Source organism: Nocardia neocaledoniensis (genome assembly GCF_029868625.1).
Taxonomy (GTDB): domain Bacteria; phylum Actinomycetota; class Actinomycetes; order Mycobacteriales; family Mycobacteriaceae; genus Nocardia; species Nocardia neocaledoniensis_A.
In genome coordinates this window covers 1-57,671 of sequence record NZ_JARWOJ010000225.1, presented here as the reverse complement: position 1 = coordinate 57,671, position 57,671 = coordinate 1, and the positions used below count along the sequence as shown (strand labels likewise).

Sequence of the window (57,671 nt, the reverse complement as noted above, 5' to 3'; positions counted from 1 at the left end):
GGCATATGCTCCCTCATCAGCTGCTTTCATCCTGGGCATTTGCGGCATCCAGCGGCATCGTAGGGGCACGGTGATCGATCCCGGACAGCCCTCCCCAACATAGCGATGCAGTGGCTGCCACTGCATCGGCTTTGGGAACCGGGCGTCCGGCCTCGATCCAATACCGGGCGGCATGGTGGCTTGCACCGACAAGCCCGACCGCCATGGCGCGGGTGTGTTTCGGTGACAGGCTGGATCCGCGAAGAAGCTCAGCGCACACTGCGTCGATGCAGGCCTCGGTTGCCTGTCGTGTTCTCCACTGGACCGATGGCTCGCTGATGAGGTCGGAATCGAAAACCAGTCTGTAACCGGCAGTGTCTTTGTCGACGAAGTCGAAATAAGCGGAGACGGCATTGCTGACCCGCATGGCATTTTCTTCCGCAGCGCCAAGAGCACTCCGGACGCCGGCTACCAGATTGTCGAGGTGCGTCTGCAGTACGGCCAAATAGAGCTCCAACTTGCCAGTAAAGTAGTTGTACAGTACCGGTTTGCTGACTCCCACACGCCGACCGATCTCATCCATGAATGTCGCGTGATAGCCGTTCGTGGTGAACGCTTCATCTGCGGCGAGAATGATTCGGCGCCGGTACCACTCCCTGTCGGCGTGTCTCTGCGCTGCGAGAGCGGACACGCTGGCCGGGTGGTATGGATGGTCGGTAGTCCGATTGGTGGTCATACGTTCCTCTTGGTAACTGGACAGATGCGTACGCGCTGGCCCGCTCGGGTCGGTCGGCTGTTGCGGGCACGAAGGACGGGCGCGCATCGTGCCGCCTTCGTCTCCGGGAGGCGTGAAATTGAATATAGAGTCTAAGCGGGGCGGCGGGTGCGAGCCGCCCTCGTCGTCAGCCCGTCTGATCGACGGGTCGAGGACATCGCCTACTCGGGTTGCTCGGCTGGCCAGAGATGGTTCTTACCAGCACCCTTGCCGCATAAGTCGACTTATGCTAGACTTCATGCAGGATATGTCGCAGGTCACATCTCCGGTCCTCATTGCCGGATGGAGATGACGCCTTCGGTAGAAATTCTACATGGTATTTGAATCGTAATTGGGTTGCCGCGGTCCCCGGCCTGGCGACCCCATCGGCATCGGAGATCTCGATGAGTGTTCGTATGCGGGCCCAGGGTCGACCGCTCCGCCCGGCGACGGGCATGCCGCCGAGCAATGCCAGAGGCTTCAAAGAGGCGCGAGGCGGGGTCGCTCAGGGGAACCCGCACAGCCCAGATCGTCGTCGCTCGGACGTCGCCGGAAGCTCAGAGCGATAGAGGAATCTCGCCCGCGAGATGTTTCCTGGCAAGGCGGGGGTGCCTGCCGCGCCCAAACATCCTGAAGGGCGAGATGGGGCTGTCCTTCACGTTACGGCTCTGATTCAACAACAGGAGAACCAATCGATGAGCACACTGCCTGCAGATCGCGAGTACGACCCGGTCGAGGTGTCCAGTCTGAGTTTCTGGGCCATGAGCCCGCGGGAGCGGGACGTGCGTCTGGCCGAGTTGCGCAAAAATCGGCCGGTGAGTTGGCAGCCGCCCGCTGAAGGCGGTATCTCAGAGCCTGAGAACGAGGGCTACTGGGCGGTGACATCGCATGAGCTGATCAAGTACGTCAGCAGGCGCCCGGACCTCTTCTGCTCTGGCGAGGGGGTTCAAATGGAGGAAATACCCAAGGAAATCCTTGAGGCCGCAGAAGGTTTTCTTGGCATGGACGGCGAAAAGCACATGACCATGCGCAAGCTGGTCAGCGGCGCGTTCACGCCGAAGCAGGTGCAAAGGCTAGAGGAGGGCATCCGAGCCCGCGCCGCAGGCATCGTCGATCGACTGCTCGATATCGGTGAAGGCGATTTCGTGCAGAATGTATCCAAGCACATGCCCATGAACACCTTCTACGACGCGGTGGGGCTGCCCGAGCAGTACAGAGACCAGGCGGCGCACAACGCAGACGAGATGGCAGCCTGGAATGACCCAGACGTCGCGGCCGGAAGGCCGCCCGCTGAGGTGCTGATGGACGGGACGATCGGCAATCTTGCCATCGGATTCGAATTCGCCGAGCTCACGCGAGCCTGTCCACGTGATGATGTGTGGTCGAACCTTGTCAAGGCTGAAGTCGATGGCAAACGGCTCTCCGACGAGGAGCTGGCAACCATGTTCGTGCTGCTGTCATTCGCTGGGAATGATACGACACGAACGTCGATCAGCTTGGGAACCAAGGCATTTCTAGAACACCCCGACCAGCTCGCCTACCTGCTCGAAGACTTCGACGGCCGAATCAACAACGCCGTCGAAGAAGTGCTGCGCTGGGTGTCTCCGATCATGACCTTCCGGCGAACGGCAACTGAGGACACCGAGCTCGGTGGGCGTCAGATACGCAAGGGGGACTGGGTCGTGATGTTCTACGCATCAGGCAACCGGGATGAAACCGTATTCGCCGACCCCTGGAAGTTCGACATCAGCCGGAAACCGATGGGGCATGTGGCATTCGGCGGCGGCGGGCCGCACTTCTGCATCGGCAGCTTCCTTGCGCAGTCGATGCTGCGCAATATGTTCGACCAACTGTTCCATCGCGTGCCCGACCTCGTCTTGACCGAGCCTGAATTGCTTGTCGGAAACTTCGCCGGTGCTGTCAAGAAGATGCACGCGACGACGGGATGTCCTGTGGCGCACTGAAATCCTGCCCCAATCTCCGACCGACCCGTACGATCGGATCCATCAACGAAGAATGATCGAAGGGCAACCCATCGCTGGGTTGCCCTTCGACGCTCGTGTGGTCTTCAACTCAGCATGCTAGTTCTCGGAGTGTAGAGATGGTTACAACGCACCACCAGCGTACTGCGGCCGTAGAGTCTGTAATCGGTATCGCGGTTCGTCTCGGAATTTTTCGAAACACCGCACAGGACGACAGTCTTGACGGTCGGACGGTGACGGTCGAGGGAAAATCGCTACTGAACTTTGAATCATGCAGCTATCTCGGCCTCGAGATGCACCCGGAGGTCAAACAAGGCGTTAAAGATGCTGCAGACCGCTACGGAGCCCTCTTCTCGGCCTCGCGGTCATATCTTTCGTCGCCACTCTACGCTGAAGCTGAAGACCTGTTGTCGCATCTCTTCGGACGCCCGACGCTCATTGCGCCGACGACAACGTTGGGACACATCTCCGCACTTCCGTCCCTGGTCGCTGAACAAGACGCACTCATCCTTGACCGCCAGGCGCACAACAGTATCTACGTGGCGTCCTCGTTGGTTCGGGACTACAACCCCAACGTGTCCTCGATCCCGCACAGTGACCTGACTGAATTGGGAGCTCGCGTCGAGGAACTCTCATCGAGCCACGAGCGAGTCTGGTACGCTCTGGATGGCCTATACAGTATGGAGGCGGATTTCGCTCCGGCTGAAGCCCTCAATCATTTGATGAAACGCTTCCCAAAATTGTGGCTGTACGTCGACGACGCGCACTCCGTTTCGTGGTCGGGAAAGCGAGGAAGAGGTTACGCGCTCGAAGCGCTGGACTCGGCGACGTTGTCGCGCAGCGTCGTCGCCATGTCGCTGGGCAAGGCGTTCGGAGCTGTCGGTGGAGCGCTCACCTTCCCCAACAATGAACTGTTGGAGCGCGTTTTCACCCTCGGCGGGCCGATGCTGTTCTCTGGGCAGGTCCAGCCACCCATGCTCGGCGCGGTGGTTGCGTCGGCTCGACTACATTTGGCTGAAGCCGTGCAACCGCTGCAGGACCGGCTGTGCAGCTTGATCGAACTGTTCAATAGACGAGCAGCAGAACGTGATCTGCCGCTCACCAGCGATTCAGTCGCTCCGATTCGCTGCATCACCGTGGGATCGGTCGATCGTACCTACCGAGCCATCCGTGACCTTCGTGACGGTGGTTATCTCGTCGGTCTCGCGGCGTTCCCCGCTGTGCCCATGGACCGCGCAGGTCTGCGGGTGACTTTGACCTGCCATCACAGCGAAGCCGACATCGAGAACCTCGTCTCTGCGATGGCAAACGCCCTTTCGGTGGCGCGTCCAGCAGCGGGCTGACGGTACCTGTCACGCATGAGAGGATGCTGGGTCCATCTCAGTGGAGCCAGCGCGGACGCAACCGAAACACGTCATCGATAGGAAACGATGTCTAGTCCAATAGATGAACGGTCATCCGCTGAGTCGCAGGCGCTGGTCGACCGGGCGCGACTACTTGTCCCACTGTTGAGGGACAACGCGGCAGCTGCGGAACGTGATCGACGGCTGACCCCCGAAGTTGTGGATGCGCTACGCACAGCGGGCCTGTTCCGAATGAGCGTGCCCAGGTCACTGGGTGGTGAGGATCTCTCAATACGCGAACAGGCTAGGGTCATCCTCGAAGTCGGTCGTGGATGTGCGTCCGCAGGCTGGCTGGTCGGTATCACCGGCGTGGTCGATGCACTTCTCCCTCTCTTGCCACTGGACGGTGTCGAAGACATGTTGTCCACGACACCGGACATCTTCGTATGCAACAACGGCGGAAATCACAATGCGACGGCGACCGTCGTCGATGCCGGCTACCGAGTGACGGGACGGTTCCCCACAGTCTCCGGTTGCGAGATCGGTGACTGGATGCTCCTGGTTACTGTTCCCGTCGTTGTCGACGGAGTAGACAGTGGCGAGGTGGTATCGATGATCGCGCCACTTGCTGCGGCCGACATCGAGCACACCTGGGACGTAGCAGGCATGCTCGGGACTGGCAGTCACACGGTCAGATTCGACGACGAATTCGTCCCCGAGCACCGCGTAATCCGGCACCCGGTCGATGCTGTCGAGGGTATGCTCAACCTTCCCAAGCCTGAGAAGTTCATCGGTCTGGCTCATCGTACGATTGCAGCGCTGGTGGGAGCCGCGTATGGCGCTCTCGATACCGTGCAAACGATGCTCGCCAAAGGCAAGCCGCTCACCGACACGATCTATAGCTCAGCTGTGGAATCCCCCCTCACACGCCACTGGTTGGCAGAGGCCGATCACTTGCTCGATGCAGCCACCGGGCATCTGCTGTGTTCGGCTGACCTGATCGACGCCGCCTTCACCGCGGACGCCATGACACGGGCAGAGCGCACCCGTGCTCGTCGGCATATGACGGCCGCGATAGATCGGTCCCGCGAAGCGATCTTGTTGCTGCTAGATCTGGGTGGGACCAGCGGGTTCGCCGCTAGCAACCCGTTGCAGCGATATTGGCGCGATTTCGAAACCGGTAGTCACCATGCCCATTTCAACAAGCTCGTCAGTATCGAGGACTACACACGCGCCCTCCTGCGAATCGACCCTGCGGTGTCGATAGTGCAATAGTTGTGTCGCTGCCGGATGGCTACCGGCCACTGGTGGGTGGGAGGCTCAGTCAGATGTCGGCAAACACGGGTAGGAGTGTGACGGGGGCGATCCCGCGCACTGCAGATGCACAGGGCTGCGAATTGCCTCGGCGCCAGGCGAGGAACATCTTGTGTATGGGCAACTGTACCCTCAGCAGGTAAGGAGGCCGGATCGTGAACGCGACTACCGGAAAAACGAACTCGGCGAATCCCGGACTGCTTTCCGGCGTTTTGGTAGCAGACTTCTCCAGAGCACTCGCTGGCCCCTATGCGTCCATGATGCTGGCCGATCTGGGTGCTGACGTCATCAAGGTCGAAAGCCCCGAAGGAGACGAGACGCGCGCGTGGAAGCCTCCTGTCCGCGGTGATACTGCGACGTACTACCTCGGGGTAAATCGCGGCAAACGGTCGATCGCCTTGGACTTGCGGGACGAGGATGACCGCGCTGCTGCGAAAGAGCTGGTCAGCCGTGCCGACGTCCTGATCGAGAACTTCAAGCCGGGCGGCATGGCCCGATTCGGGCTCGATTTCGAGACGGTGAGCGCCGACAATCCTGGCATCGTGTACGCCTCGATCAGCGGATTCGGCACCGACGCTGGGGCGCACGTGCCGGGCTATGATCTAGTGGTGCAGGCGATTTCGGGCTTGATGAGTCTGACCGGTGAGCCGGGTGACAAGGCTTATCGCAGCGGAATGTCGGTGTTTGACGTGATGGCGGGCAACCATGCCACAATCGGTGTCCTTGCCGCGCTCAGGCATCGAGACACCTACGGCACAGGGCAACATGTTGAAGTCAACCTCCTGTCTTCCGCTCTGTCCGGATTGGTGAACCACAGCTCCGCTTATGTTGCAGGGGGTGTCGTCCCGTCACGGATGGGAAACGCCCACCCGAGTGTCTTCCCATATGAACCTCTACCGACAGCCGACTCCGATCTCATTATCGCTGCGGCCAACGACCGCCAGTTTCGCAAGCTGTGTAATGTGCTGGGCATTCCGGCCATCGCAGACAGCCCTAGGTTCGCACGAAATGTCGACCGCACCGCAAACCGTGACGAGCTTCGGGTGATTCTTGTCGAGCGGCTAGCCGAACGTAGCGCTCACGAGTGGTTCGAGTTGCTCGTCGAGGCAGGCGTGCCCAGCGGCCCCATAAACACGATCGCAGCTGGGTTCGCGATGGCCGAGAAGTTTGGTCTAGACCCGATTGTGTCGGTCGGCGAGGGTGAGCGGGCTGTGCCGTCCACACGGCATCCGATTCGGTTCTCGGCGTCGCCAGCCCGCTATGAATTGGCGCCGCCTGAGTTGAACGAACACGGAACCGAGATCCGGGGTTGGCTGGCAGGGACACGGCAGGAGTGCTCTGGGTGATTGCGGTCCGCACCAGACCGACCGAACGCCTTGTGCGAAGGGTCGACCGAGGCCCGTGCGACTTCTCGGACTGAGGCTTCGGTTTTCCGGAGGCGGCACGCGCGTCCGACACTCCTTGTCGACTGCTCCCTCGTGCCCGTGAGCCAGTTGTCCCCTGCCCTGACTGGAACGCTCCCGTGTCGGCGACTTCGGTAGAGCTCGCTGTCCGCCCATGCTCCGTACGTTTGACGTATTCGATTCCTTCCACAGTTCGAAGTCGTATCCCGATCGGACGTCGATTCCCTGCGGAGCGCATACTCGATACGCATGCCGGAACGCGTTTGGAAACGCTGCGCAAATTTCGTTCTGCCGAGCTATGTTCTCGCGCATTGTGTTTCATGTACAGAGGTTTTACGAGAGGTGTACTGTTATCCAGTTGTTGTGATTCTCGCCCTTAGTGCTGGATATGGTGTCGGAATGCACGTGCCGTTTGTCTGCAACTCCAACCTCTGCCGCTCGGTGATCGCCGAACGGCTCACCGAGCGTTCGCTGCGGACAAACCCCGGCCCGGGTTGACAGCCGAGAGCGCGGGAACGCGTGCGCTGGTCGGCATTCCGCCGGAAACTCTTGCCTCGGACGTCATCGTCGGCCTCGGTGCTGACACCGCCGGATTCGAGGCCCGCAAACTCAAGCCCGAGATGGTCGATCTCGCCGATCTGGTGCTCGTGATGTCCGAATCGCTGTGGGGGCAAGTTGGCAAACTGGCCTTCGGGGCGGCCTCGCGCACCTACATCCTCGGCGAGGCTCATCGCATCGCCAAGATCATCGGCGCGAAATTCATTGCCGCGCTGCATCGGCCCGTAACGATCTGGCCTACGTCGGCTGGGCGGACATCGCCGACTCCATCGGCCAGTCTCCCTTGCGTTCCTCGAAGTTGGCGACCGCATCGCAGAATTGCTGTTCCCGGTGCTGTTTGCGCCGTCCCCGTACGAAGCGCCCAAGTTCTCCGCGGACGACAGGTGCCGGCGTAGTGATTGAACCCGCACGGCCCGGCCCCTTTTTGGCGTTCCTGGCCGCCCCGCGCAGATGCTGACCCTGGCCAGTGCGCAGACGCCCCTCGCTCGTAACGGTAGGCTGTCAATCGGGGCCTGCTCGAGGTGCTGATCAGTCGGGAAGGCGACGACGCACGGCTCGCCTGCCAGCGTTCGCGGATGGACTCCGCGATTGTGGAGCTCTTCGCGTGAGCGCAGGCGGCGGGCGAGCTCAGGGTTGACGCTGCACCCGGCGACTTCGCCGCCCTCAATCACATGGTCGGCTCGATGGCGGAGTTCAGCTACCGGGTTGCCCCAGGCGCGTGGTGCGGTACCTCGCCGTCATTTTGGACGGACTCCGTGACGCGCGATTTGTCCGCTCACCTCTGCCCGGGTCTGCGCTGTCGGAGCGGCAGCTCGAGTGTGCCAGGGAGTTTGTCTAGGGCGCCGCGGCTGACAAGTGATGTAGCACGCAACTGGCGGGCTCGGCGTCGCTGGGGGTTGAGGCGGTGATCGCAAGCGGACGTCCGCGGGTGATTCGGCATGGCTTTCTCTCTGGCGCCCACCGAAGCTGTTGTCGGAGTGTGCGGTTTGGGGCGAGTCGGCTCTCCATGGTGGACCAGCCTGCTACGGGATCTGATCGCGGCTTGGATGATCGCGAGCTACCAATCCGCGTAAGTATCGCACAGCCGCGGAGCGTGAACGGCGCTGGTGTCCGGAAGTTTGCTTCAAGCTGCCCGATCAGCATCGGAGCCGTTGGGCGATCTTCGAGAAGATTGCTGCGGGACTCCATCGCCGCCGCGGGTACGGCTCGAATCCGTGCGGTGTCTAGGCACCCTCCGTGGTGTGTGCCCACCGCCTCAATCGTGAGTGTCTCGGGTCACAAACTGACCGATTGACCGTTGTGGTCAGTAGGATTTTAGGCATGATTCAAATCCAAGAGGGCAGGGTATTGGTTGTCGGAATGGGCGTGAGCGGTCTCGCGACCGCGGGCAGGTTGCGGAAGGCGGGATGGAGCGTCGTGCTGGTGGAGCGATCCCCGGAACGCCGTTCAGGTGGGTATTTCGTGGCGTTGTTCGGTGCGGGTCAGGCGGCTGCGCGTCGGCTTGGGATGATCGAGCACCTCCACGACCGTGCCTCGTCGGCCGACGCCGTAAGTCTCGACCGGGCCGGTCGGATCCGCCCGGGAAGGTCGTATTCGGATCTGCCGACCAAACCTTGGCTCATGCTCCGCGGCGACGTGGAAACAGCGGCATTCGAGGTGTTGCAAACCGATGTGGAGATCCGGTATGCGACGGTTCCGACCGAGATCTATCAGGACGCCGACGGGGTCACAGTAACCTTGTACAACGCGACATCGGGGACGTCGACCACCGAGCGGTTCGACCTCGTCGTCGGGGCCGATGGAGTGCGTTCCACCGTGCGATCGCTGGTGTTCGGTCCACACGAGCGATTTCTCAAGCGGCTGGGGTACATGGTCGCCGCATTCGAATGCCGCGACGGGGTTCCAGGGGTAGCTGAGGATCAAGGCGCGAGTCTTCTGGAACCACACCGGTCGATGTTGCTGTTCGCTTTCGCCGATCACCATCCGACGATGCTGCTGAGCTACCGAACCGATGACGTGGACGCGGAGTTCGATCGCCCGCCCGTCGAGAGCGTGCGGGCCGCATTCGGCCCACAGGCGCCCGGCAGCGTTCTGACTGCTGCCTTCGAGGAGATGGACAGAACCAACACCGTGCTGTTCGACTCCGCCGAGCAGGTTTGCATGGCGACGTGGCACAAGGGCCGGGTCGTTCTGTTGGGTGATGCTGCGTGGTGTGTGAGTCTCTACGCTGGCATGGGCGTGTCTGCAGGGCTGGCCGGTGCCGACCTGCTCGGCGGCATGCTCGAACGTCACAGGGGTGACATCGCCACGGCGCTAAACGAATGGGAGCAGGGCTTGCGCCCGTATATCACCCACTACCAAGAGAATATCGCCGCAGACCGGAGGATCTTCATCGTGGACAATCGGCTGCAGATCCTGCTTCGCCGACTGCTGCCGACGATCAGCAAAACCCGACTCGGGCGCCACGTAGCCGACAAAATCATGCGGGTGGAGGAACTCTTCGAGTACAAAGGAGCCGATATCGTCGGGAAGATTCTGGGCGAGCCGCCTACCCCGATCCCCGAGAAAGCGACGTCCGATGCCTGATTTACCAGAAGAGAGCTCTAGCAGGGCCGCCCGCATCCTAGCTGCCGCGGGCGAGCTGCTCCTCGCTCGCGGCAGTAAGGGTGTCACCGTCGCTGACGTCGCCGCTCGCGCGCACGTGGGCAAGGGCACCGTCTATCTGTACTGGAGAACCAAGGAAGATCTGCTCCTTGGCCTGATCGGCCGCGACTTCTTGGCGCTCGCCGATGAAGTGACGGCCCTGGTCTCCGTCGATCCTGAGATCGCACGACCGTCGCGCCTCTGCCCGAGCATGCTCTGCATCGCCGCCGAGCACCCCTTCATCGCTGCGCTGCAACACTCGGACAACGATCTGCTCGGTATTCTGGCGGCGGATCCTCGCTCGGCGAGGCTGTTGGAAATTTTGGGTCCCGACGCAGTCATCCGCGCGATACTTCCAATATGGCGTGACAGTGGACTGGCGCGCACCGATTGGCCGCTCGATGATCAGGTTATCGCATTACAAGCGCTGACTACCGGGTTCGTCGTGGCCTACAAAGCAACACCTCGGCCACCGGTGCAGGACCTGACTCGTGTGTTCGCGGCCGCTGTCACGTCGCTGCTCGGTTCGGAGATCTCCACGCCCCAGCAATTGCGCACAACCGCGAACGGCGTCCGAGCATTGATCGCTGAGCACCGAGCTGGGGTCTTGAACCTCATCGATGAGCAAGTGTCCGTGTGAGCGGCTACGAAAAGTCAGTCGCGCGATAGAGCGCTGTCGGCGGAATAGCGTCACCACTGGACGTTGTGGCACTCGCGTCGAGCCTGAGACGGTCGTCTGTAGTGGTGACGACGCGGCACGGCCGGTCTACGTGACGTGATCGTCGCGCCTCGCGGGCGCGTCGCCTGGTCGTAGTGCGAAGGACCGTAGAGCCGTACCGTCGAAGTGAGTACCATCAAGCGCACTAGGTCTGCTTCAGGCTCATGACAGGTGTCCGTCGATTGCCGGAATCCCGCGGACAGCAAGGAAATAGGCTCACCGCTACCACGCGGAGGCTTAGCAGGGTTGGTTGACCGCAGCTCACGGCCCGCCGCACAACCGACCAGAACACCGTCCGATGTAGTGCGATGAATTATCTCACTGCTGGTGCAGCGACCGGGCCGGTCCGGATCGCTGGCCATCTCGCGATGCTGGCCTTGACCGTGCACGCGGTACCTGGTGCCAGATCAACCGTTTGGGCAGTATCGACTGTGTCGGCGACGAATCACTGCGCTGCTGCTACGAGCCGTGGACCGGGACCCGCGGTGCCACCCAACCCGGACCAGGCGCCCCGCAGCCGGTCGACAAGACCGCCCTGGGCGCCATCTACAACCCCGAGGTGACCGGCGAAGACTGCTTCACCCTTGAGATCTGGACCCCGGACCCCGGCGCGGCCGCGCTGCCGGTGCTGGTGCACATCCATGGTGGCGGCTACATGTACGGCACCGGAGCATCACCGCTCTACAGCAGGCGAAGCTTCGCCCGCGACGGAGTGGTACACGTCGGCATCAACTGCCGCCTTGGGATCGAGGGCTTCCTCGACCTCGGTGAAGGTACCGACAACCTGGGCCCGCGCGACCAGACCGCAGCGGGGCCTCGTCATTTGCGCGACACCAGCGCCCTACTCGAAGCGGCCTGGAGCGACTGGCTCTTCCGCGTTCCGACGATCCGGTTCGCCGAAACCCGCGACGCCCCGACATGGCTGGCTGTATGAGTTTCGGTGGCAAGCCGAAACCCGTGCACCACGCCGCGGTGCCGTCCACGGGCTCGACGCTGCCTTCGTCTGGGATACCGTCGACGTGGTCAGCGGGGTCGGTACGAGGGGTTCCAACAGATGGGAGCCGAGCCGCCGCAGGAGCTCGCCGATACTTTGCACGCTGCCTGGGTGCGCTTCGCTTGCACCGGCACCCTGGTTGGGCGCGTTACCGCCAACCCGAACGCCCAACGATGCTGTTCGACACCGTCAGTCGCGTTGAGTCCGATCCCGCCGGTGCCGAGCGCCGCCTGTGGGAGGGCCGCGTACTGCGTACCCAATAGCGGTGGCGCCGCGTCTGCGGTGAGCACCCGTCGAATCCATTCAACCAGTGGTTTGTGCAGGCCAGAGGAGGTGAATCAGCAAGAACCGTGGCGGGCTTAGCAGCGCTGCTAAGTCGTGAATCCGCGCCACACCTCGCCGAAGGCTCGAGGCACCCAGGGTGCCGACAGCCGACGTCGTGAACACTGGCCGGAGATCGGCACGCGGCGTTGACCGTGGTGGTGCCAGTTTGATCCTCACATGGGCGAATGGGTCGAACACGACATCTTAACGTGACTACGGCCCTCGGTGCGAGCGCGGGCCGTTCTCACAAGCATCAAAGTCGTCGAGGACCGCTGAAGGGGCAGCGCGATCCGGTGGGTGACGGGCGGATTGACCAGCCATCTCGCCGTCACCGAGGGCCCCGAAGATCCGCCTCGACGAGCTCACCTCACTGGTTCGGGGCGACCGGAAGGCGGCTGGTACAGATCACCGATAGTCTGTGGCCGAGCCGCTGTGTAGTGAGGGGAGAGTCGTGGAACCCACCGACGCGTTCGGCCAGGACGAGATGGGCCCTCCCGCGCCGCGGCCGTGTGTGAGTTGTCCGTACCGGCGTGATGTCCCCAGTGGCGTGTGGGACTTCACCGAGTACGAGAAGCTACGTGCCTACGACGGCGACTTGGGTGTGCAGGCGCCTCACTTGTTCCAGTGTCACCAGAGCGACGCGGACTCCAGCATGCGGCGGATGTGTGCCGGTTGGGTTGGTTGCCATGGAGGACGTGGGTTGTTGGCTTTGCGCCTTGCGCTGATTCAGAAGCGTATCAGCCCGCACACGTTCGAACAGACGCAGGGATACGAGTCGCCGGTGCCGTTGTTCGCTTCGGGTGCGGAGGCTGCCGAGCATGGCCAGCGCGACGTCGACGAGCCCGGGCTGGACGCTGTGTTGACGATCCGTAAGGTTGCTCGAAGGCGTAGTGACCTGAGCATGTCCGAGTCTGATAGCTCGAAGGCAAGAGTTGGCGACCGGTAGCTGCTTTGGTTCCGTTGAGGCCAGGTTCGTCGCGTGTTCGAGGCCGGCTGCGGTCGTGAGGTTGTTGGTTGACGATTGTGGTGTTGTTCGAAAGTGAACGTAATTCGGTCGATTGCTGTGTGAACATGCAGGTCAATTAGTGTGCTCCCCGCGCGAGCGGGGATGAGCCACCGGACCGTGCCGCCGTCTTTCGACGAGGTGACGTGCTCCCCGCGCGAGCGGGGATGAGCCCCGATCGTGCCAGGGTTCGCGCGCGGTGGTGGCGTGCTCCCCGCGCGAGCGGGGATGTGCCCGCCAGGCGCCCGGCCACGGCCCCGAGTGCTCCCCGCGCGAGCGGGGATGAGCCGCGATCTCGCCCCGGTTCGCCACGAGGACCTTGGTGCTCCCCGCGCGAGCGGTGATTCGTCCCAGAACTTAGGGGCGCAACAACGTGTGCCTCGAATCAAAGCAATTCCGTGGATGCACGGATGTCAACTATCCCAGCGGGACACGCTGAAGTTCACCAGCGCACTGGCAGGCGCGCTCGGCCTGGGATCCATCGCCGCGGGCACCGTGGCGCAGTGCGATCCTTTCATCCAGCAGTTGTAACGTGCTTCGTCCGCGAACGGGGGACAAGCCCGAACCGTCAGGCTGAGAGTTGACCTCGCCGCGGCGCCCTTGTGCCACCGGGGTACGCCCGTCGATACGGGCGACGGCACCGCTCGCAGACTGCTTGTGTCGGAGGCCGGCTAACCGTCGCGCACCGTGTGCGTCTTTGCTAAGCGCAGTCGGTCTGATTTCTAACGGCCCCACAGAAACTCCACAGTTTTGGCCGGAATTAACGCGAAGTTGTGAGAACTGTCGGGGATGTTCGCTTCGCGAAAGATGCTGCTAGCAGGCAGTGCTGGGAACTGACGAGCATTATCGAGGCAACCGGAACGCTCGCGAGGTGGTCGCAGGTTCAAATCCTGTCAGCCTGACAGTGAAAACCCTCTCTGACCTGGGTCGGAGGGGGTTTCTCTGTTTCGGAGATTTGACGTTTCGGCCAAGTCCCACAGAAACCCCACGTTCTTGAACTCCGCGGCCTGCCGAGAGGATGCGGGTAGTCGGCCTCGCAACATCTGTCGGCGTAGCCAGCGGAACCCGTTTCGCGCCTCACTCCGAGGGCTCGTCGGTCTGGAACCGACGCTGCCTGCGCCGTCGTGTTGGCGCGGCTCGCATGATTGAGCCGCTGACCCGACTAAGTTTGCGAGTGCCCCGCGACGTGTGCGGCGTGTGGGTGCACGGGGAAGGTTCGCCTCGATCGCTTGCTCCGGTCGAGGCGAACCGCATCGAGCCGGCGGTGAAACGACCACCCTTGCGACGAGCACGGCCAAGATGATGCCGCCGCGATGGACCCGATCTCAGAATCTCGTCGCCGCGCGAGGACTACGCCCCACCTCTTACGCTCAGCGCCCTGCCGGCTGCCGCGATCGGCACAAGCCATCGCGGCTACCCTCGGGGTAGCGCGAACAAGCCCAGCCGCCCGCCGAGCAGTCGCAGCGCGAGGGCACGGCGATCAGACTGTGCTCAAGTTGCTTGCCGCCTGTCCTGGCCTTCATGATGTTTGCGGTGCTGGCGCTGTTCGTCGGGCATCCGGACGTGGGACTCGGCGACCTGAGCGGTCCCGGACCGATCGTGCTGGTTCTCGTCCTCGTCGGCACCGTGGTGCTGGGAAATCTGTTCCCCCGCAAGGTTCCTTCCTGCCCGGGATGCGGTATTACGCCGGTAACTGGGACACCTCGCTGTGGTGCATGAAACCGTCGGCGTCAGAGAAGCTCGAGCGGAGCATCGTCTCGATCCCGAGCATGCCCGCCGCGCAACGCGAGAAGTTCTTCGGCAGCGCGGAGAACGCGCAGATGCACCTCTACATGGGCTACGCCTTCCACGGATTCAACACCCACGGCCGGGCGATGTTCACCCTGGCCCACCGCGCCATGGCGGGCGGCACGAAGACGACTATGTGCTCATCGACGGTGAAACCCTGTGCAGCACCGCGATCGGATGGAACTTCGGGGACGGGCACATGCACAACAAACAGCTCGTGGCGGCCCTGCAGAAACGGTGCCGCTTCGAACGCGGCGAGGTTCGCATCGCGTTGATCGACGGGCAGCCGATCCACCGGCAACACCAGCGGTACCGTCTCGTCGACGCGGCCACCGGGGAATTCGAGACCGGCTATTTGAACGTGGCGGACATGGTGATCCGGCAACCCTGGGACGACGACGTACCGGTGCACATCGACGTGCCGACCGGCTCACCGGCGCGCTGACCCCGGGCGCATCGGCGGCGACAGTACTCTTGCGCCAAGGGGTTTCGCCGTAGCCGGGGGGCGCTGGTGCGCACACACGGATGGTCGGGCGATGCGGCGCTGACCGATGCCGAGGCCGTCGAGGGATCCTGGCGGTCGCCCGCCGGGTCATCGGCGAGCGTGGCGACAAGATGCGCATCGCCGACATCGCCCGTGAACTCGGTGTGCCCCGGCAAACTGTGTATCGGTACTTTCCCAGCACGGAATCGATGTTGCAGCGCACCGCCATCGAGGAGATGGGGCCTTATCTCGACGATCTGGCCGCCCATGTGCAGGGCATTCACGATCCGGCCGAGGCGGTGGCGGAGGGCATCGCCCATGTGCTCGAACAGCTCCCGAAGCAGAAGTATCTGGGACTGCTGATCCCGCCCGGTCGCCCGGGGGCCAGCTCCGCCGGGATCACTTCCGATGCGGCTTTCGCGTTCGGTCGTCAGCTCCTCTAGCGATACGAGGTGGTTTGGGCGGCAGGAGGTTTCGACGAGGCCGCGCTGGACGGGCTGGTTGAATTCATCCTGCGCGCAGCGCAATCCTTCGTGATCGATCCCGGCCGCCCGCCCCGGCACGGCGAAAATCTGCGGGCGTTCCTGAGGGAATGGGTGGGACCGGCCGTGGCCGCCCGCGCGCTGCGGTGATCATGGTGCCAGCGCGGTCCGCAGCGCGTGGCACTGGCTTGCGAAGAAGCGCTGGGACACAGGGGCATTGGGTGCGATCATGTCGAACGCGTGGAACGCTCCGGTCGCGATTTCGGTGTGGGTCGGCACGTTTGCTGCCCGGAGCCGCTCGCCGTAGGCCACGGACTCCGGATAGAAAAGATCGAGCGTGCCGACTCCGATCCATGCCGTCGGCAATCCTTCGAGGTCTGTCCTGCGAGCCGGTGAGGCGTGCGCCGGATCCGATCCATTCAGGTAGCAGCGCCAAGCGATCTGGTTGTCTTGTCCCGACCACATGATCCGGGCGCGGGAGTCGGGGGTGGTTCCGGTCCTGTCGTCGAGCATGGGATACGTCATCAGCTGCAGCACCGGTGTGATGTCGGCGCGCTCGCGTGCCAGCAGGGCGAGGGCCGCGGTGAGGCCGCCACCGGCGCTGGCTCCGCCGATGGCGATACGAGCTGGGTCGATCCATGATTGGCGAGCCAGCCAGCGCAGGGCCTCGTAGCAGTCCAGCAACGGGGTCGGGTAGGGATGTTCGGGCGCGAGCCGATGGTCGACGGCCACTACGGTGATATCGCAGTGGTCGGCCAGTCGTCGGCAGTGCTTGTCTTCCTGGGCGGCGCTGCCCATGACGGTTCCGCCGCCATGGATCCACAGCAGCGCCGGTCCGGAGCCTGCTCGACCGGCGGGGCGGTGTATCCGCACGGTCACATCCGGATTGACCCTTGCGATGGAGATCCGGGGTAGTTCCCCGATTCGGCCGGCGAGTCCCATGATCACCCGAGGCACCGTCAGTCCGCGGTGCAGTGCGGATCCAGTTGGCAGGAAACGTGCGACGTGGCGCAGGGCCGGGTCCACCCCGGACATCTTCGACGGGGATCCGATCATGACAACGTTGTCTTCCTGAGCGCGATCGGTCATCGGGCGAGGTACTCGATGATCGATCGATTGATGTGCCGCGGCTGGTCGAGATGCAGGAAATGCCCTGCGGCGGGCACGATCTCGTGCCGGCTGCCGGTGGGGAGGCGTTCGGCGCTGAACGCGGCGAGACGGGCGTCGAGGGCGCCGTCGGTCGCACCGTGCAGAACCAGGATCGGCATACGGGCCGGTTGCGTACGCCAGCTGCGGTGCAAGGTCCGGTAGGGCGTGGGCTGGCGGCGGGGTTGGAACTGGAAGCGATAGTAGGACAGCGCCGCCGTACGATGGGCGTGGTCGGGCAGTGCGGCCCATACCCTTTCGACATCTTCGGTGACGTCGTAGCCCTCGGGGCACCAGTCGCGCCAGAGTTTCGGAATGAGGCGTCCGAGGGCGCGTTCGGAGACTCCGGGGATTTGCTGAAACAGCACATACCAGCTTTGCCGGGTCTGCGCGGGGAGCCGTCGCAGCAGCCGCGGCGGCATGCGGTTCCGGAAGCCGTGCAGCACCGGTATTCCTAGGGCGGCAACCTTCGTGAACGGCGAATCCGGGTGGGCGGCCAGGGCGACGGCGGTGAACCCGCCCCAATCGTGGCCGATGAGAACGGCATCGGAGCCGCCGCCGAGACAACGGTGGAGTTCGATGGCGTCGAACATCAGCGCGCCGATGTGATAGTCGCCGTCCTCTGGGATGGCGGTCGGGGCGTAGCCCCGGGTGAACGGCGCGACCACCCGGTAGCCTTGCTCGGCCAGCTCGGGACCCAGATGCCGCCACGTCCACGCGGTGTCGGGGTATCCGTGCAGGCACACGGCGAGCCGCCCGTCCGGCGGTCCCCACGCCAGCGCGGAGACCTTCAGGTGCGGCAGGTCGATGGTGAGGACTTCCGGTTCAGTAGGCACTGCGCAGGAAGCTCCCGGTGCGGACCGAGCCGAGCGCCTCGGTGGGTTTGCCGTCGGCGACGACCTGCCGACCGTTGACGAACACGGCAGCGACCGCCTCGTCGTTGCGGTTGACCATGCGCACCATCCCGTCGTACGGCTCGGCGGCCTCCTCGGCGTACGCCTCGACCGACTCGTCCAGGTGCGCTGGGTCGAGAATGGACAGGTCCGCGCGATCGCCCACCCGCAGGTGCCCGGCATCGAGGCCGTACCAATCGGCCAGCTCTCCCGAAAGCCGGTGCACCGCACGGTCGACGGTCATGAACGGGGCGCCTGCTGCCTCGGCTTCGATCACGCGCTTGAGCAGGCGCAGGCCCATGTTGTAGAAGGCCATGTTGCGCATGTGCGCCCCGGCATCGGAGAACCCCATCTGGACGTATCGGTCCTTGGAGAGCTTGTCGAGCACCTGCGGCCGGTGGTTGGAGATGGTGGTGCGCCAGCGCACCGCCCGGCCGTGCTCGACGACCAGATCCAGGAACGCGTCGACCGGATGCAATCCGCCGCGTTCGATTCCGACCTGCCCGAACGACTTCCCGATCACCGAAGGGTCGGGGCAGTCGACGATTTCGGCGTCGAAGAAGTCGCGATGCCAGACCTTGATCCCGAACTTCGCGTCGTAGTCCTTGCGGAACCGCCGCCGATAGGTCTCGTCCTTGAGCAGCTCGTCGCGTTCGACGCAGTCCGACAGGTGCAGAGCCTCCTCGCCGGAACCGAACTCCTCGAAGATCACGAAGTCGATGCCGTCGGCGTATACGGTGAACGGCACCGGCAGATGCTGGAATCGGAAATTGCCGCCGAACAGGTTCGCCACGGTCGAAAGCGCTTTGAGCACATACACACCCGAGGGGTTGGACTTGGAGTCCGCGGCGGCGAGCATGCTGGTCTTGAGCGGCTTGCGGAACCATCCGGTGGCGTGCAGGGCGTGGGCGAGCAGGTCGGCGGGGCGCTTGATATCGGGTGCGGTCTGCACCACCGCGCCCCGGCGGCGCACCTGATCTCTGAGCTTGCGGAATTCGCGGGGTTTGGCGTAGGTCGACGGGACGGTGCGTGAGCGGCAGCGGTCGCCGTCGAGCTTGTCGAAGCGCAGGTTCATCATTGACAAACCGACGAATCCGGCATCCAGGGCCTCGTCGAGCATGCGCTGCATCCGGGCCAGTTCGTCGGGGCTCGGTGTGACCTTCTTGTCGGTCGCCCGATCCAAACCCATTGTCGCCGTGCGCATATCGGAGTGGCCCAGGAACGCGCACACATTGGGACCCAGTGGCAGGGACTCGAGCGCGGCGATGTATTCCTCGCAGTTCGTCCACGTCTTGTGCTGCTCCATCGCTTTCACGACGTGCTCGCGCGGGATCGCCTCGACCCGGCCGAACAGATCGCCGGCATCGATGGGATCAACGTGAACCGTCGACAGCGAGCAGGACCCCATCGCCACCGTGGTCACCCCGTGCCGGGTCGACTCCTCTAGGCCCGCGCCCTTCCACAGCTCCACGTCGTAGTGGGTGTGCACATCGATGAACCCTGGAACCACCCAGCGTCCGGTCGCGTCGATGACCTGCGGGCATCCGGTCGCGTCGAGTTCCTCGGCGGTCACGGCGGTGACGCGGCCGTCCTTGATGCCGAGGTTGCGGATCGCGGAGGGCGCGCCGGTGCCGTCGAACCAACGGCCTTGGCGGATGATCGTGTCGAAGGCCATGAGAGCTTTCCTCCTCGGTTTCTCGAAAGCCGCGCGAGCCAGGCGGCGGTGCCAGCCTTCCAGCCGAGCGGTGAGACGTATTGTGAAAGCATCTCACGCGGAGCCTCTCGTATCAACGGGATCACGGGAATCGTTCGGCGCGAACATTGCTCGGCAGCCCGCCGGTGCAGGTCCGGCTGGCGGCTAAGTCCCTGGTAGCATGACCGATTGCGCTGCGACGCCGGGTCGCCGAGCGAGGGTGGGAGGCAGGTTTCGTGGTAGGCGATGTCCGTAGCAGGCTGATAGCCGCCACGGCCGAGATCATCGACCAGCGTGGCCCGCTGGCCGTGCGTATCGATGAGGTCGCCGAGCTCGCCGGATGTTCGCGAGCGACGGTCTACCGCCATGTCTCGGACAAAGATGAGCTGGTCCGCGAGGTTCTCATGACCCGCACCGCGGTGATGGCCGGGATCGTGGCACATCAGATCGAGCACATCGCCGACCCTCTCGACCGCATTGCGCAAGGGATGCTGCTGTTCAGTGACGCGCTGCGTTCCGAACACTGGTTCAAGGCATTGCAGGCGCACGGCGGCGGGGGACCGTCCGCGATGGCGCGGGTCGGCGGTGGCCTCGAAGCGATGACCGCCGCGCTCACCCCCATGCTCGAAGCGCTGCTGCGCGACAATGCCGAGGCCGGCTACCTGTACGACGACATCGTCGCCCACGACGCGATCGAATGGCTGATCGGCATCCAATTGAGCCTGCTTGAGCCGCATTTCCAGCATCCGCGCGAGCATCGGCTCGCCATGCTCAAGCGCTACGCGATCTTCCCCCTGATCAAGCCTCGCGCCGAATAGCGTTGCCACCGCGCTCGGCTGCCCTGGCATCTTCGCGCGTTTGCCTGTGTTGACACCTCCGCTCTTGACAGCGCACCCTCCTGCCGACACTCTGTTGAGACAGAAATGAGAAACGTCGCAGATGGTTCGGTCCGGGCCACGCGGCGGTGAGCGGGAGGACTGTTGTGAGCACCCTGAAGGTACGGAAACCACCGTTCACGTTCGAACCGGACAGCACGCCGTTCCTGTGGCAGCCTGCCAACCCCGACTTCTCCGAACTGTGCAACGCGATGAGCTTCGCCGCTCCGGCCTTCGAGCGGTACATCGTCATGGCGATCCAGCAGGCCGCGCCGCGGTTGAAAGGCACCCCGATGGAGCGGGAGGCCAAGGACTTCCTGCAACAGGAGGCGCAACACGCACGCATGCATCGTCGTCACGTCGCCTGCCTGGTGAAGCAGCACCCGATGCTCGCCCAGACTCAAGCCAAGATCGACCAGGCGTACTCCGATCTGTTCGAGAGCGAGTCCCTCGAATTCCACCTGGCCTACATGGCCGATATCGAAGCGACCTTCACGCCCCTGTTCGGGACGATGCTCAACAACGAACCGGCGCTGTTTCGAGGCGGCGCGGATCATGTTGCGTCGCTGTTCATCTGGCACTTCATGGAAGAGATCGAACACCGGTCCTCGGCGTTCGCCATCTATGAGGCCGCCGTCGGACGGCCGTGGGAGCGCACGCGCCAGATGCCCAAGGCAATGCGCCACATCATGATGGTGATGCAGATGATCGCCGACGACTTCAGCAAGTACATCCCCGCAGCCGATCGCGGCGGCGCGAGTGACACCTCACGGGGATTCGTCGGGACCCAGGCGTTCCGGGACATCCCCAGGCGGCAGCAGCTGCGCATACTGTACCGGATCATGCTGTCCCAGCTACCTTTCCACCGCCCTGACCGGCAGCCGATTCCGCAATTCACCGCCGAGTGGTACGGCGCGGAGTCCGAGGGCCGCGACATTACCCGCTGGTATGCCACCGCGCAGCAGCCTCGATAGCGGAAAAATTGGACGACCCGGGCATTGAAGTTCCCGGTCGAGATTGGATGATCCATGCGTAACCGCTGGGCCGGCGTACCGTTCACCGACGCCGATGACGACATCGCCGCCGCATTGCTCGACCTCAGCATCCCGACCTTGATGCTGTCGCTGGTGCACATCACCGGCGACATCGAACTGCTGCGAGATCGGTTGCGGCCCAACGGGGTGTTCCTCAACGAGGTGCAGGGCTTCATGTCGCCCGAGGACCAGGCCGCAGTGCGCGAGCTCGCACTGCCGATCCTGCGCGACTACCGAGATCGCGGCTGCCCGGAACCGGCCCCGTTGTCCGGGGAAGTCATCACAGAGATGATGCGGTGGCTGGTCTGCGAGGAGGTGCCCGAGGAATACCTGCCGATGGTGCTGGCGGACCTCGAACTCGACGGAACCGACCCCGACGAAGCGGTTCGCGAATCTGACCACTCTGATCGAGACGACTTCAATGTCGTGGTGATCGGATGCGGCCAGTCCGGCCTTCTCGCGGGAATCCGACTCCAGCAGATGGGAATCCCGTACATCATCATCGAGAAGAATTCTGGCGTGGGCGGAACCTGGTGGGAGAACTCCTATCCCGGCGCTCGCGTCGACGTCGGCAATCACTTCTATTGCTACAGTGCCGAACCCAGCTATGACTGGAGCGAATACTTCGCCCAGCAGCCGGAGTTGCAGGGCTACTTCCAGCGGGTCATGGACGAGCACGACATCGCCCCGCACGTACGGTTCGGCACCGAGGTCCTGGGCGCCCGCTGGGACGAGCAGCACCAGCGCTGGCTTGTCACGATCCTGCCCGCCGACGGTCCCGCCGAGATCGTGGAATGTTCGGCGATCATCTCTGCGGTCGGCCAGCTCAACCGCCCGAAGATCCCCGAGCTGGAGGGACGGGACCGCTTCGCCGGTCCGGCATTCCATTCCGCGCGCTGGGATCACGATCTCGACCTCACCGGCAAACAGGTGGCGATGATCGGCGCGGGTGCCAGCGGTTTCCAGATCGCACCGGCCATCGCCGAACAGGTCAAGAGCCTGAGCATCTTCCAGCGCACCGCCCAGTGGATGTTCCCCAACCCGAACTACCACGCAGCGGTCGGGCAGGGAGTCCGGTGGGCGCTGACTCATCTGCCTTTCTACGGCCGCTGGTACCGATTCCTGCTCTTCTGGCCCGGATGCGAGAAGGGCCGCGAGGCAGCACTCGTGGACCCCGACTACACCGGCGATCCCGCCGAAGCGGTCAGCGAGATCAACAATGCCGCCCGGCTGATGTTCACCCACTGGATCTCGAGCCAGATCAACGATGATCCCGACCTGCTGGCCAAGGTCATGCCCGACTACCCGGCGACCGGCAAACGCACCCTGCAGGACAACGGCAGCTGGCTACGCACCTTGCAACGCGACAATGTGGAGTTGATCCGCGAAGGCATCCATCACATCGAAGCCGACGGAGTGGTCGCCGAGGACGGCAAGCGCTATCCCGCCGATGTCATCATCTACGCCACCGGCTTTCACGCCAACCGCGCGCTGTGGCCGATGGAGATCACCGGCCGCGACGGGCTCGAACTGCAACAGCTCTGGGGCGAACGGCCCAGCGCCTACCTGGGCATCACCGTGCCCGGCTTCCCGAATCTGTTCTGCATGTACGGGCCCGGCACCAACCTCGCGCACGGCGGCAGCCTCATCCTGCATTCTGAATGCCAAATGCGCTACATCAGCAGCGCATTGGAGCAGCTCATCGACTCCGGGCATCGATCGATGGACCCGCTGCAAAGCCGATGCGAGGACTGGCACGCACGCTCACAAGCCGAACTCGCACGGCTCGTATGGACCCAGCCGAGCGTCAAGCACTCCTTCTACAAGAACTCTCACGGCGAGATCCACAGCCTCAGCCCCTGGCGCCTGGTCGACTACTGGACCTGGACCAAACACGCCGACCTCACCGACTACGTACTGCGCTGATCGAGAACATCTTCATTTGTTGTCCGAGAAGGGAATTGAAGTGTCACCAACCGAAATCGTGCAAGGCATGTGGCAGGCGGTCTCCGACCGGGACTGGGAAAAGGCCCGCACCTACTACGCCGACGACTGCGTCTTCTACGACATCCCGACAGGGCCCACGATCGCCGCGATCGGACCCGACGACATCATAAAAAAGCTCAGCATCTCGGTGGACCCTCTCGCCGCCTACGCCAACCACCCCGGCCTGCTCCTGACCAACGGAACTGACGTGCTTTTCGAACATTCCGAGACCTGGACTTGGGCCAGCGGCGAAATCGCAGTGCTGCACTTCGTCTCGGTCCACAAGGTCCACGACGGCAAGATCACTCTGTGGAAGGACTACTGGGACATGAGCGAACTGACCAACAATGCCCCCGCAGGCTGGTACGAGAGCTTTGCCACCAGCGACCTGTCGTGGATCTCCGACGCCACGGGCAAGGTCTGAGCCATGAACGATCCGGACGATAACGCGACCACCTATCCGCCCGCACCGTGGCGGATGACTGGGCACATGTGGCTCGCCAGCTTCGCAGTACGCGCTGACGTCGACGAAACCCGTCCCGCCGGTACGTATCAAGTCGCCTTCGTCGACTACACCGCGGACAGCGCAATGGTCTACTCCGAACTCATGGTCGGCCGCGTTATCGGTTCGGGCGAGTATCGCAATCACTTCACGATTTCCGACATCTGGGTAGACCTGCCCGCCTCGGTCGCTGGTGGACGGCAGATCTGGGGCGTGCCGAAAGAACTCGCACAGTTCAGCAAGACCGAGACCGTGCGCGGTCCGTTGGCTCGTACGGCACTGGGCTGCGATGCCGGCGAACACCCAATCGTACGGGCCCACTTCACCGATGCATCGCGGCTGACAGTGCCGATACCGTTACGCGGCCGCACATTCCAGCCGCCGCTACCCGAGGGCGACGGTACAAAGCTGTCGAGCATGCAGGCGAGAGCTCGTGCGCTGCCGTGCGCTAGTTCCTGGGAATTCGATCCGGATGGCCCGCTGGCATGGCTGCACGGCACCACGCCTCGAATGTCGATGCGTGCGTATCGATTCCACATGACGATGGGTGTGGCCGAAACCCTGACGGTCTGATCGACGTCGTGCCGCGCGCCACCGGATTCCTGGGGCCTATGTCAGCCGGACAGCGCCGAATCCCGGATACCTGGCGGGTTGCCGCAACCCCGGGCGTTCGACATGACGGGGGCAATACCGAAGGAGGTTGCCAGCTACTCACGCGAGCGGTTAGATCAGTGCTCACCGGTGATGAAATGTCCGTTTTCAGGGGGAGCGATTGGCATCAAATTTGGCATCACGACAGCGTGGGACGCATCGGCCGGGGTGGGATCAGTCCGACGCCGAGGACGACTGCTACCCAGCTGACCTGCGCGGATAGGACGCACCGATACGGGATGACGTACCCGGGACGGTGTCTGCTGGGCTCATAACCCAGAGGTCGCAGATTAATCGTGTCCCCGCTACTAGCGAAAGCGGCCCGGAACCAGTGAGCCGGAGGCTTCCCATAACCGATTTGCCCCGAAGTTCTCAGGAAGTCCAACGCAATTTTCGAGGTACGAGGTGCCAGTACTGTGCAGCAACTCCGTAAATCGGAAGGACCCCCTATGTTCAGCACGCAACATTCAACTCTACCGAGCCCCTGCTCGGCGAATACCGAGCGGCGATCGGCCCTTCACAACGGCCGGTTATGGCGTCGTTTCCGCTGCCGCCCCACCGGTAGCAGGTCTGCGGTGACAGTCCCAACTATGAAACGCGGGCGACGTCCGCGCTGCTGATCAGCCCAGGTGCCGTGCAAATCTCGGGCCGCGCCTGCATTCCCTACCACACGGCGACCCGGCACCGGACAGGGCCGAGCGGAGACGGGTGCTTGACGGTGGACTTGACCACTACGTGTGTGTTGAAGGTCGACGGTGCCGTGTCGGGATTCGTTTCGGCCGATCTGGCAGTACACGATCGTGACGCGCAGGTCTACCGCTGGCGGGTCTAGGGACGACTCAGTCGGTGAGGAGACTCGCCCGGCGCGGTCGCCCGGCTTCCCAGAAGCGGGGCCGCCTCCGGAGGCGGTGTTCGAGATCGAGGTTGTTGACGGAGCCGAAGGACAAGCACTTGCCGAGGTTCAGGCCAGCACCCGGTACCGGCGAAAAGGGCTAAGGGCCAGAAGAAGACGCTGCTCGAACCGGACCCGGCGCAAGCTCCGGTGGTACGGCGCATCTACGAGTGGCGGTGCATCGAGCGTCTGACCTACCAGCAGATCGCCGATCGGCTCAACCTCGACCTGGTGACCAATCCGCCGCCGGTGCCGGTGAATCGGGCAATAGCGCGGGGGCGCTGGACATGGTCCAATGTGCGTGATGTGCTGACCAACCCGAAGTACACCGGCCACCAGGTGTGGAACCGGCACGGGCGCAAATCCAACAAGAACCGGCTCAACCACATCTCGGAATGGGTGTGGTCGCACCAGCCGGTCCATGAGGCGCTGGTCAGCATGGAAGACTTCCTGCAGGTACAGCAGAACCGCAGTATCCGGCGCGGCTCGCGTGCTACCGCAGACTCTAACGTGCGCCCAGATATCAAGCGCACCTGTTGGTTTCGCTCATATCGTTTGTGCGATCACTGCGACCGCCGCATGTTCGGCAAGACCCGCCGCGTCGCGGCCTACTATGCTTGCCAGCCGAAGAAGGGCTATGCCCCCGAAGGCCACCCGAACGGCGGATCGTTCTTCATCCGCGAACAAGACCTTCTCGACCACCTGGCGACTTTCTTAAACCAGCATGTCTTCGGCTCCTACCGACGCACCCTCCTGGTCGCAGACCAACCCCAGGCATACGCGCCGAAGAGCAACGACAGCACAAGCTTTCGGCGCTGCGCCCAGATAGCCGACGTCGAGACCCGGATGAAACAACTGGTCCGCAACCTCGAAGTCCTCGACGACACCGACCGCGAATTCATCTCTGAAATCAACGACCGCCGTATCGAACTCAAGGACGAACGATCTCAACTGTGCGACAAGCTCGAAGCTATCGAAACCCAAGTAGCGCAGGCGCTGAATCTCCACGTGCGTCGAGGGACTGACCGCGGCACTCCACGAACGGCCCGCAGGTCAGGGAATCCTCGACACCGTCGAGGAGTGGTTGCGTCGCAAGCAGGACGCGCGCACCAGCTTCGACGACCTGTACGACCGCATGCTGCAAGCCAATCCGCAGCTCGAAGGCCTTTTGTCGGGCCCGGCTCACCAAAGTGATCCGCGAAGGCGCGCAGCTACTCGCCGAAGAACAGGGCTGGAGCGCTGACGATCTCGCCCCGCGCATGTTGGCCGCGACAGTAGCCAGCGTCGTCAGCGAACTCACCTACCGTTCCCAACCGGGTGACCTCGACCGGGCGATGGTGTTCATCCCGGCGGCGGCGGCAACTTTGCGCTGAAACCTGGGCGAGGACTCGAGGATTGGTTGGAGGGGAAGCCGATCCGCGGGTCGAGCCGCTGTCATGTCCTACGTAACCGTAGGTTCGACAGGATGTGTGTGCCGATCGTGCCGCATGCGTGTCGCGCCAGCGCGGTCGGTGGCCTTGAGGCGAGGTCCGCCGTTGCTCCAGCCGAGCAGCGGTGCGATCTCGAGCACGTAGAGCGAGGGCTGCGGCACCGGCGCCAGTGTCCGTGGGGAACGGCCGAAGCTGTCGTCGCGACCGTCTGTGCGGGCATTGTTGCTTATCGCGTGACGGCGACTCCGGTCCTGCCATACAACGGCGCTGGCTGTCGCTGATCGAACGATGCGCGTTGGAGAAAACTACAGAGTTGGCCCCTGCGGCAGGGTCACAGCTCTGCCTTCGTGACCGGGTCAGGCGATGGTTCGCGTTCTCCGTCCTGGTCCCAATCGCGGCAATACGGGCACCATGGTCGCAGCTTGTGACGTAACCATACTGCGTAAAATGAAGGTCGCCCAGAGTGCGTCGACCGGCAGTGACACCACGCGTGGCAGACCGACGCGTAGACGAGGTAGACCGGCGTGGTGAGCAGTAGCAACACCGCCAGCATGCGTGGGGTGGTGGTCACCGCATGCCGCAGCCACAGCAGCCATTGTCGGCGTTCGGCCTGTCGGCCGGCGTCGGCGGGTACTTCGCGGGGGCGACCGGTTCCGGGTTGGCGAGGCGTTCGGTTGGTTGGTTAGGCCACGGCCTTGTTGTAGGCGTCGATGATTTCGGCGGCGATGCGGCCGCGGGTGGAGACTTTGTGGCCGTTTTCGGCCGCCCAGGCTCGGATCGCGGTGAGGTCGTAGCGGTTTCGGGTGGGTGTGGCCGGTGCGGCGGTGTTGCGGCTGGTCGATTTGGTTGTGCGGCCGGTTTTGCGTGCGTGTGCGACCCATTGCGTCAGGTTGTCGCGGAGCTTGGCGGCGTTGCTGTCGGAGAGGTCGATTTCGTAGAGGGCGCCATCGATACCGAACGTGACCGTCTCGCTAGCGGGGGTGGTGCCGTCGATGTCGTCGACAATGTTGACTACCACTTTGCGTGCCATGGGTGTTCCTGTCTGGTCGATGAATGGGCCGACACTGCCGCCCGGGTTTAGGAGGCAGCATGGATGACTATCTCACGCCCGGACTTTGCGCGTGGACGGCAGTTTCGGCGATCGTCGGCCGCGACCAAGCGTGGGAATGTAAGGGGATGCCGGCTGGATCATTCGAAATCTGTAGGCCTGGTGGTGGCTTACGCACAACATCGCTGTTGTACGGCGGCCCACCTTACTTGTTCGGTGGGACGGTCAGCTGTCGGTGTCTCGGCTATGACTGATGGTGGTCGGACTGTGGCGCTGTGGTCGGCGTCCTCGATCGTCCAGGGCGTGATCTTGGGCAGTTGGGATGTGGTCACGGATAGTCTGTGGCCAGGCTGCTGTGTAGTAAGCGAGGAGTTGTGGAACCTCGCGACGCGGACGCCGTGGACAAGATAGGACCGCCGGCGCCGCGGCCGTGTGTGAGTTGTCCGTACCGGCGTGATGTTCCCAGTGGGGTGTGGGATTTCGGCGAGTACGAGAAGCTGCGTGGTTATGTTCCTCCGCGTTGGCACCTCAAGCCTCGGATCGGGTGTCGGCCCTGACGCGGTGGTCTACCCTGTCTCACTGTCGTGCTCGGGAGGCAGGTCTCCCGCGTTCGCGAGCGCGGACTCGCACACGAATAGTGGATCAGAGATCAACAAATCTGTGATCGAGTGCGATCGAATACAAATCGCAGGATCACCGACGGCAGACTAGCATGCCGGAACGTCGTTGACGGCGCCGATTGTACAGGTGGACTTCCGATGATGTCGCTGTGGGCGCAGCTAGCCGGATTGTCGTCTCAGTTCAGTATCCGGCAGTCCCGCTGGTCACTGCAATCTGCAGGGGTTCGCTGCTGACTACCTGGAACGGGATGGGTTGATTCGGCTTCCTGGCACGGCGACATGGATGATGTGGCGAGGCTCGGGGTCGCCCTTGATATCGAATGCGGTGTGCCCGATCAGCGACTTGATGTGCGGGGGTGGACCGGTGGGATCGAACGCCTTATGTCGCAGTGCGACGAGGAACCCGATGCGGATGTCGTTTCCTTCGTAGGTCGCCGCTTGCTTCAGGTATGCAGTTCGATCGTTCATCGGGAGCTTCGAGTCGTCCACCTTCATCTCGATGTGGAGTGCGAAGTCGTCGAACTTCAACCGGATGTCCACTCGTCCGCCGCCGACGTCGAAGACCTCGTACTCGACGCGACTTCCGAGGTTGCCGACCAGGTAGTTGTAGAGATCGTCGTGGATCGCGTTTTCCTTCGCGGCAGGGTCGAAGAGGTAGGGGAAGTGTCGGGCTGTCGAGTTTGTTCTGCTGGCTACGAAATTGATGATGAGCAGCAGGAGGTTGTCGACGACCGCGACGACCTCGCCTTTGTAGTCCGGGCTCGCCGACAGCGCCTCGCGGAGCAGGTCGAGCAGTTCCCGCTGCACGAGGTTGAGATGGGACCGTCCCAGGGCGACATGGTCGAGCTGCTGTTCGAGAGCGGCGAGTGTTTCTGGCGAGATCTGTGCCAGCAGTCCTTCGTCATTGGAACCGAGTGGCACCAGTTGTCCAAGTAAGCGTGGGAGCGGCGTGTGTGGGCCGCCGCCGGCTTTTCCCCGCGACTCTTCTCCTCCCCTTGCCAAGCGTCGCGCGATCTCGATGATGCTACGGGCGGCCTCTAGCTGAGCGTGCTCATCGTCGTCAAGACTGTGGGGGTCTCGCGACGCGAGGCCAGAAGCGTATTCTTCGAGGTTGCTCAGGTGGCTGGCCTTTTTGGCGAAGCCCTCGTCGATAACCGGCTGGATCAAGTCCTGTACGCCGACGATGTCTGCACAGCGAGTGCCGACGCGGAACGTCCTAGCGCTGATATAGATGGAGAGTAGGTCTCGTATGATTACTTCTGCTTGATAGAAGCCGTCCTTGCGGAGTTGGTGACCCATCCGTTCGAGGTCATCGGCAAGTGTGGCCCACGCGTTCAGTGCGGCGCGCTTGGTGTCGCTGTACCAGTGGTCCAGGCCGCTGGAATCGATACTGAATCGCAGGATCTGCTCGCGAATTGTGCTGAGCTTGTCAGCTGAAAGCGGAGCCGTGGTCACCGTGTTCATCGCGTTGCCGGAAACGATGCCGTTGACGAGTTCGCGAAGGGCTTCGACGACGCTGAGCATCGGGACAGCGTCGGTCCTCAGATACGTGTTGGCTGTTATTTCAAGGTACTTGGCAGAGTCTGCGAGATGAGGGCTCATCTCCTGGACAGACGCGGCGCGCAAGGAGCGGAGCAAGGAGGCGGTCGCCAGAGCCCATGCGGCGTCTGATTCGACCTCTGCTGCCAGAGTGACGTCACCTCCGTCCACTGGGTCGAGGCCGCTGAGAACGCGGATGATGCCGACCAACAGGTCTGCTTCCGGCCAGATATCGACGGAGGTGCTCACCGAACGGATCACTGCTCGCGCCATCGGGAGGACTGTCGGTCGGGTGAATTTCTGCAGCAGCGCTAGCAGTGAGAAGTGCGATCCGTGCCCTGCGGCGACGAGGCGAGTCATCGCCTCGAGCGCGTCAGCGGATACGAGGTCCGCGAGTTGCTCTGGTTGCTCGCGGACAAGGAAGCCCGCGACCACGGTTTCGAGATCTGTGACGAGCTTGGTGCCGACAACTTGGGTGATGACAGCGCTGTCCAGGAGCGCGTCGAGCGAGTCCCGAAACAGCGTCGGCTGGGCGGTCGCGACGACGGCGGCGGCTACAGCCGATACGGCCGCAGCAGCATCAGTGTCGCCAGGGCGTGCGTCCCTGGCGATCAGGGTGGCCACGAGCGGAAGCGCTGGTTTCCCAGCAAGGGTCGCGGCGTCGGAGGCAATACGTCGCCATCCCCCGAGGATTTCGATCGCAGTGTGCGGGAATGGCTTGCCTCTGCTGGTTTGAGCCAATCCAAGAACAGCGTCGGAGAGCGATAGGGCATCGGTGTCGCTCATGTGCTCTCCTCCCGCGACTGGGTGAGGTCGAGTTGATGTTTCCTAGGGCTGGTGTCGGAGCGACCGTGTCCTCACCATACGAAATCCGCTCCTTCGGCGATCAGGCGGTTCTTCTCGGGCAGCAGGTCTACCAGCGGGCCGGTGCTGCGTGTTGCGACGATGATCTGCATCGGTGCTTCTTTGGCTACCTCCAGCAGTGCCGCGACCATCGTTGCCAGGTCCCCGTCGGGCATCTCCTCCGCCGCTGGAGAGTCCAGAAGCAGGAATCCTGGATGACGCCCAATGTTCTCGGCGTACCCGTGCTTGATGAGCGCGATCACTGTCGCGATCTTCAACCGCAGCTGCTCACCGGGAGATACTTCCCCGTAGGTGGAGGGATCTCCGTTCTGTCGCAACTTCATGTTTGCGGCCCCGTCGAGCTTGATGTTGCTCAAGCTGTCAGCGCCGAAGTTCGCGACTAGACGCCCAATCTCGTCTGAGATCGTCGTGAGCAGCGGATCCTGGTGTTGCTTCACCCACGCTCCGAGGACCTTCTTCGCAGCATCGGCTACGGCAAGTTGCACTGGGTCGACTGTGGATGCGTCCGTCGGCGTGACAGGTTCTGCGAGGGCAGCTGCGGCACCCTCGGCGCGGGCCAGTTCGATATCCAGCAATCGACGGTTCTCCACCGATTCGAGCAGTGAAGCCTCGAGGTCGGTTTCTTTGACGAGTTCGTCGTGTGCCGCCTGCAGCCTGTCTATCTGCTCGCCCAGGCTAGTAATCGCGCTCTCCACCTCGACCTGTGCCTGCTCGAGCGCGTCGATCTCGCTTGTGGGCGACTCTTCCTCGCCTTCATCGATCGCGGGTCCTGTGGAGTCGAGGAGTGCGGAGGTTACGTTGGCCTCGACAGTGTCTGCGACCACGACGTTTGCCTTGAGTGCCTCCAAGTTCAGGTCGCTCGTGCACACGGAGCATTTGTGTTCGTCCGGTTCCGCGGCGCGGCGCTCGGAGCTTACGGTCGCAGTGCAGCGTGGGCAGACAGTTGGCTGCATCTGGTGGAAGAACTTCGTCAGCAACGCGTGCTCATACTGGGTGTGGTGGCGAGCCTTCGCAGCCTTCAACTGCTGTCGCACAGTGTCGGCGGCGACCGACCGGTTCAACAACTGGGTGCGCAGAGCGTGTATTTGTCGACTCAGCTCACTGATCCTGGCGTTCGCTGCGGCCAGCTTCGCAGGTGCGGGTATGCTGGCGGGGAGCTCGGCAATCTTGGCTTGGACTGCCTCGACCAATTCGAGTGCCCGGCGTCTCGAGTTCTGCACCGCCGCGGTCGCGGTATTCGTCCGCTCCTTCGCAGCCTTGTGCTCGGCCTCCAACGTCCCGGCAACCGTCGACGCGGTCGCTAATACTGGCACCCAGTCTGTTCCGATGAACATCTGCATCAACCGGATGCTGAGGGTCGGCTCCTTGCCGATGATCGAAGTCAGGTATTTCGGCCGCACCCAGAGCGCGTTCACATACGACGCCCACTTGTGTGTCGTTGACTTCCCCGACTGCGAGACCGTGAAGGTTTCCAGGCGAAGGCGGCTCAACATTACCGAACTCATCGCGTCCTCGAAGGACCCGTTGTCGAATGAAGCGAGGACCGTTGCCGCAACACCTTCCTGATCAATGACCGTGACCGTGCCGTTGTGGGCCTCGCCGTTGCGCGCATCGAAGGCGACGCGCAGCGTTTCACTCCCGACCTCCCAATCGACCTCGACATGCTCAATCCACCGTTTCACGGAGACCGAGAACTCCGCGCATCGGCCGGAGAGTGACCACAGCAAGACGTTCACAAGGCTTGACTTGCCGCGCAGGTTGTTGCCCGACCCGACTCCTGTCACTCCGTCGAACAGCTTCCACTCGAAGTTGAATGGGACCAGCGCGCGCACAACCGGACCCTCAGTCTCCGCACTGCTGTCCCCGTCCTCGTATCCTTCCTCGCCCTCGTGGATCGGCCCGGTATCGGTTTCGGCGGCAGCGGTCGCTTCGGTTTCCCGCCGCATCTTTCCGTCGTCCCTGTAGATCGTTTCGAGGGGGTGGCCTTCGGCGTCTGGATGCGACGCCTTCAGGCGCTTGGTTCCTTTGAAGGCCACTCGCGCCACACGAAGGTGGACGGGTACACCACGCGACGCCGAGGTCGGGATGCCGAGGTCGCCGAGTATCCGGTCGACCTCGGCCGGGGTGATCTCAATCCGGTTCTCCTTCTGACGGCGGCCTAGAACGTTTGCGATTTCGTCGGCAAGCGAACTCACACGCCACCCCCAGACTTACCAACCGATGCGGACATCTGATCAGCCAGCCGCTTCCGAACATGATCAGCGATCGGTGCGATATCCAAACCCAACTCCGTGCCGGCATAGGTCGCCTGCTGGTACTGACGCTCCTTCAACTTGCCACCGACTGTGTCACCAGCTACCAGCGCCACCAGTTCGGCCTGCCGTGTGTACCAACCCAACACCGGATCTTCTGACAAATCCGCCACCGCGGCCCCGCCGTCCGCGGTCAAGAACAGCTGGTTGCGATGACTTTTCATCCCGGGTTCGCCGGAGCGTCGGAAAGTCGCCAAACCGTAGGTCTCAAGCAACGCCATCGCGTCGTCGATCGCTTCGTAGGCACCGTAGAACCACCGCGGCATCGGGTAATAGCGCAAGTCGGGCTCGGGATCCTCTAGTAGGCTCCGTGCTACGGAGAGGTACGACTCCGCCAGCCGGCCCTCCGCGACTTGCGAGATGATCTCGTCGGCCAAGTAGTCGGGATTGCGCATCCAGAAGTCCATCGCCTGCAGACGCAGTTCGCTACGGACAGCCTTCACCGCAACTGGCGGGTCCCCGTCGACCGCGTCGTCGCCTGTCCGGTCGAGTAGCACGAGAAGACGGAGTGCATGCTGCGTGCGAGTGTGGGATGGGCGCTCGATCCCGGAGCCTGAACCCGTCGTCATCGCCTGCCTTCCGTGTCAATGTTAGCTGCGCCTACTTGAATCGGGCGTACGTACCACTCTCGGCCAGATATTGCCGTGAAGAGTCTCCCTTTCGGCAGGTGCAGCATGGTGAATCCAAGCACAGGAATGGCGTACATGCTGGTCAGCGCGATACCTCCTGCCGGTGACACGGTCGCCTAACCGGGACTGTTCATTGCGTTCATCATGCCGGAAATTGTCCGCAGCGATAAATCGTTCCCGGTATCGCCACAGTTACTGCCGACGAACGTCTTTCGGGAGCGGGTCGAGCTCCGGGACTGGCACTTGAGCGCAACCGCCGCCGCGGTGGGCAGGTTCTTCCCGACGCCCGATGGGTCAGTGCTGCTGCCAGTGATGATGCAGCCGAAGTTGGTAGCTTCCGATCGGCTCGGCTCCGCCGTGGACGAATCCTGACCCGGGGGTATGGGTTCCGGTGCGCACCACCAACGCTGCCAGAGACTGTTCACCCCGGTTGATGCAGTCCAACGTGATTGCATCGAGGAGTCCGCCGAGGCGACGGTAGGGATACAAACCACCGATCGCGGCGGAGAGCCCCTTGTAAGTGATCGTCTGGCCAGTGCACGCCACGGCGATCAGTGCCGCGCGCGACCGGATCGCCGCGGCCATCAACCGGTCGTTGACAAGTACCGGGCTCTCGGGGCGCCACGGGAATTCCAACCGATCGCCGGCGGCGAATGTCATCGGTGCATGAGTGGTTTCGATGGACATGCTGGTGATGTCGCTATCGCCAGGTCAGGTGTTTCGCCACGATCTGCAAGGGCCCGTTGCGACTGTTCCGCAGCGAAATCGCCGACCACGTCGTGCTGTAGCCGTGAGCGGTGCGCGATCATCGACCAATGACACAGACACAACGCGGCCAGGGTTTGCGTCGCATGCTGAGCGCGATCTTGTTGACTGCCGCGTTGGCCGGGTGCAGCCAGTCTCCCGCATCGCTATCAAGCAGTGGCGCGACGGGAACCCCAACAGCCAGCAGCACCAGCACCCCGAACCCATCACAGTCCACAGCCGTTGAACAGTCGCCGACGACGCCCACGCCTACCGCGGTGCCGACAAGGCCTCGGATCGTGTTCCAGCACAAGACAAACCAGAGACCCGCGCCACCACTGCCCGCAGCAGTGGCAGCCGAGTTGCCCTCGGCCTATGTCGAAATCTCTGGCGCATGGGCAGGCCGAATCGACACCACCAACATCGCCTGCATGGCGCACCCGCCGCTCACCTCGACCTTCGTCGGCTGGCAGTACATTGCGCGTCGACCCGACAAACCGGCCAGCGAACCCGCGATCGATGTGCAGCTGTCCAAAGCTTATGAACACGAGACCGACAGCCGGCGTCCTCTCTACTCGCCCGACCTCACTGTCTCGTTTCCCGACGAGAACGGCTTCACCTGGATTGCGCATTCGTCCTGGGGCGGGCCACTGAGCTGGAAGGGGCCGACGATCGAGCTCTCCGCCGACCGCCGCACCGTGTCTTTCAGTGCCGCCACCGCAGTCCGGTCGACCGCGGTGACCGGTGTCGACCTTGAGCGGATCTCCTGGGTCACGGTGGCCGGGGTGATCACCTGTCCCGAACCGCTACCCGACCTGCCATGAGAATTCGGCCGCCGCCTCGGCCGAGCGTCCGTCCGCGTCACCCTGCAATCGGCAGCGACACGGACTATATGTCGGGGCCGCTGGTCTAAAGTCGCTCGATGGCATACGACGACGTCGCCGAGCGCTCCCACGAGCCTCTGACCGAAGCCCATCTACGGCGCCTGGCAGCTCTGGCCTGTGAGGATCAGGCCGAGCTGATGCGACGCCACCCGCATCTGCGAGTACTGCGGGATCGAGTTCTTCTGACCGCGCTGTGCCAGGGAGCCGCCCTGCACTGGGTGGACGGCAGGAACGGCGTGAAGGACCTGGACGTGTTCACCTTCTACGCCAAGCATCCTGAGCAGGCGTACCCGGCGCGCCGGCGCAAGTGCGGGGACTTTGGTCCCTCTCAGCTCGGACGGCATCCTGCAGACCTCGGCTATGCCGGACGTCGGATCGACTTCATGGGCAAGGATCTCGACGTTGCCGTCGATGCCGATCCGGTGGATGCAGTGCGTTCCTACCTCCGCGGCCGCCGCACAGCAACAGCGCGGCATCTCTCGCAGAAGCCGGTCGTGGTGATCGGCCCGGATCATCTGTTCGGCCATACCATTTGGCCCGAATAGTTCACACCAGGCCAGGTTGGAGCGATGACGGCCCCGAGTGGCGCATCGCCAGCAGGTTTGGAAGGTCAGCGTGCCGCCATGTCGACCTCCAGGCTGCGACCGACTGCTGCCAGCAGCTTCGCCGTGGGGACGGTGGGGACATCGGTCATGAGGCGCAACCTCCGGAGGTCGTGTGGTGGGCCGCGGTCTCGTCGGTGGTGGTGCGGGGCAGGTAGATCGAGCGTGCCATCAGCAGGTCGTGGCAGCCCGGTCCCCACGATGGGCGGGCGCTGGTGCGTGGAAGCCATTGGTCGGCGATGCGGCGCCAGCTGTCGGGTCCGCGGGTGGTGTCGGCGTAGTGGGAGACGATCCGGGCCAGTGATTCGGCGACGGGCACACCGCGCCCGGGAGTGGTCCAGGCCCGCAGCACGGTCGCGATCTGTTCGCGAGCGTCGAGGTCGACGCGGGACGGTTTCGGTCCGGTGTGCGGTCTGGGTGGGCCGGCGGGATGGCGGCGCCGGTTGAGCCATGCCCCGGTGTGCCGCAGCCACATCAGCGTCTGGGGGTTCCAGAGGGCGGGGGCATCGGCGCCGGTGAGCACGCGCTCGGCGGCCGCGGAGTCCCACCGGCCGTCACGGTAGTTGGCTTCGTGGTGGACCTGGTCGACCGCAGCCGCGAGTGTCCCTACCGCGCGCCGCCCGATCGCCTGGATGGCCGCGCGGAGGGCTGCGGCTTCGCCGGGGAGATACCCCGGCGTGGCCGCGGGCACCGTGTCGTGGGTCGGTGTTGCGCTCATGTGAGGTCTCCGGTGCGGTGCTCGGCGAGGTCGGCGGCAGGGACGTTTCGGATCGCTGCGAGCTGGGTTAGGGCGTTGTCGAGGACGCTCAACGCGCGGTCTCCGGCGAGGATGCGGGCCGCGTCGTTGTAGTCGTCGGGAGTGCGGGCGGCCCACTGGTCCAGCGAGATCGAGATGAATCGCGTCGGGACGACGAACCGCTGGAACGCCCGCGTCACAGCATGGGCCGGGCCGAGGGCCTCGAGATCCGGGAGGGGTGCGCCTGGATCGACGGGGTCGGGCGGCGAGGTGAGGGTGGCGGCCAGGCGGGCGCGGATCGCCGCGAGGTCGGTCAGCGTGGTGTCGATGGTGGCCAGCGCGTGGGTGCCGAGGTCGGCGCGGGTGGCGGGTGCCAGCGCGGCCCACTGGCCGTGTTCGGCCCATTGGCCCAGAGGGACTTGTAGGTGGTCGAGGAAGTGCACGATCAGTTCGCAATCGCGGGCGATCGCGCACCGGTCTGGATACTTCTCCTCCACCGCTTTGGCGCGACAGGCCATGCGCTGGTCGCCCGGCTCGCTCACTGGGCAGGCTCGGGGCGATCGGCGGACAAGAAGACCGGGAACTGGTTGGCGGTGACCGGGTTCGGGTGCGCCGTCGGTGTGGCGTCACCGTCACCGTGACTGTGACCGCTGAACAGTGGCGCCGTCGTGGGCTCGTCCGGGTGCGGGTCGGTCAAGATCGTTCCCCCTGAACAGGTCGGCTGAGCTACGGTTTCGGCGAGCTTAGCGGTGTCCACCGACCATTCCCCTGGGTCGCCGTACACAAGCCGACACGGCGATACATGGTCCGATCGTGCGCACCCAGGCCGCCTGCGGGAGCGAGCCGGCTCCGCGCCCGCGGGGATGGTCTTCGCGCTCGGCGTCGGCCAAGGGTGCGTCGGTTGGCGGGACCTGGTGTGGGCTTGATCGGCACGATCGGGTTGTACCCATCGGGGATGGCCCGGGCGCCGCGTGGCGGGTGTCGTCGGCGACGTCGATTCCGCACGCGGCCAGGCCGAGGCCGGCCGGGAAGCGCGATACAACTCAAGACGGTGGGGAGCGCTGTCGCGCTCCCCACCGTCTCGGACCCTGTACCTGTGTCTTGTTTAAGTGCGAAAGGGGGTATGGAGTTCCATTTTCGTCCTTCTACTCGTGGGCTGCAGGGTCGGCGTTGGACTCGAGTTGCTGGGTCGACGACCTGCGGCGGGCACGGCGCTTCCTGAAGCGATAGGCAGCGGAAGCGCCGGAGAGTCCTAGTCCGCCGAGTACGAGTGCTTGGATCGGGTGTACGCCGGCAATCTGGGAAACCTTCGACATCGGCAGGGTCAGCATCCAGAGCAGTCCTGCGATTCCGCCGACCAGGGCGAGCATGTTGAGCGTGACCTTGATGTCCCAGTGTCCGCTACCGAGCATCTTCACCTGCCTGTCGAGAAAATCCAGCAGGTGATCAGGGCGGTCGGTTGCCCTGATCTGGGCCAGGCACGCGGGTCCGTGAATTCTGCATTCAACACGTCCCTCCACCCGGTCTGAGTTCTTTCCTTTCGGAGCGGACATGGGCGACTACCTCCCGCTACTGCACGAATCCGGCTGCCCGGGTCGTTATCGAATTTCCGTCGACACGATCGTATGCAAATAGGGGTCGGGATTGTAGCGGCCAATAACCGGCGTAGTCAATCCCTGGGGTCGCTAATCTGTGGCTTCCTCAATGTTCGGTGTCGTCAGACAGCGGTTTCGCCAGATATCGGTGTAGCCGATAGTTGGTGTAACCAGTATCTGGCTACCAGGTCGGTCTCGGGTGAGGGCTGGGGAGAGCGTTCCTTCGAACCCTTAGGAGCGGGGGCCTTCGATGAAGCCGTCGGCGATGGCGTTCTTTCGAATCTCCGCTTTTGTGTTGCATGGTCGCCCGACCCTTTCGTACTTTGCTTTGATGTTCTTTATGTGAGTTCGCACCGTGTGCTCGCGAATCGGGAGAATTTGCGCGATTTCTTTTGCTCCGTCTCCATACGCGTAGAGTCTAAGGACTTCGAGCTCTCGCGGTGAAAGATCAGGGACCTTGTTTGGTGCGAGCCTGTACTTCTCGATGATCTTCTTGAGTTCATGTATCAACTCGGGCATGGATATTCCGAGAAGTTTGGCTATGTCCGGACCGAGCAGGCCGGTAGCGTACAATTCGATGATCTCTCCTTGTCGCGGATCCCATTCTGGAGCATGGGGATCGTGATCGATGGACGCGGCCCAATCGATCGTCGGCATCGGATCGCCGGCTGCGCCCGAACGAAGTGCCGCGATAAGCAGTTCGCGTGCGGCTTTCTTTCGCACGATGCTGAGAACACCGGACTTGGCTGCTTGTTGTATCAGATGCCTTTGATCTCCGACAGTGAGAACGATGATGTTGTGTATCCCTGCGCGGCGTAGCGCAGCGACATTATCGGCAGGTTTGGATTTGTCGGGCAGATGGGCCAAATCTAGTACGACAAGGTCGAGGTCCGTTGTCTTTTCGAGCAATTGGGTCACAGTCTCCGCGCCATCAACGATTTCGAGGTCTGGACACTCGGAAACCGTTGTTTTGAGATAGTCGCGGATGATTGCGACGTGGTCTTCTACGAAACCGATCCGTCGCGGTCCTTCTTGAGCATCGGGTGCGATTTGCATTTGGGCGCAATTCTCCATCAGTCTGGGCTTGCCGTCGTGCGTGCGATGCCTACGTTGCGTCGCGTGTCCGTCTGGCTGCGCAGTCGGTGCGAGTAGAGGTCGCGTTACAGCCGACGGCGTGTCGCATTCGGACACGGTGTCAATCTCTGATCAGGTGCAGAGTGGCCACATCACTTCACTGTCGCTTGGCCGGCCACGTCGAAGTCCACCCGTCGGACTGTCGAGTTGGTATAGGCCACGACTGTGGCGAGTTTGGAACGGCCAGGGGGCACGATTCGCACCGCGATCCGACCGTTTCTGGTGCGGTTCAGCTCGTCGGCGATCGTGCGAAGCACTTCATGTCGGATGGCCGCGTCGATGTCGTTCATGCCCTCGTCATCGAGCATGACGACTTCGACCCCGCGGTCACGAGCCGCGGCGGAAGCCGGATCGACCAACGGATGGACCAGCCCGATGGCTCGTAGGTGGTCACGCAGCTCTTCGGCCAGGTTGCCGCAGCGGTCGAGGTCTGCTCGGGTGAGGGGTGCCGGGTCAGCGATACGCCGCAGCAAGGGACGCGCCTTCCGAGCGAGTTCACGTAGTTGCGCGTTGTTGTCGTCGATGGCGGTGGCAGCGACCTCGGCGCTGGCATGATCGCGAATTGCCGCCTTGCGCAGACGATAGATCTCCTCCGCGGCCGGGCGGATGGTCGAGGCGAACATCGCGGCCATGATGATCGGCCCAAAGTTGATGAGCGAGTTGGAGATTCCGTATCCGGCGCCGACCCCAGCAAGTGTTGACCATACTCCTGCGATCGCTACTGTGGCTGTGATCATGATCCACGCCAGCAGCGTTCTGCCTCGGACACACATGAAGGTCGCCACAGCGGTGAAGCCGCTGGCGGGCCATAGTTGATGGATGCTGGCGATATATGGCGGTGACAGGAGTACGACTCCGAGCGCTGCTGCGCCCATGAACGTGATGGTGACGGCTGTCGCGGGGTGAAGCGGGTCGCCGGGTACCCACAGGATTCCGGCGACCGACAGGGCCAACAGCGACATCGCTATAGCGGTCTGCCACCACATTCCTGCGGTCGTCGCTTCTACCGCGAGCGCACCGACGCCCACGTAGAAGAAGCCGGCCACCAGCCAAGCCTTGGGCGAGCTCATGCCGAGCAGAGCTCGGACATCGGCTACCTCTTCGAAAGCCGTGGTGTCGGGTTCGTGCCACGACAGCGATACGGTTGTGCCGCAGCCCGGCTCGCTGCGGATGTCGATGTCGCCGCCCCGCAGATGGGCCATTCGCTTCTTCATCTGTTCGAGCCCGATACCGTCGGGGGTTTCGGCGGTATCGAAACCGACACCGTCGTCCTCCACAATGACCGACAATCGGTGGCGATCCGGTTCGATTCTCACGGTGCGCCGAGCGTGGGGTCCCGCGTGCCGCAGGCTGTTTCGGATCGCTTCGCCGGCGCTCATGCGGATCGCGTGCACGGTGCGGGCTTCGTAGGTGAGTGCAGCTGTGGACGCAGCTGCCCCGACGATCTCGATATGTGCTTCGCTGTCGAACCGGCGGATGTTCTCCTCGATGCGCTCGATCGTCACGGCCGTGGAGAGCAGATCCGTAGAACTCTCCGCACCGATGGTCTCGATGTCTTGGTCGAGGTCGTCGAGGACGTCTTGGGCAAAGCTGCGGACCTTGTCGCCTCCCAGCTCGGAAGCCATCGTCAAGCCGAAAATGACACCGTCGTGCAGGAAAGCCCGCATCTCGGTCCTGTCGGACTCATGCTTGAGCAGGACCTCGGTCTGCGCGGCAGCTGCGTACGACTCCGCCCGCGTAGCATCCAGCACACGCGCGGTGTGCATCATCATCAGAATTCCCGCTACGTAAACCAGCGAAAAGCTCCAGCTGAACAACCATTCCGAAATGAACGGGGAGCGGATCTCTGGCGCTCGGTTCCGTCCCAGGAACTGGACGACAAATATGAGGACAGACAGATACGTGATCGTCAGCCAAGGGCGCCAGACGATCGCGCCGGCCATCGCGGCCAGGGCGGGGATGGACGCCAGCCATAGTGGGCTGGCGATGAGCTCGCCATTCCAAGCCAGCGGCCAGGTGCACGCCGCCAGCAGATACAATGGCGGTATCACGGTCGCCACGCGGTGGATGGCCACTACCGACTCTCGGTAGCTCATTATCAGCAACAGCGTCGGTGGCAGAAATATCGCGGCAACAGCCGCCGGCGTCCACCATGTATCGAGATACTCTGCGTTGGCACGGATATCCTTCGATAGCAAGGGGAGGTAAATCAGGTAGCCCAGCCCGATGAACCGGGCGATTAGTCTGGTTACCCGGGTGGTGTCGTCAATGTAGTTTCTTTCAGAAAGCAACAACTCGACCAGTTTGCGGGGAAACGCGATCACATCGCGATGTGACAGCTTCATTCTGCCTCTCCAGCTTCCACGTCATCCTTCGTCGCCGAGTTGCGCAGTTACCTCTCGCGCCTACTCGGCCGAAGCAAGAATTCTATCCCCGGAGGCATACGGTCGCAGTCCCCAATTATTGGGGACCCCGCCGTGTGCGAGGGCTAGCCAACTATTGGGGATTGAGGGCGGTGCGGAGGAAGTCATAGCATATTGTGCACGTTTCATGTGCGCGTTCGGAGAGGTAATGGCAATCAGCAATATTCGGGCATTCTCGCGGCTTTCTACGACCCAGATCGCCTCTCTGGAGGCGGATCTCGACGCGCTGCGGCTAGAGATAGAAAGCATGCTGGGCGCGGAAGACGCCGATTTCATCCGCCACGCCATCGTCGTGCACCGCGCCTTAGAAGTCGTTGGCAGAAGCATTCTCTTCTACAGTCGCAAGCCGGCTGCGTTCGCCGCTGGGTGTGTAATTCTCGGGCTTGCGAAGACCATCGACAACATCCTGCTGGGGCACAACATCTGCCATGGGCAATGGGATTGGATGAACGATCCGGAGATTCACTCTTCTTCATGGGAATGGGACTCGGTCGTATCGGCGTCCCATTGGAAACATGCACACAACTACTCCCACCACACATACACGAACATCGTGGGCAAGGACGAAGACCTCAGCCACGGCATTATCCGTATGAGCCGCGATATCCCATGGCGGCCGATCCACCTGTTCCAACCGGTCACCAACCTTGCCCTCGCGGCAACGTTCGAATGGGGCACCGCCATACATCACTGGCTGGTGCATCGACACCTCGTCGGCATCCCGCGATGGAAGCTGACAACCGAACCTGATCGAGACCTCGGACGAAAAATCGCGCGACAGGTAACAAAGGAATACCTCTTGTTCCCTCTGCTTTCGGGCCCATACTGGAAGACCACGCTGGCTGCCAATGCGGTTGCGGGCATCGTCCGAAATATATGGCTCTATGCGGCGATTTTCTGTGGCCACTTCCCGGACAGTGCCGAAAAATTCGCGAAAATAGACACCGCGTCGGAATCTCGCGGCGAATGGTATCTACGGCAAATCCTCGGAACCACCAATTTTCGATCCGGTAGAATACTTGCGTTCGTAACCGGCGGTCTCGGCTATCAGATCGAGCATCATCTATTTCCCGGAATTCCATGTAACCGGCTCCCCGAAACATCCCGACGTGTTCAGGCGATCTGCGAGAAATACGGGATTCCATACACCACGGGCTCACTACTCGGCCAGTTCTGGCTGTCCTTTAGAACCCTCAACAAGCTCGCGCTTCCGGACCTGTTGCTGCGCCGCACATCCCACGATGCGCCCGAGACCCGGTCCGAGAAGGTGCTCGCGATCCGTCCCACGTGTCCTGGGACGAGCAAGCATCCTCGGCGGGCGGTGGTCCGGATGGCCAGCGCCGGTGCGTTCGCACTGATCGGCGTCATCAGCAAGACCGGACTCGCCCTGGGCGCGAAGACAACGACTGTCCAGGGACGCGACCAGTTCATTGCGACGGTGTCCGACCCGCGACGGACTGCAGGTGTGCTTGTCGTACCGAACCACCGGTCCACCCTTGACGATCCACTGATGTGGGGGACCCTTCCGTGGTCAGTACTGCTGCGACCGCGGCTGATGCGCTGGAGTCTGGGGGCCGCCGAACTGTGTTTCACCAACCCCGTCACATCGACGATGAGTTCGCTGGCGCAGGTGCTGGCCACCGTCCGTGGTGATGGCATCTTCCAGCCGGCGATCGATCGCGCCATCTCGGTCCTCGACTCCGGTGGTGTGGTGAACATCTTCTCCGAGGGCCGAATCAACCAGGGTGCGCCAACGCTGCGATTCAAGTGGGGTATCGCTCGGCTGGTCGCAGAGTCGGCCGAGGCCCCTGTCCTGTTCCCTGTCTACCTCGGCGGATTCGAACACGTCGCTCCGTTGCCTCGGCGACGCTGGATGCCATTCTGGGGCAAGGAAATTCGCATTGTATTCGGCACTCCGATCGATACTGCACCGATGATCGCTGCAGCGCACCAAATCTCGTCCACGCCTGAAGGTTTCCGGAGTGCGCTGACCGCGTCGATACGGGACGAGGTCGAAAAGTTGCGGGCAGAACATGAAGATGAATAGTCCGGTGGAGCATCAGCCAACCTTTCGAGTTCTCGCAGGATCCGCGGGCAGGCATCTGCCGATGATGGCCGGCATGCTCAGCGGTGCCATCGACGCAGTGGAAGCTTTGCGGGCATCTGTAGGAGATTCGACCGGACGTGCCGGGTCCAAAGTTCAACCGATCGTTCTGGGCGTCAGCGGCGGTGCGATTGCCGCTGCTGCTGCGGCACTGGGCATGACCGCCTCCGAGATGCGTGAGATCGCTGTTCATTTCCCCGATAGTCAAGTCCTCGGGCCGCGGAGTATGCGTTCGCTGATCGCTCGACGGACTCTGTACCCGGCCGCTGATGTCCGTGCGATCGCACAAGCGGTCGTCGGAGATCGGTCGTTTTCAGACTTCACCTTGTCGGACAGCAGATTCCCGCGGTGGGGTGGGCCATCGTCGCTGTACATCACCGTCTACTCCGCGCAGTGCGGCACGCTGGTCCTACCTCGTGACTTACCGCTGCTCGGTGTCGACGACATGCTCGTCGCGGATGCCTTGGTCGCAGCGACGCGAATCCCCGGAGCGCTTCCTGCGGCGCGTGGGCTAGATGATCTCTTCGATGGGGCAGTCCACCACCGAGTCCCCTACGAGCTGTTCCTTCCTCACCCGGCGCTGGTCCTGGATCTGTATCGTCCGCGGCCATACCGCAGTCTCGGCGGTCTCGCGCTGCCAGCCATCCATCCTCGTCTGCCGATGATCCCGGTCCGCCCCAGGCCTTTTCGAGATGAGACTGTGCGACAACGGACGATCTTTGCCAACCTGCCATACGGATCATTACTCACCTCGCCTGCGCTGCCCTCCGGTGCGCTGTTCGACCAGGGGCGCCTGTTGGCGACGACGTGGATGCAGTCCCGAAGCATGAGCGAACTAATGGCAATCGCTGATCCCCGCGCGCTGGGCCTGGACGCATCTCGCGATCTGCCCTTATCGGGTTGACCGGTCCAAGCATCTGCGCTTCCCACGTCAGTGATGCGGGCGCCCGGACCCATCACGCGCTACGACCAGAGAAGAGGAACACAAGTGAAGACATCACCTACCGTTGTAGGACTGGCGATCGGGATAGTCGTGGCAGCAACGGCACTTGCCGGCGCTTCTCCCACACAGCCTGCACCCCCGGTCCGATATGCCAGTCTGGGGGACAGCTTTAGCGCCGCTGCTGGGGTTCTACCCCTCGTCGATGACGCCCCGTTGAGCTGCACCCGATCGCAACGAAACTACGCTCACATCGTCGCTGAGCGGCGTGGCTACGCTCTGAACGATGTCAGTTGCGCCGGAGCCGAGACAGTCGACCTCTACCAGGAACAGGAACCGGGGATCCCGCCTCAACTCACAGCGCTGGACGAGGACACAGACATCGTGACGTTGACCCTGGGAGGAAACGACCACGGGGTCTTCGGCACGGCGGCCACCGAATGCACCCGAGCGATGATCGAGCTGCCCCACGATTCGAGCCCATGCAGGGCCCGATTCGGCAGCAACTTCGTGGAGTCGATCCAAACGGTCACTTACCCTGATCTGGTGCGGGCACTGGCCGATATCCACACAGCGGCGCCGAACGCCCGTGTGATCATCGCAGGCTATCTGTGGCTCGTTCCAGAGTCGGGACCATGCTTCCCACAGATCCCCGTGGCGGCCGGCGACGTTGCCTACCTCCGTGAGATCCAAGCAGTGCTGAACGACGCCGTCGAGAGGGCGGCGAATGCGACCGGTTCGATCTACGCCGATATGTCGTTCACGTCCGAAGGTCGCGACGCATGTCAGCCCCGCGAACGGCGTCTCTCGGAGCCGGTCCTGCTGCCCACACAATTCATGGCATTGCATCCGAACAGCGAAGGTCAGCAAGCCATCGCGGAGGAGGTCCTGAAGGCCATAGACCGGTAAACCCACAACACGGAGTTCAGCACCCTGTCCGACGCACGGACGCTTGCAAGCGCGAGATCCGTCCAGCCCTCGCGGTGGCTTCCAGGACATGACCCGCCGCCGACCGGATCTCCGGGGACATGCCGCAGGCGAGCTCGAGACAACGAGACGCCATTGATCGTGCAACGGCTGGCTCCAGCACATCTGCCAAGCGTGGTTCTATCGGCTGCACGGTCGGAGTCGAACTCGCTACAACGGATGGTACAATCACCGTGGTGGGAACTGGACTGTTGCGGACGGTCGTCGAACTGCACGGTGCGATGTCCAGGCAAGCAGTCACTGGGCGGGCCGAATCCGAGGTTTGACCCTGCACCAGTGACGGCTGGCGCACGCCGCCGCAACCTCGATATAAGCAAGCATGCGCGGTGTTGCGGGGCGAGCTACCACCGATAACTCACAGCTGTGCACCGTAGTCGACCAAAGATGTGCCTGCAGCCGACCGCGGACCGGATCGGTGGATCCCGTGGCCGACATCATCCTGTTGCCTTCTCGACCTCGTTTTTGCAACCGACACCGCCTTGGCCGCGCCCGTCCGATACCCACAAACGGGCTTGTTGGGACTGGGCGACGGGGATTGCTGAAGGTTGGCCATCGAAGGTGATGGCCGGGGTCGTGCAGCGAACTTGCTCTGACGACCGGTCCAGAAAATCTGAAACCCCGGCGATGTGTCCAATCTTTCAGGACAGGGATCGTTCCGGGGCCTTCCCGACAAAAGTAGCAGTCAAACGCGGACTCTGCAAGGCTGAAGAGCGGCTACAGTGGCGCGTTGTGGCGAAGAATCACGGCATCAGTGATGCCCAGCTGCGCGCCTGGATCAGCGTGGAGCGGCTCACCAAGTACGACGCAGTGCGCGAGGACTCGGTAGACCTCTATCATTGGAATGCTGAGCTCAGCGCGGCGTTCTTCGAGCTGATCGGTCACGTAGAAGTTCTGCTGCGCAATGTAATTCACGCGAAGCTTGAGCCCCACACGAGCGGCGGAGCATGGTACGACGACCCGCACTACCGGTTCTCGACCGACTCCCGACGAGAGATCGACAAGGCCAAGCGGCGGGCAGGCTCCGGTGGCCGGCCCGCGACGCCTGGTCGGGTGGTTTCCCAGCTGACCTTCGGATTCTGGCGATATCTCCTTGCCTCGAACTACAAGACAACCATCTGGCCCCGTGTCAGCCCCGGGTTCACCGGCGTACCCCGACACGAGCGCAAACGCGAGGAGCTCGAAGCCGCAGCGGCCAGGGTCCTTGCTCTCCGCAATCGTGTGGCCCACCATGAGCCGATCTTTGACGAGAACAGCGCTCGACACTTCGCGGACCTGGTCTTCATCGCCAGCTACGTAGATCGCGACGCGGTCCACTGGCTCTGGCGAATCTCCCCAATCCATCAGCTGATGCAGAGCCGACCATGTCCGTAGCAGCGTTGCATCGGGGATCTGTGAAGGCGCTGGGCGAACCTCCGCCTGATCTGGCGTCGATGGACGGGTTCAAGGCAAGGACGAGTCCAGGATCCCATCGCCTTCGTCGTAGGTAGACGTAGCTGGCATGGCGGTGGTGAAGCGCAAGTCGACGTGGGTTCAGGCGTGGTCGCCGGAGGTCTGGTCGCGAGTGACGCAGCGCCCGAACTCGTCGTCAGCAGGGTGTCAGCAAACCTCCAGTTGGCAGCAGTGCTCACCGAGTCGACGACCTCGCCCCTGTCGCCACCCCGTGGTCCCCGATGCCGCCTCGCCTTACCCAGGGCCCGGCGGCATCGTCATGCCGGAAGCGACTTTTCAGTGCCGGAACGGCTGGCTGCGCTGATCCCGTTCGGCTGGGCGCGAGCTTGATGTCGGAGAAGAAATCGGCACAGCGAACCTCGAATTCCGTCAGTGCCTGGTGGTGCAATGTCGCCATGACAAAGCTCGACGAGGCATGGCTGCAGTCGGTGGATCGGTTCAACAAGGTCGGATCTCGGCACCATGTGATTCCGCGGTTCCTGCTCCACCGGTGGGCCAATTCGACCGACCAGATCTGGGTGAAGTCCAAGCACGACCGCCGGGAAGGCATCCGAGGCATACGTGATCTGGGAATCAAGGACTTCTACACCTTCCTCGCGACCGATGGACAGCAGCAAGATCGCCTAGCCCACTCGGAAATCCGTTGTATCTTGGGTAGTCGCACGCACTGATCACCACCGGCGACAGAGAGGTTGCCAGCAGCTCTCGATCTCCACATGGCTACGCAGGACGATGCCGCAGGGATGGTCGGAATGGCGGGCGGAACTGCCATCGTCAGCTAGTCCGAAGGTCACGCCAGCAATACTCCTATTCCGAGTACGGTGCGAGCCGTGCCACCCCAGCGACGACCAGGGCATCAACTGTGCTTTGCCAGGTGGACTGTGTGGTGAGATCGCGTATCTCAGGATAGACGTCGATCAGCCACCGAGATACCAATCCAGGGCAGCGTTTGGCGATGACGAATGGATCCGCCATGACGATCTCGGAGAGCCAGGGAATGCCGATGTTGGCGCGGTCGGCCGGTTCGAGGAAGGCCAAGAACCGGATCAGAGTTTCCAGGCATCCGGGTCGTCCATGGGCGTGTGGAAGCCACTGCTCGATCATTCGATGCCAGGACTTTGGCGTCCACCACACAATCGGTACGTCATCGATCTCGGGATACAGGTAGTTGTACTCACCGGCGGCATTGGGCAAGAGCGATTCGAGCAGAGAATCGTGGTGGAGCCGACTACAGCTACTTTCACCCGTCAGTTGTCGAAGTATGTTGGTGACTAGGTCGGGCCACATCTTGTGCGCTGCAGCTGCAAGATTGGGGGACTCTTCCGCTGCTGCAGACAATGCGGATAGGAAGGCGCTGAGCAGGATCGGATCCTCACGGTAGCCAGCGATGTGTTCGATCAGCGATTGGTTGCTGCCGTGGGCTGCGAGTGTCAGCAGTGCGCGGGCCACGATGAGTGCGTGTGAGCCACGCTCGTCGACGGCTAGATCAAGCCGTTCGCTCCGCTGCTGGGCCTGCAGTGACCGGCGGTGTGCTTCAACAACGACTTTCAGGAGCGTAGTGGCTTTCTCCGAGACGCAGTGCTGCCGAGTTGCTGCCGAAGCCAAGGCTCGGATGGCGGCATCGAGCCGCGAGGGCAGGATGTCGTTTCCATTGACTGTGGCCAGTGATTCTTCAACAGGGTCCGCGAGCGCGACGATCGGCCGCTTTTGCCCATCGATGTCCCAGTCTCCGAAAATGCAGTTGCGCATGGTCGCGACGACCAGCTGGTAGGCCGTTTCGTGATGGCATTGCGTCAGGCTGGAACAGGGTTGGGGCCAGATGTTGTCGAGTCCGCGGCCGAGGTGCAGGCGAACCTCGTCGACTTCGTCGGTAGCGAGGTTCGTCGCCGCCGCCACTATCCGGCCGTATGCAGGTGCGTTGTCTCCCGCTGATAGCTGTTCACGCAAATGGCCGGCGACGGGTAGGAGAAGCAATGGTAATGCGCGCGCGGCGCTTCGCGTCGCTCCTTGCTCGAAGTACGAGGCGTGATACTCGTACTCGTGACGAGGCGATTCTCCTTCGCCGACCTGGAGCAGAATCGTGGCGGCGAACCTCAGTCCGGATCCCGGCAACCCTATTGCGCGGATGAGGTGAGCCTCCAGTGCCGCGGCGGAAACCATGGCAGGGACGTCCCAGCCTTCGGAGCTACGCCAGTCGGGGTCTTCGAAGAGGTTCTGCGCGGATGTAAGGTCGGCCGCCATTTCGTCCGAGCCGAGAGCACGGGTATGTTCGTCGTTGCCGTTGACGTTATAGCGCACGTTGAGTCTGGCCGATTCGCTTGAGCGGCGGCTGTATTCGGCGAGCGGCTCTAGTGCTTGAGAAACTTCGGCCGGAGGCTGACTCTCGATGTAGACTTGCCCGTCGGCCCGTTTGGCGATGTAGGTGCCGCGGTCGAGGTATCCGGCCCATACGCGGACTGTGGCGATATGTCGCTCGACTGCTTCCGGATCCTCGGTTCCGAGCTCGCGTGAGGCCGCACGGCGCGCGTTGGCTACCAGTCGATCGCCGATGGCGCGCAGTTGCTCGACACGATCGTTGTCCGCGATTGCGACGAGCGGCATGACCACGGCTCCTAGTGCCAGCTGTCTCCGATCGGCAGCGGCAATCCCCTCTGAGTCGGCGGCCAATCCGCTGTACTCGTGTGCAAGGCGGACGGATTCATGGCTCCAGACCTCCGGTTCGGCCAGGTAAGGATCAAGTGCACGATCAGCAGGCTTGAGATGCCGCACGATCAACCCTGTTGCCAGTGCCACCATCGCGATATTCTCGCAGCCTTCGAGCAGGAGTGCTGTCAACGTTTCCAGCGAAATCCCGGCTGCGATCCACCGGTCGCATTCGCGTTCGAGAGCCTGCAACGCACTGAAGCAGGGCGCCGGCCCGACGCCGGTACCGCGGTACCACAGCCACACGTGGGGGTCACCGACGTACTCCTTTGGCTCGCCGGTGATAGTCAACATGATACGGAACTTGTCAGGGACCTCACTGCTGCTCGCCACGCCGTAGTCGTTGCCGTGCCGGGCTAGGGTGCGAGCTCTAAGGAGGGCAGCGTGGTTCAGCATGCGGTTCAGTACCGTCACGCCGCCACGAAAGTCTGTTTGGAATACAAGCGCGAAGGCACCGCGATACCAGGCACCGCGGGGAGAGAACCCGAGAGTTCGTGACTTGTGCGGTCGGATACCGACTTCACGCACGAATCTGCTGTCGGCCTCGGCGTCGAGATAGTAGGCCTCGGTCAGTTCTGTGAGCAGCTTTGGGTCGAACAGTGCGAGCGCCCGCGTCGCCAGTGTCTCCTCGAGTGCGGGGGCGAGCGCCTCAGGAGCTTCAAGCGCTAGACGTCGCAGGATCGCGACTCCGTCGTCGCCGAGGTCGGGACCGAGCAGGGCCCATAGCTCGACTACGACCTCCTCGCGGATCTCCCGCGGGATGCGGGAGCGGCCCGCGGGACGGCGGGCTGTGGAGCGCCGAGGCATCTGGGCGGAACGAACTGGTGGCGCGGCCGTCTCAGTTTTCGATGCGCGCTGGAGCTCGGCTTCGGTTGCGCGCCGGTCGGCTGCTGCGGCCGCATCGGCTAGGAGGCGTCGCAGTGTGATACGCAGTGGATGTCCGACTGGCGCACTCGACCAGGACAAAGCGCCTAGCCAGTCACGCAGGAGGTTCCGCATGTAATCGCCAGCCCGCCATGGCGTCGGTTGCTCCAGGAGAAGCGCTATCACCGGTTCTACGGCCACGGCCCGGACCATGCCCTGACTGTCTCGCAGGCGCTGATCGATCAGACGGCATAGATTCTTCACACCGGCGTCGCCGTCTTCTCTCAGCAGCGGCCACGCATCGCGGAGGACAGGTGCGGGATCGCCCAGGCCCATCAGCGCTTCGCCGGGTACATCGCCCCAGCGTGCACCATGGCCCGCGTCGACCAGTGCATCGAACGTTCTGCGCATAGTCGCATACCGGCCGTGTGCAGGTCTGATCGGAGAGTCGGGCATGGCCAGCTCTGCCTGGCAGGCCAGCCGAGCCGCACCGAGAACCCATCGCGGAGCGCCAGCATTCGAGAGTGCTGTCCCTATTTCACCCGTCGACAGCAACAGGCGCGCGAGGGCGTAGCGACGAATCTCGTCGTGGGCGAACTCGGGCTCTATCACGAACGGGTTCTCCGGCGACGTCCGCAGCAGCCCGTCACGGCGCAGGCCCTCCAACGCGGCCGGATCGAGGGTCGAGGCGACGGCGAGCGCGTCTCCGCCCCTGAACTGCAGATCGGCCAAGCGCAGCATCACGATGTTGCGTGCGTCCGGGTAGCCCCGGTCCGGCCGCTCCCGCTGCAGCACAAGGCCGTTCCACACTTGTTCCATCGCATCGGACTCGCTGAGCGGAACTCCCTCGATGCCTCCTCGCACTAGCAGGTCGACGACTACTGGGCGGCGCAGAAGATCCCGCGAACGCGCCCCGAGCGCCAAGGCCTCCATCTCCTCGAATCTGGTGACGATCTGGTCGATTTCGGTGTCGTCGAGCAGGGGCACCTCAAACAGCTCGGGCAAATTGGAGTACCGTGCGCGCAGGGTGTCGACCAGCATCTGACGGTTGTCATCAGTGGTGAGCACAAGAACTGTGACCTCGCTGCGAATGGCCGCGTCGACGAGGTAGCTCAGAAGCGCCTCTGGATTTTCTGCGAAGGCATCGGCACCGTCGATCACCAGGATCCGCTGCGGTGCGCTGAGTTCACACAGCAGCACCTGAAGTGGAACGTCGAAAGCTTGCTCAAGTAGGAGACTCGACTTAGGAAGATGACGTAGATTTATGAATTGAGCCTGCAGCGCACCAGGATTCGACGACCGAGCATGCTCGATCGCTGCGCGGACCAGCGCGCTTTTGCCGGAGCCGGACTGTCCGTGCACGACCACCGCGTCGCTGCCCAATGCAGCCGCAAGCAATCCTGCTTCGGCCTCTGCTCTCCGAAGTTTGAGCACACGTGAGCCGTCGGCTGATGCGATCGTCATGCGCACAGCATCGCGCGCCTGCTGTCCGAGCAACTCAAGCGCGCGCCACCCTTTGTGACGGCCGGCGTCCTCGTCGAGCTGGTCGTGGGTATCGCGCCGCAGAAGTGTGCGGTCAATTCGGGCCGCGCGCGGTGAGTAGTCGCTCGCAAGAGCTAGTAGCCGGTCACGAAGAGCCGTCCCCGCGGCGAGGTCCTTGCCGCGAGCGAACGGAACGAGCTGGTTCGCAAGCTCGGCCCAATCCGACTCATCGGGTGTTTCCAGCCGAGGCATCAACACGAGGAGATGGCGCAACACCTCCCAGGTGCGTCGTTGAACGACATCGGTTTCGGGACTTGGGGAGCCATCCTCAGTCAACGCAGATTTCACGATGCCCTTGAGGTGTTCGAGTCGCTGGCGCAGGTCTGCCGAGAACTTCTTCGGTGTGTAGATGTCGTCGAAGAATTCCAATGGGTTGTCCTGCCCAGTGGCCAGGGCGGCTAGTTCAGCGAGTTGCTCGGCGTGGGGCTGTTTGTCTGCGACGACCAGCGCCAACCGCAGTCGCGGCCCACCAGTGGTGATGCGGTCTACCTCGCTAAGAAACGACCGAAAGAGCTTGACTGTGGGTTCGCTACTGGGAATGATCTGCGGGGCTCGGCGCACCCCCATTGCCAGAACGAGCGACGCGTCGGACTCGCCGTCGCGTCCAGCATGAATAACGAGATCGTCGATTGTGTATCGAGGAGCCTGCTGGAACGTCACCCGGCGAATCGATCTACCCGGTCCCAGTTCGACGGCGCCTGTCTGGGTCAACATCCGCGTCAGATACTGAACCGCGACCTTCCGCTCGAAGGTAACGCCACCGCCGCCGGTCGAGTATGGACTTGCGCCCGAAGCAGCCTTACCCTCAACTGTTTTGCCCTCGTCGGAACCAGCTGGGAGCTCGTCCATCTTCTCCTAACCACACGTCATACCACCTAGCCATCGCCCCCGAGCTCACCCGACGTCGAGGGGCACTGAAATGCTAGCCAGCAGTTGCCTTGGTCCACAACATGCACTCCCGTAAGCCGGGGTGGTCAACCGGCTTCTCCGTTTCACCTGACCGGCTCGCCATTTCCGCGCAGCCGCGATGATCCACATAACCCTTCGGTTCGCCAACGACATACGTGATTTCGGTATGAGGGAGCCGTTGAAGCGCTGGGACACTGCTGTCCAGGCACTGCGACGCGTCACGCCTAAGGGTGCTGCGGGCACACCTCGCCAGATCGACGACAACGTCGCTCTGTGGTTAAGTCCGTGTTGAACCGCCGGGAGCCCACACCGCTATGCTGCCTTCATCGCGATCGTATCCGTCCTGTGCGGAAAGGAACGTTGTGCCGGGTTACTCGCCGCGGCGCCTCCGCTGCCATGGCTTCTGCGGTCGAAACAGAGCACTGATGCGGATGGTCTGGCCCGGTCCGACATGCACTGTTTTCGCCTGAGCGAGGGCTGCATTCGCGGCCCCTGGTTTGTAACCGACGAACGGTGGGGCTGGCGGAGGCAGCCATTCGCCGTGAGGCTGCGGGAGCATCCTCGGTTCGAGCCGTCGCCTCTCCCAGAGCTTCTTGCACTCAGCGGTCACAGCCTGGACAACCGGCGTGACAGACCCGAGCACACCGCGCATCGTGATTGCGGCGTCCTCGGTCAAGGCAACCTCCGGTAGGGAATCGACCCGCTGGAGTTCGTAGCCCTCGACCAGCTCGGGCTGACGAGGCAACAACCAGTATGTACCAGCTTCGGGGTTGTGCTTGTCGACCTGCACCAGAAACTCGCTCCACCGCGCCCGGTGCACGACTCCGTTTCGGGTCGCCAGGGCCCAGGTTTCCCAGCCGACGGGGCCCGCCGCCTTAATTGCCGCCCGTACAGCACGAAGTAGCTGGTCTTGGGCGATCCCACCATCGGTGTCCGTGCCCGCGAGGCTGTTTCGCAGTCGGCGGCCGCGTTCGCCTGACGTCCGGGGATAGGTCGGGGCTGTGTCAGCGGTATTCAAGGTGCCCCAATCGGCCTTGACGACGTTGATGTCGATCGCTCCGACTCCGACAACAACTGCTGCCAGGGTATCGAGTACGGAGCCCACAGCGCGGAAGAACCCCGCGCGTTCGGCAACGATTTCCGCAAGCCGCAGGTCGTCCACGCCGCTCCGGTCCGCTAGGTTCGGCACCCCGTTCGAGCTGCGTCGTCGCCTGGCAAAGAAGATGTTCTCGCGCCGCACGGCATCGTCGTATTTCGTGAGGTGTACTGCCGCGTCACGGAGGTTGATGGCTATCGCCCCGACGGCATCGGTGAGATAGTGCGACAGCCATCCAAGTGTCTCGGCCGGCATCGGATAATCGGCCCACCATGTGAAGCCGACGGTGCCCTCGCGGAGGTCGCTCGTCATCGCACGTTCCAGGCGGTTGACCGCCAAGAGTCCATCGGCCACCGGGCCGTCATATCGCGTCACGACCCCAATTCTGGAGCACTGGACCCCGGCGCGTCACCGGGTTTCTCAAGCAGTCGACGGGTAGTGGAACGTTACTTCCGACCAGCTATGGCTTGAACAAATCCGGGGGTGAGGTCAGTGGCATCCCGGGCCGTAGCCGAGTGCGTATGTCCTGGGTTGGCCCGCATTGTGCTTTCGCGCCCTTGCGTCCTTGGTTGTCGATGCTGTCAGTTTCGTTGGTTGCTCGGCAGACCTGCCAGCGCGGGGATGAGTGTGGGGAAGGCAAGGCCGCATCTGGACTCTGTTGCCCTAGTCGTCGGCACTTCCTACCCCCGGGACGTAGCCAAACGGGCAGCGGTCAAGCTGAAAACGATGACCAGTAGTGATTGATTCATGATAGCTATGACAGAAAGTGGTCGGTGGCGTCTGGACGTGGAGCATGTTGAGGCTCGTTGGCGTGCAATATACGTGCAATAGTGCAGCCTAAAGTTGCTCATCTGTGCGTACTGCTGCTCGGCGCCTGTCGTGGGAAGAGTGCTGGTCAGGTACCGATTATCCGAGGTCGGGGCTAGTTTTGACGCCACGAGGTCTGCTGGTTCGAACCCAGCTGGGACCACCATAAAAGTGCAGGTCAGCGCCTCATGGGCGATGGCCTGCATTTTTCGTGCAACATACGTGCAATAGTGCGCCGTGGGGCGTACGAGTGCGGCCGCACCCGGGTCTCGGAGCGTGCGTCACCCTCGCTTGCGTGTGAGTTGCATCACCATACAACTACCTGCTGCCCGGTTCGGGCGGCGGAGGGCACTGCTGACAACGTCAGTTGATCGGCCACATCGCCGCGTCGATATCCTCAATTGCGATCCGGATCTGACCGCGGAATCTGTAGGCGGCGACGCGTCCCGTCCGCGATCATCCTTCGGATGGTGTCTGTGCTGACGCCAGCTCGCTCGGCAGCGAACTTGATGGATACGTAGCGACTTGGGGACGGAGTCCTCTGCGGGCTACTCCGAGGCATAGTGCACCACCCCAATGTCGCTGTGAGTCTCGTCAGGTATAAGACTGTCGCCGCCACTAACGAAAGGTTGGTCCTCCAAGGCGTGGACGTCCCCGAGACGATAACGCCCCATCCGGGCATGCCGCAGCCCTCGACCTGGGATCGCCCACACCGCCAAGGTTTTGACCGGGACGTTCAAGCGCGCGGTGAGTCCGGCAGTGCTGGGCCATGTTTCACCGCGCGTAGTCAGGTGAGGATAAGTCCCACTCGAACCGCCGCGTCGAGGCGACGGCGAGGAATCGGAAGAGGACATGACGCACCAATTTCCTGTGTGGTCAGCGACTCTTCCCACCTCATTCTAGACCGCCGAAGGGGCCATGGATGTCGTGTTTCAGCGTGATGGGGAGTTGGGCGACCTGACCCTTTTGATGTCGGCTGTCGTTGCCACACATCGTTGTCCGGTACTGACCCTCGGCCGTCCGAAGCTTGGCTCGCCGCCTCTATACTCTGAAAGGCCAACCATTAGCTTGCATCAAGCCTGTGCGCGGCCGATTACCCAATCACGAACGCCCCGATCTCGTTACAACGCCTTGCCTGCCAAGGCCAGATGCGATGCCCTCGGCCAAGTCGCGGTATTGACCTCGAAGAGTCGCCGAGCGCCGAAGGCACTGTCGAAGATCTTGGCCGCCTCGTCGTAGCGGCTGAGGGTGCCCTCAGCGCGACCGAGGGAAACGAGGTGGTCGCGGTAGTGGTCCCACAGCTGCTGGACGGTGATCGAGTCCGACAGCTCGTCATCGAGATCGACACGGATGTCGACGGCGGCGGCCATCACCGCGTCGAGCGCGCGTTGGCCGGTGCGGTCGGGCAGAGGGCGCCCCTGAGTGCTGAGTTTGATCGGTGAGCATCGGCTTGCCGGGCACCCCGAGAGGCCTCGGTGGTCTACCCCGGCTCACCGCCGTGCTCGCGTGGCTGGTCGTCCGAGTTCGCCAGGGCGGATTCGAGTGCGTCTATGTCCCAACGGAATTCCCTCCCAACTCGGATGGGTTTGGGTAGCCATGTGTGCTTGCCGGGTTGGCGGGCCCAGCGCCGCAGCACTTCTGGGTGGATGCCGAGGTGCTCGGCGGCAGTTCTTGTGTTGACCCACCGACGCAGCGGCGCCGGGGTCGAAGGATCGTCACGCATCGATGCGTCGCTGGTCGTAGTGGACATCGATCAGCGGTGCGCGGTGCAGGCCGCCGTACCTCAGAGGCGCGGGGCAATCGCGGAGAAAACTCGCGTTCTTCTTCGAGAGGCGGTGGAACGCGCAGTCCCGAAGGCTGTGTGAATCGGAGGGAGAGTGCTCGAGTCGCGGCCATGCGCGCTCATATCCGTGGGCGGAAACTGCCCGCGGTGATGGACTGTGATGACTCCCGATAGCACTGCTAGAAACCGCTCGCGCAGTGGGAGATGGGTAGTGCTTCCGTGAAATTGCATCGGGCACCTTTCGACCCGATCAATGACTCTTCCCGTCTCCAGGAAACCTGAAAATGTGGAAGTTCGCCACCAATTTTCTGCTAGCGCTGAGAAATTGGTGCCGACGCTCGCGCACAGTCCGACGACTTCGCCTCTGTTACCGATCACAACATCCGCCAGGTGGGGGGGGGGGCCAACAACCCCCCGGACCACGCGGGGTGGTGGTGGTGGGGTGTGGTGTTTGGGGGCGGGGCACGCCCCCAACGCGGAGGAGGT

The 57,671-nt window shown here is 63.0% G+C and carries 42 protein-coding genes and 2 pseudogenes; 26 read left to right on the top strand and 18 right to left on the bottom strand.

The features are described from left to right. Nucleotides 1-16: 16 nt before the first annotated feature. Nucleotides 17-715: a TetR/AcrR family transcriptional regulator gene (locus QH270_RS17065; RefSeq protein WP_280343260.1), complete on the bottom strand. Its 699-nt coding sequence runs from the start codon at nt 713-715 to the stop codon at nt 17-19. 713 nt (nt 716-1,428) lie between these two features. Between QH270_RS17065 and QH270_RS17060 the strand changes: the two genes are divergently transcribed. The 11 genes and pseudogenes from QH270_RS17060 to QH270_RS17010 all read left to right on the top strand — a co-directional run bounded on the left by QH270_RS17060 (nt 1,429) and on the right by QH270_RS17010 (nt 15,919). Further along, nucleotides 1,429-2,697 carry a cytochrome P450 gene (locus tag QH270_RS17060; protein WP_280343257.1) on the top strand — a complete coding sequence of 423 codons (1,269 nt, stop codon included), beginning with the start codon at nt 1,429-1,431 and terminating at the stop codon, nt 2,695-2,697. A gap of 251 nt (nt 2,698-2,948) precedes the next feature. Further along, nucleotides 2,949-4,058: an aminotransferase class I/II-fold pyridoxal phosphate-dependent enzyme gene (locus QH270_RS17055; protein WP_280343254.1), complete on the top strand. Its 1,110-nt coding sequence runs from the start codon at nt 2,949-2,951 to the stop codon at nt 4,056-4,058. Between the two features lie 87 nt (nt 4,059-4,145). Further along, the gene (locus QH270_RS17050; RefSeq protein WP_280343251.1) at nt 4,146-5,333 is read left to right on the top strand and encodes an acyl-CoA dehydrogenase family protein; all 1,188 of its coding nucleotides are present in this window, start codon (nt 4,146-4,148) and stop codon (nt 5,331-5,333) included. Between the two features lie 194 nt (nt 5,334-5,527). Then, nucleotides 5,528-6,718, top strand: coding sequence for a CaiB/BaiF CoA transferase family protein (locus tag QH270_RS17045; protein ID WP_280343246.1), 1,191 nt, complete (start codon nt 5,528-5,530; stop codon nt 6,716-6,718). Between the two features lie 551 nt (nt 6,719-7,269). Continuing rightward, on the top strand, nt 7,270-7,728 hold the full coding sequence (locus QH270_RS17040; RefSeq protein ID WP_280343243.1) for a hypothetical protein: 459 nt from the start codon (nt 7,270-7,272) through the stop codon (nt 7,726-7,728). 925 nt (nt 7,729-8,653) lie between these two features. After that, a complete protein-coding gene (locus QH270_RS17035) occupies nt 8,654-9,919 on the top strand; it encodes an FAD-dependent monooxygenase (protein ID WP_280343238.1) in 1,266 nt (421 codons plus the stop codon). Continuing rightward, nucleotides 9,912-10,616, top strand: a complete 705-nt coding sequence (locus QH270_RS17030; protein WP_280343235.1) for a TetR/AcrR family transcriptional regulator — start codon at nt 9,912-9,914, stop codon at nt 10,614-10,616. The genes QH270_RS17035 and QH270_RS17030 overlap by 8 nt, the downstream gene beginning before the upstream one ends. A gap of 493 nt (nt 10,617-11,109) precedes the next feature. After that, a complete protein-coding gene (locus QH270_RS17025) occupies nt 11,110-11,628 on the top strand; it encodes a carboxylesterase family protein (protein WP_280343233.1) in 519 nt (172 codons plus the stop codon). A gap of 835 nt (nt 11,629-12,463) precedes the next feature. Continuing rightward, nucleotides 12,464-12,958 carry a DUF6283 family protein gene (locus tag QH270_RS17020; protein WP_280343230.1) on the top strand — a complete coding sequence of 165 codons (495 nt, stop codon included), beginning with the start codon at nt 12,464-12,466 and terminating at the stop codon, nt 12,956-12,958. A gap of 1,575 nt (nt 12,959-14,533) precedes the next feature. Continuing rightward, a pseudogene (locus QH270_RS17015) lies at nt 14,534-15,248 on the top strand (DUF3556 domain-containing protein); the annotation flags it as partial. Nucleotides 15,249-15,314: 66 nt separating this feature from the next. Then, a pseudogene (locus tag QH270_RS17010) lies at nt 15,315-15,919 on the top strand (TetR/AcrR family transcriptional regulator). Here QH270_RS17010 and QH270_RS17005 read toward each other — a convergent pair. From QH270_RS17005 to QH270_RS16995, 3 genes are read right to left on the bottom strand one after another with little or no spacing between them, the layout of a single operon-like run. Continuing rightward, nucleotides 15,920-16,825: an alpha/beta hydrolase gene (locus QH270_RS17005; protein WP_280343305.1), complete on the bottom strand. Its 906-nt coding sequence runs from the start codon at nt 16,823-16,825 to the stop codon at nt 15,920-15,922. It lies immediately after the preceding pseudogene. A gap of 29 nt (nt 16,826-16,854) precedes the next feature. Continuing rightward, nucleotides 16,855-17,751 (bottom strand): alpha/beta fold hydrolase, encoded by an 897-nt coding sequence (locus QH270_RS17000; protein ID WP_280343228.1) that lies wholly within the window; start codon nt 17,749-17,751, stop codon nt 16,855-16,857. After that, entirely contained in the window at nt 17,741-19,483 is a 1,743-nt protein-coding gene (locus QH270_RS16995; RefSeq protein WP_280343225.1) for an N-acyl-D-amino-acid deacylase family protein, read from the bottom strand. Before QH270_RS16995 ends, QH270_RS17000 begins: the two co-directional genes overlap by 11 nt. 254 nt (nt 19,484-19,737) lie before the next feature. Between QH270_RS16995 and QH270_RS16990 the strand changes: the two genes are divergently transcribed. From QH270_RS16990 to QH270_RS16960, 7 genes are all read left to right on the top strand, one after another. Continuing rightward, nucleotides 19,738-20,319 carry a TetR/AcrR family transcriptional regulator gene (locus QH270_RS16990; protein WP_280343223.1) on the top strand — a complete coding sequence of 194 codons (582 nt, stop codon included), beginning with the start codon at nt 19,738-19,740 and terminating at the stop codon, nt 20,317-20,319. 164 nt (nt 20,320-20,483) lie between these two features. Next, the gene (locus QH270_RS16985) at nt 20,484-21,350 is read left to right on the top strand and encodes a metal-dependent hydrolase (protein WP_280343220.1); all 867 of its coding nucleotides are present in this window, start codon (nt 20,484-20,486) and stop codon (nt 21,348-21,350) included. A gap of 54 nt (nt 21,351-21,404) precedes the next feature. Continuing rightward, nucleotides 21,405-23,336, top strand: coding sequence for a flavin-containing monooxygenase (locus QH270_RS16980; RefSeq protein WP_280343216.1), 1,932 nt, complete (start codon nt 21,405-21,407; stop codon nt 23,334-23,336). 40 nt (nt 23,337-23,376) lie between these two features. Next, nucleotides 23,377-23,820: a nuclear transport factor 2 family protein gene (locus tag QH270_RS16975; protein ID WP_280343214.1), complete on the top strand. Its 444-nt coding sequence runs from the start codon at nt 23,377-23,379 to the stop codon at nt 23,818-23,820. Between the two features lie 3 nt (nt 23,821-23,823). Further along, nucleotides 23,824-24,471: an acetoacetate decarboxylase family protein gene (locus tag QH270_RS16970; protein ID WP_280343210.1), complete on the top strand. Its 648-nt coding sequence runs from the start codon at nt 23,824-23,826 to the stop codon at nt 24,469-24,471. Between the two features lie 1,090 nt (nt 24,472-25,561). Next, entirely contained in the window at nt 25,562-26,635 is a 1,074-nt protein-coding gene (locus QH270_RS16965; RefSeq protein WP_280343302.1) for a recombinase family protein, read from the top strand. Then, a complete protein-coding gene (locus QH270_RS16960; RefSeq protein WP_280343208.1) occupies nt 26,632-26,814 on the top strand; it encodes a hypothetical protein in 183 nt (60 codons plus the stop codon). The genes QH270_RS16965 and QH270_RS16960 overlap by 4 nt, the downstream gene beginning before the upstream one ends. A gap of 739 nt (nt 26,815-27,553) precedes the next feature. Here the strand turns inward: QH270_RS16960 and QH270_RS16955 are convergent. Next, nucleotides 27,554-27,901 carry a histone-like nucleoid-structuring protein Lsr2 gene (locus QH270_RS16955; protein ID WP_280343205.1) on the bottom strand — a complete coding sequence of 116 codons (348 nt, stop codon included), beginning with the start codon at nt 27,899-27,901 and terminating at the stop codon, nt 27,554-27,556. 359 nt (nt 27,902-28,260) lie between these two features. On the opposite strand from QH270_RS16955, the gene QH270_RS16950 reads away from it, so the two are divergent. Next, nucleotides 28,261-28,476, top strand: coding sequence for a DUF6283 family protein (locus QH270_RS16950; RefSeq protein ID WP_348537666.1), 216 nt, complete (start codon nt 28,261-28,263; stop codon nt 28,474-28,476). Nucleotides 28,477-28,773: 297 nt separating this feature from the next. Here QH270_RS16950 and QH270_RS16945 read toward each other — a convergent pair whose 3' ends face one another. The 4 genes from QH270_RS16945 to QH270_RS16930 all read right to left on the bottom strand — a co-directional run bounded on the left by QH270_RS16945 (nt 28,774) and on the right by QH270_RS16930 (nt 34,570). Continuing rightward, the gene (locus QH270_RS16945) at nt 28,774-30,864 is read right to left on the bottom strand and encodes a hypothetical protein (protein ID WP_280343202.1); all 2,091 of its coding nucleotides are present in this window, start codon (nt 30,862-30,864) and stop codon (nt 28,774-28,776) included. Between the two features lie 71 nt (nt 30,865-30,935). Then, a complete protein-coding gene (locus tag QH270_RS16940; protein ID WP_280343199.1) occupies nt 30,936-33,137 on the bottom strand; it encodes a hypothetical protein in 2,202 nt (733 codons plus the stop codon). Beyond that, a complete protein-coding gene (locus QH270_RS16935; protein WP_280343197.1) occupies nt 33,134-33,823 on the bottom strand; it encodes a hypothetical protein in 690 nt (229 codons plus the stop codon). Before QH270_RS16935 ends, QH270_RS16940 begins: the two co-directional genes overlap by 4 nt. A 354-nt stretch (nt 33,824-34,177) precedes the next feature. Further along, the gene (locus QH270_RS16930; RefSeq protein WP_280343195.1) at nt 34,178-34,570 is read right to left on the bottom strand and encodes a hypothetical protein; all 393 of its coding nucleotides are present in this window, start codon (nt 34,568-34,570) and stop codon (nt 34,178-34,180) included. 356 nt (nt 34,571-34,926) lie between these two features. Between QH270_RS16930 and QH270_RS16925 the strand changes: the two genes are divergently transcribed. Next, nucleotides 34,927-35,451 (top strand): hypothetical protein, encoded by a 525-nt coding sequence (locus tag QH270_RS16925; RefSeq protein WP_280343193.1) that lies wholly within the window; start codon nt 34,927-34,929, stop codon nt 35,449-35,451. A 98-nt stretch (nt 35,452-35,549) separates the two neighbouring features. Continuing rightward, nucleotides 35,550-36,056 (top strand): hypothetical protein, encoded by a 507-nt coding sequence (locus tag QH270_RS16920; protein WP_280343191.1) that lies wholly within the window; start codon nt 35,550-35,552, stop codon nt 36,054-36,056. 145 nt (nt 36,057-36,201) lie between these two features. Here QH270_RS16920 and QH270_RS16915 read toward each other — a convergent pair whose 3' ends face one another. The 6 genes from QH270_RS16915 to QH270_RS16890 all read right to left on the bottom strand — a co-directional run bounded on the left by QH270_RS16915 (nt 36,202) and on the right by QH270_RS16890 (nt 41,923). Continuing rightward, complete coding sequence (locus QH270_RS16915; protein ID WP_280343188.1) at nt 36,202-36,831, bottom strand: hypothetical protein; 630 nt, start codon at nt 36,829-36,831, stop codon at nt 36,202-36,204. Next, complete coding sequence (locus tag QH270_RS16910; RefSeq protein ID WP_280343186.1) at nt 36,828-37,391, bottom strand: hypothetical protein; 564 nt, start codon at nt 37,389-37,391, stop codon at nt 36,828-36,830. The genes QH270_RS16915 and QH270_RS16910 overlap by 4 nt, the downstream gene beginning before the upstream one ends. Continuing rightward, entirely contained in the window at nt 37,388-37,546 is a 159-nt protein-coding gene (locus tag QH270_RS16905; RefSeq protein WP_280343183.1) for a hypothetical protein, read from the bottom strand. Before QH270_RS16905 ends, QH270_RS16910 begins: the two co-directional genes overlap by 4 nt. A 448-nt stretch (nt 37,547-37,994) precedes the next feature. After that, nucleotides 37,995-38,402 carry a hypothetical protein gene (locus QH270_RS16900; protein WP_280343180.1) on the bottom strand — a complete coding sequence of 136 codons (408 nt, stop codon included), beginning with the start codon at nt 38,400-38,402 and terminating at the stop codon, nt 37,995-37,997. A gap of 273 nt (nt 38,403-38,675) precedes the next feature. Continuing rightward, nucleotides 38,676-39,500: a response regulator transcription factor gene (locus tag QH270_RS16895; RefSeq protein ID WP_280343176.1), complete on the bottom strand. Its 825-nt coding sequence runs from the start codon at nt 39,498-39,500 to the stop codon at nt 38,676-38,678. 170 nt (nt 39,501-39,670) lie between these two features. Further along, the gene (locus QH270_RS16890) at nt 39,671-41,923 is read right to left on the bottom strand and encodes a sensor histidine kinase (RefSeq protein ID WP_280343174.1); all 2,253 of its coding nucleotides are present in this window, start codon (nt 41,921-41,923) and stop codon (nt 39,671-39,673) included. Nucleotides 41,924-42,149: 226 nt separating this feature from the next. On the opposite strand from QH270_RS16890, the gene QH270_RS16885 reads away from it, so the two are divergent. From QH270_RS16885 to QH270_RS16865, 5 genes are all read left to right on the top strand, one after another. Next, complete coding sequence (locus QH270_RS16885; protein ID WP_280343171.1) at nt 42,150-44,048, top strand: fatty acid desaturase; 1,899 nt, start codon at nt 42,150-42,152, stop codon at nt 44,046-44,048. After that, nucleotides 44,035-45,009: a patatin-like phospholipase family protein gene (locus QH270_RS16880; RefSeq protein ID WP_280343169.1), complete on the top strand. Its 975-nt coding sequence runs from the start codon at nt 44,035-44,037 to the stop codon at nt 45,007-45,009. Before QH270_RS16885 ends, QH270_RS16880 begins: the two co-directional genes overlap by 14 nt. A gap of 33 nt (nt 45,010-45,042) precedes the next feature. After that, nucleotides 45,043-45,954: an SGNH/GDSL hydrolase family protein gene (locus QH270_RS16875; RefSeq protein WP_280343167.1), complete on the top strand. Its 912-nt coding sequence runs from the start codon at nt 45,043-45,045 to the stop codon at nt 45,952-45,954. Nucleotides 45,955-46,761: 807 nt separating this feature from the next. Continuing rightward, on the top strand, nt 46,762-47,403 hold the full coding sequence (locus tag QH270_RS16870; protein WP_280343164.1) for an Abi family protein: 642 nt from the start codon (nt 46,762-46,764) through the stop codon (nt 47,401-47,403). A 473-nt stretch (nt 47,404-47,876) separates the two neighbouring features. Continuing rightward, nucleotides 47,877-48,152, top strand: coding sequence for a DUF4238 domain-containing protein (locus QH270_RS16865; RefSeq protein WP_280343161.1), 276 nt, complete (start codon nt 47,877-47,879; stop codon nt 48,150-48,152). A gap of 136 nt (nt 48,153-48,288) precedes the next feature. Here QH270_RS16865 and QH270_RS16860 read toward each other — a convergent pair whose 3' ends face one another. From QH270_RS16860 to QH270_RS16850, 3 genes are all read right to left on the bottom strand, one after another. After that, nucleotides 48,289-53,439, bottom strand: a complete 5,151-nt coding sequence (locus tag QH270_RS16860; RefSeq protein ID WP_280343159.1) for an ATP-binding protein — start codon at nt 53,437-53,439, stop codon at nt 48,289-48,291. 430 nt (nt 53,440-53,869) lie between these two features. Continuing rightward, nucleotides 53,870-54,970: a hypothetical protein gene (locus tag QH270_RS16855; protein WP_280343156.1), complete on the bottom strand. Its 1,101-nt coding sequence runs from the start codon at nt 54,968-54,970 to the stop codon at nt 53,870-53,872. 1,553 nt (nt 54,971-56,523) lie between these two features. Continuing rightward, nucleotides 56,524-56,775: a hypothetical protein gene (locus tag QH270_RS16850; protein ID WP_280343153.1), complete on the bottom strand. Its 252-nt coding sequence runs from the start codon at nt 56,773-56,775 to the stop codon at nt 56,524-56,526. Nucleotides 56,776-57,671: the final 896 nt, after the last annotated feature.

Excerpts from the sequence above, each read along its gene's own strand:
- QH270_RS16980 (WP_280343216.1), top strand. The coding sequence starts at position 21,405 with ATGCGTAACCGCTGGGCCGGCGTACCGTTCACCGACGCCGATGACGAC.
- QH270_RS16880 (WP_280343169.1), top strand. The coding sequence starts at position 44,035 with ATGAAGATGAATAGTCCGGTGGAGCATCAGCCAACCTTTCGAGTTCTC.
- QH270_RS16890 (WP_280343174.1), bottom strand. The coding sequence starts at position 41,923 with ATGAAGCTGTCACATCGCGATGTGATCGCGTTTCCCCGCAAACTGGTC.
- QH270_RS17035 (WP_280343238.1), top strand. The coding sequence starts at position 8,654 with ATGATTCAAATCCAAGAGGGCAGGGTATTGGTTGTCGGAATGGGCGTG.
- QH270_RS16860 (WP_280343159.1), bottom strand. The coding sequence starts at position 53,439 with ATGGACGAGCTCCCAGCTGGTTCCGACGAGGGCAAAACAGTTGAGGGT.
- QH270_RS16895 (WP_280343176.1), bottom strand. The coding sequence starts at position 39,500 with ATGCAAATCGCACCCGATGCTCAAGAAGGACCGCGACGGATCGGTTTC.
- QH270_RS17060 (WP_280343257.1), top strand. The coding sequence starts at position 1,429 with ATGAGCACACTGCCTGCAGATCGCGAGTACGACCCGGTCGAGGTGTCC.
- QH270_RS16885 (WP_280343171.1), top strand. The coding sequence starts at position 42,150 with ATGGCAATCAGCAATATTCGGGCATTCTCGCGGCTTTCTACGACCCAG.
- QH270_RS16915 (WP_280343188.1), bottom strand. The coding sequence starts at position 36,831 with ATGAGCGCAACACCGACCCACGACACGGTGCCCGCGGCCACGCCGGGG.
- QH270_RS16875 (WP_280343167.1), top strand. The coding sequence starts at position 45,043 with ATGCGGGCGCCCGGACCCATCACGCGCTACGACCAGAGAAGAGGAACA.
- QH270_RS17065 (WP_280343260.1), bottom strand. The coding sequence starts at position 715 with ATGACCACCAATCGGACTACCGACCATCCATACCACCCGGCCAGCGTG.
- QH270_RS16945 (WP_280343202.1), bottom strand. The coding sequence starts at position 30,864 with ATGAGCGACACCGATGCCCTATCGCTCTCCGACGCTGTTCTTGGATTG.
- QH270_RS16920 (WP_280343191.1), top strand. The coding sequence starts at position 35,550 with ATGGCATACGACGACGTCGCCGAGCGCTCCCACGAGCCTCTGACCGAA.
- QH270_RS16900 (WP_280343180.1), bottom strand. The coding sequence starts at position 38,402 with ATGTCCGCTCCGAAAGGAAAGAACTCAGACCGGGTGGAGGGACGTGTT.
- QH270_RS16935 (WP_280343197.1), bottom strand. The coding sequence starts at position 33,823 with ATGACGACGGGTTCAGGCTCCGGGATCGAGCGCCCATCCCACACTCGC.
- QH270_RS16995 (WP_280343225.1), bottom strand. The coding sequence starts at position 19,483 with ATGGCCTTCGACACGATCATCCGCCAAGGCCGTTGGTTCGACGGCACC.
- QH270_RS16865 (WP_280343161.1), top strand. The coding sequence starts at position 47,877 with ATGACAAAGCTCGACGAGGCATGGCTGCAGTCGGTGGATCGGTTCAAC.
- QH270_RS16970 (WP_280343210.1), top strand. The coding sequence starts at position 23,824 with ATGAACGATCCGGACGATAACGCGACCACCTATCCGCCCGCACCGTGG.
- QH270_RS16930 (WP_280343195.1), bottom strand. The coding sequence starts at position 34,570 with ATGTCCATCGAAACCACTCATGCACCGATGACATTCGCCGCCGGCGAT.
- QH270_RS17050 (WP_280343251.1), top strand. The coding sequence starts at position 4,146 with ATGTCTAGTCCAATAGATGAACGGTCATCCGCTGAGTCGCAGGCGCTG.
- QH270_RS17030 (WP_280343235.1), top strand. The coding sequence starts at position 9,912 with ATGCCTGATTTACCAGAAGAGAGCTCTAGCAGGGCCGCCCGCATCCTA.
- QH270_RS17005 (WP_280343305.1), bottom strand. The coding sequence starts at position 16,825 with ATGATCGGATCCCCGTCGAAGATGTCCGGGGTGGACCCGGCCCTGCGC.
- QH270_RS16955 (WP_280343205.1), bottom strand. The coding sequence starts at position 27,901 with ATGGCACGCAAAGTGGTAGTCAACATTGTCGACGACATCGACGGCACC.